The sequence below is a fragment of the Loktanella salsilacus genome, assembly GCF_900114485.1.
In the GTDB taxonomy this organism is placed as follows: Bacteria; Pseudomonadota; Alphaproteobacteria; order Rhodobacterales; family Rhodobacteraceae; genus Loktanella; species Loktanella salsilacus.
Map to the genome: position 1 here is coordinate 1 of NZ_FOTF01000021.1, position 53,119 is coordinate 53,119.

General features: G+C 63.0%; 53 protein-coding genes, 1 pseudogene and 1 riboswitch. Of the genes and pseudogenes, 29 read left to right on the forward strand and 25 right to left on the reverse strand.

Annotation, left to right across the window (positions count from 1 at the left end; genetic code table 11):
• Window positions 1-299, forward strand: a 299-nt coding sequence (locus BM131_RS15570) for a transposase (protein WP_139222589.1), incomplete at its 5' end; no start/stop codon positions are given.
• A gap of 37 nt (window positions 300-336) precedes the next feature.
• On the opposite strand, the gene BM131_RS15575 is transcribed toward BM131_RS15570, so the two are convergent.
• Window positions 337-522, reverse strand: a complete 186-nt coding sequence (locus tag BM131_RS15575) for a hypothetical protein (protein ID WP_090190969.1) — start codon at window positions 520-522, stop codon at window positions 337-339.
• 114 nt (window positions 523-636) lie between these two features.
• On the opposite strand from BM131_RS15575, the gene trpA reads away from it, so the two are divergent.
• Window positions 637-1,428: a tryptophan synthase subunit alpha gene (gene trpA / locus BM131_RS15580; RefSeq protein WP_090190970.1), complete on the forward strand. Its 792-nt coding sequence runs from the start codon at window positions 637-639 to the stop codon at window positions 1,426-1,428.
• Between the two features lie 91 nt (window positions 1,429-1,519).
• Here the strand turns inward: trpA and def (BM131_RS15585) are convergent, their stop codons facing one another.
• The 3 genes from def (BM131_RS15585) to def (BM131_RS15595) are packed head-to-tail and all read right to left on the reverse strand — an operon-like array spanning window position 1,520 to window position 2,987.
• Window positions 1,520-2,011 (reverse strand): peptide deformylase, encoded by a 492-nt coding sequence (gene def / locus BM131_RS15585; RefSeq protein WP_090190972.1) that lies wholly within the window; start codon window positions 2,009-2,011, stop codon window positions 1,520-1,522.
• On the reverse strand, window positions 2,011-2,469 hold the full coding sequence (gene def / locus BM131_RS15590; RefSeq protein WP_090190973.1) for a peptide deformylase: 459 nt from the start codon (window positions 2,467-2,469) through the stop codon (window positions 2,011-2,013). The genes def (BM131_RS15585) and def (BM131_RS15590) overlap by 1 nt, the downstream gene beginning before the upstream one ends.
• Window positions 2,466-2,987, reverse strand: a complete 522-nt coding sequence (gene def, locus BM131_RS15595; RefSeq protein WP_090190975.1) for a peptide deformylase — start codon at window positions 2,985-2,987, stop codon at window positions 2,466-2,468. Before def (BM131_RS15595) ends, def (BM131_RS15590) begins: the two co-directional genes overlap by 4 nt.
• 113 nt (window positions 2,988-3,100) lie before the next feature.
• On the opposite strand from def (BM131_RS15595), the gene BM131_RS15600 reads away from it, so the two are divergent.
• A complete protein-coding gene (locus BM131_RS15600; protein ID WP_090190977.1) occupies window positions 3,101-4,270 on the forward strand; it encodes a MalY/PatB family protein in 1,170 nt (389 codons plus the stop codon).
• Here BM131_RS15600 and BM131_RS15605 read toward each other — a convergent pair whose 3' ends face one another.
• The 9 genes from BM131_RS15605 to BM131_RS15645 all read right to left on the reverse strand — a co-directional run bounded on the left by BM131_RS15605 (window position 4,271) and on the right by BM131_RS15645 (window position 13,304).
• Window positions 4,271-4,621 carry a hypothetical protein gene (locus BM131_RS15605; protein WP_090190979.1) on the reverse strand — a complete coding sequence of 117 codons (351 nt, stop codon included), beginning with the start codon at window positions 4,619-4,621 and terminating at the stop codon, window positions 4,271-4,273.
• A gap of 96 nt (window positions 4,622-4,717) precedes the next feature.
• A complete protein-coding gene (gene cobM / locus BM131_RS15610) occupies window positions 4,718-5,488 on the reverse strand; it encodes a precorrin-4 C(11)-methyltransferase (protein WP_090190980.1) in 771 nt (256 codons plus the stop codon).
• Window positions 5,489-5,550: 62 nt separating this feature from the next.
• Window positions 5,551-7,371, reverse strand: coding sequence for a precorrin-3B C(17)-methyltransferase (gene cobJ, locus BM131_RS15615; protein ID WP_090190982.1), 1,821 nt, complete (start codon window positions 7,369-7,371; stop codon window positions 5,551-5,553).
• On the reverse strand, window positions 7,362-8,063 hold the full coding sequence (gene cobI / locus BM131_RS15620; RefSeq protein WP_090190984.1) for a precorrin-2 C(20)-methyltransferase: 702 nt from the start codon (window positions 8,061-8,063) through the stop codon (window positions 7,362-7,364). Before cobI ends, cobJ begins: the two co-directional genes overlap by 10 nt.
• Before the next feature lie 46 nt (window positions 8,064-8,109).
• Complete coding sequence (cbiE, locus tag BM131_RS15625) at window positions 8,110-9,312, reverse strand: precorrin-6y C5,15-methyltransferase (decarboxylating) subunit CbiE (protein WP_090190985.1); 1,203 nt, start codon at window positions 9,310-9,312, stop codon at window positions 8,110-8,112.
• Between the two features lie 64 nt (window positions 9,313-9,376).
• Window positions 9,377-10,015, reverse strand: coding sequence for a precorrin-8X methylmutase (locus BM131_RS15630; protein ID WP_175499382.1), 639 nt, complete (start codon window positions 10,013-10,015; stop codon window positions 9,377-9,379).
• Window positions 10,016-10,087: 72 nt separating this feature from the next.
• Complete coding sequence (locus BM131_RS15635) at window positions 10,088-11,341, reverse strand: sirohydrochlorin chelatase (protein ID WP_090190989.1); 1,254 nt, start codon at window positions 11,339-11,341, stop codon at window positions 10,088-10,090.
• Window positions 11,338-11,541 (reverse strand): DUF6732 family protein, encoded by a 204-nt coding sequence (locus BM131_RS15640; RefSeq protein ID WP_090190990.1) that lies wholly within the window; start codon window positions 11,539-11,541, stop codon window positions 11,338-11,340. Before BM131_RS15640 ends, BM131_RS15635 begins: the two co-directional genes overlap by 4 nt.
• Before the next feature lie 206 nt (window positions 11,542-11,747).
• A complete protein-coding gene (locus BM131_RS15645; RefSeq protein ID WP_245754272.1) occupies window positions 11,748-13,304 on the reverse strand; it encodes a sensor histidine kinase in 1,557 nt (518 codons plus the stop codon).
• A 313-nt stretch (window positions 13,305-13,617) separates the two neighbouring features.
• Here BM131_RS15645 and BM131_RS15650 point away from each other — a divergent pair, with 313 nt between their 5' ends.
• Window positions 13,618-14,604, forward strand: a complete 987-nt coding sequence (locus BM131_RS15650; protein WP_090190992.1) for a glutathione S-transferase family protein — start codon at window positions 13,618-13,620, stop codon at window positions 14,602-14,604.
• Here BM131_RS15650 and BM131_RS15655 read toward each other — a convergent pair.
• Complete coding sequence (locus tag BM131_RS15655; protein ID WP_090191041.1) at window positions 14,584-14,961, reverse strand: response regulator; 378 nt, start codon at window positions 14,959-14,961, stop codon at window positions 14,584-14,586. The genes BM131_RS15650 and BM131_RS15655 overlap by 21 nt on opposite strands.
• 187 nt (window positions 14,962-15,148) lie before the next feature.
• Here BM131_RS15655 and BM131_RS15660 point away from each other — a divergent pair, with 187 nt between their 5' ends.
• Genes BM131_RS15660 through BM131_RS15675 form a run of 4 tightly spaced genes read left to right on the forward strand, consistent with a single transcriptional unit; the run spans window position 15,149 to window position 18,573 of the window.
• Window positions 15,149-15,541, forward strand: coding sequence for a DUF1636 family protein (locus tag BM131_RS15660; RefSeq protein ID WP_090190993.1), 393 nt, complete (start codon window positions 15,149-15,151; stop codon window positions 15,539-15,541).
• Complete coding sequence (locus tag BM131_RS15665; RefSeq protein ID WP_090190995.1) at window positions 15,538-16,473, forward strand: threonine-phosphate decarboxylase; 936 nt, start codon at window positions 15,538-15,540, stop codon at window positions 16,471-16,473. Before BM131_RS15660 ends, BM131_RS15665 begins: the two co-directional genes overlap by 4 nt.
• Window positions 16,470-17,369, forward strand: a complete 900-nt coding sequence (gene cbiB / locus BM131_RS15670) for an adenosylcobinamide-phosphate synthase CbiB (RefSeq protein ID WP_090190997.1) — start codon at window positions 16,470-16,472, stop codon at window positions 17,367-17,369. The genes BM131_RS15665 and cbiB overlap by 4 nt, the downstream gene beginning before the upstream one ends.
• 49 nt (window positions 17,370-17,418) lie before the next feature.
• Window positions 17,419-18,573 (forward strand): lytic murein transglycosylase, encoded by a 1,155-nt coding sequence (locus BM131_RS15675; protein ID WP_090190998.1) that lies wholly within the window; start codon window positions 17,419-17,421, stop codon window positions 18,571-18,573.
• 90 nt (window positions 18,574-18,663) lie between these two features.
• On the opposite strand, the gene BM131_RS15680 is transcribed toward BM131_RS15675, so the two are convergent.
• Window positions 18,664-22,119, reverse strand: a complete 3,456-nt coding sequence (locus tag BM131_RS15680; RefSeq protein WP_090190999.1) for a chromosome segregation SMC family protein — start codon at window positions 22,117-22,119, stop codon at window positions 18,664-18,666.
• A 216-nt stretch (window positions 22,120-22,335) separates the two neighbouring features.
• Here BM131_RS15680 and BM131_RS15685 point away from each other — a divergent pair, with 216 nt between their 5' ends.
• The 4 genes from BM131_RS15685 to BM131_RS15700 all read left to right on the forward strand — a co-directional run bounded on the left by BM131_RS15685 (window position 22,336) and on the right by BM131_RS15700 (window position 25,638).
• The gene (locus tag BM131_RS15685; RefSeq protein ID WP_090191001.1) at window positions 22,336-23,037 is read left to right on the forward strand and encodes a class I SAM-dependent methyltransferase; all 702 of its coding nucleotides are present in this window, start codon (window positions 22,336-22,338) and stop codon (window positions 23,035-23,037) included.
• Between the two features lie 42 nt (window positions 23,038-23,079).
• Window positions 23,080-23,317, forward strand: a riboswitch (cobalamin riboswitch).
• Window positions 23,318-23,353: 36 nt separating this feature from the next.
• Window positions 23,354-24,022 (forward strand): energy-coupling factor ABC transporter permease, encoded by a 669-nt coding sequence (locus BM131_RS15690; RefSeq protein WP_090191002.1) that lies wholly within the window; start codon window positions 23,354-23,356, stop codon window positions 24,020-24,022.
• Window positions 24,023-24,103: 81 nt separating this feature from the next.
• Window positions 24,104-25,189: a cobalamin biosynthesis protein CobW gene (cobW, locus tag BM131_RS15695; RefSeq protein ID WP_090191004.1), complete on the forward strand. Its 1,086-nt coding sequence runs from the start codon at window positions 24,104-24,106 to the stop codon at window positions 25,187-25,189.
• Window positions 25,186-25,638: a GNAT family N-acetyltransferase gene (locus BM131_RS15700; protein ID WP_090191006.1), complete on the forward strand. Its 453-nt coding sequence runs from the start codon at window positions 25,186-25,188 to the stop codon at window positions 25,636-25,638. Before cobW ends, BM131_RS15700 begins: the two co-directional genes overlap by 4 nt.
• A gap of 4 nt (window positions 25,639-25,642) precedes the next feature.
• On the opposite strand, the gene BM131_RS20010 is transcribed toward BM131_RS15700, so the two are convergent.
• On the reverse strand, window positions 25,643-25,888 hold the full coding sequence (locus BM131_RS20010; RefSeq protein ID WP_139222656.1) for a hypothetical protein: 246 nt from the start codon (window positions 25,886-25,888) through the stop codon (window positions 25,643-25,645).
• A 65-nt stretch (window positions 25,889-25,953) separates the two neighbouring features.
• Here BM131_RS20010 and cobN point away from each other — a divergent pair, with 65 nt between their 5' ends.
• The 4 genes and pseudogenes from cobN (at window position 25,954) to bluB (ending at window position 31,626) form a co-directional block, all read left to right on the forward strand.
• Entirely contained in the window at window positions 25,954-29,670 is a 3,717-nt protein-coding gene (cobN, locus tag BM131_RS15710) for a cobaltochelatase subunit CobN (protein ID WP_090191007.1), read from the forward strand.
• A gap of 232 nt (window positions 29,671-29,902) precedes the next feature.
• A complete protein-coding gene (gene cobO, locus BM131_RS15715; RefSeq protein WP_090191009.1) occupies window positions 29,903-30,511 on the forward strand; it encodes a cob(I)yrinic acid a,c-diamide adenosyltransferase in 609 nt (202 codons plus the stop codon).
• Between the two features lies 1 nt (window position 30,512).
• Entirely contained in the window at window positions 30,513-30,974 is a 462-nt protein-coding gene (locus tag BM131_RS15720) for a cupin domain-containing protein (RefSeq protein WP_090191011.1), read from the forward strand.
• A 34-nt stretch (window positions 30,975-31,008) separates the two neighbouring features.
• Window positions 31,009-31,626, forward strand: a pseudogene (gene bluB, locus BM131_RS15725) (5,6-dimethylbenzimidazole synthase).
• A gap of 76 nt (window positions 31,627-31,702) precedes the next feature.
• Here the strand turns inward: bluB and BM131_RS15730 are convergent.
• Window positions 31,703-33,337: a thiamine pyrophosphate-binding protein gene (locus BM131_RS15730; RefSeq protein ID WP_090191013.1), complete on the reverse strand. Its 1,635-nt coding sequence runs from the start codon at window positions 33,335-33,337 to the stop codon at window positions 31,703-31,705.
• Between the two features lie 105 nt (window positions 33,338-33,442).
• On the opposite strand from BM131_RS15730, the gene BM131_RS15735 reads away from it, so the two are divergent.
• A complete protein-coding gene (locus BM131_RS15735; RefSeq protein ID WP_090191015.1) occupies window positions 33,443-34,237 on the forward strand; it encodes an HTD2 family dehydratase in 795 nt (264 codons plus the stop codon).
• Window positions 34,238-34,313: 76 nt separating this feature from the next.
• On the opposite strand, the gene BM131_RS15740 is transcribed toward BM131_RS15735, so the two are convergent.
• Entirely contained in the window at window positions 34,314-35,351 is a 1,038-nt protein-coding gene (locus tag BM131_RS15740; protein WP_090191017.1) for an NAD(P)/FAD-dependent oxidoreductase, read from the reverse strand.
• A 49-nt stretch (window positions 35,352-35,400) separates the two neighbouring features.
• On the opposite strand from BM131_RS15740, the gene mnmC2 reads away from it, so the two are divergent.
• The 3 genes from mnmC2 (at window position 35,401) to BM131_RS15755 (ending at window position 38,101) form a co-directional block, all read left to right on the forward strand.
• Window positions 35,401-36,075 (forward strand): tRNA (5-methylaminomethyl-2-thiouridine)(34)-methyltransferase MnmC2, encoded by a 675-nt coding sequence (gene mnmC2, locus BM131_RS15745; RefSeq protein ID WP_090191018.1) that lies wholly within the window; start codon window positions 35,401-35,403, stop codon window positions 36,073-36,075.
• Window positions 36,075-36,953 (forward strand): DMT family transporter, encoded by an 879-nt coding sequence (locus BM131_RS15750; RefSeq protein WP_090191020.1) that lies wholly within the window; start codon window positions 36,075-36,077, stop codon window positions 36,951-36,953. Before mnmC2 ends, BM131_RS15750 begins: the two co-directional genes overlap by 1 nt.
• Window positions 36,954-37,066: 113 nt before the next feature.
• Window positions 37,067-38,101 carry a sensor histidine kinase gene (locus tag BM131_RS15755; RefSeq protein WP_090191022.1) on the forward strand — a complete coding sequence of 345 codons (1,035 nt, stop codon included), beginning with the start codon at window positions 37,067-37,069 and terminating at the stop codon, window positions 38,099-38,101.
• Between the two features lie 36 nt (window positions 38,102-38,137).
• Here the strand turns inward: BM131_RS15755 and BM131_RS15760 are convergent, their stop codons facing one another.
• Entirely contained in the window at window positions 38,138-40,492 is a 2,355-nt protein-coding gene (locus BM131_RS15760; RefSeq protein WP_139222657.1) for a lytic transglycosylase domain-containing protein, read from the reverse strand.
• Between the two features lie 158 nt (window positions 40,493-40,650).
• Here BM131_RS15760 and dapA point away from each other — a divergent pair, with 158 nt between their 5' ends.
• Both dapA and BM131_RS15770 read left to right on the forward strand, forming a co-directional pair.
• Window positions 40,651-41,523, forward strand: coding sequence for a 4-hydroxy-tetrahydrodipicolinate synthase (gene dapA, locus BM131_RS15765; RefSeq protein ID WP_090191043.1), 873 nt, complete (start codon window positions 40,651-40,653; stop codon window positions 41,521-41,523).
• Window positions 41,523-41,993: a hypothetical protein gene (locus BM131_RS15770; RefSeq protein ID WP_090191023.1), complete on the forward strand. Its 471-nt coding sequence runs from the start codon at window positions 41,523-41,525 to the stop codon at window positions 41,991-41,993. Before dapA ends, BM131_RS15770 begins: the two co-directional genes overlap by 1 nt.
• A 46-nt stretch (window positions 41,994-42,039) precedes the next feature.
• Here BM131_RS15770 and BM131_RS15775 read toward each other — a convergent pair whose 3' ends face one another.
• Window positions 42,040-43,218 (reverse strand): winged helix-turn-helix domain-containing protein, encoded by a 1,179-nt coding sequence (locus BM131_RS15775; protein WP_090191025.1) that lies wholly within the window; start codon window positions 43,216-43,218, stop codon window positions 42,040-42,042.
• Window positions 43,215-43,649: an ion channel gene (locus tag BM131_RS15780; RefSeq protein ID WP_090191026.1), complete on the reverse strand. Its 435-nt coding sequence runs from the start codon at window positions 43,647-43,649 to the stop codon at window positions 43,215-43,217. The genes BM131_RS15775 and BM131_RS15780 overlap by 4 nt, the downstream gene beginning before the upstream one ends.
• Window positions 43,650-43,769: 120 nt before the next feature.
• On the opposite strand from BM131_RS15780, the gene smpB reads away from it, so the two are divergent.
• The 5 genes from smpB to BM131_RS15805 all read left to right on the forward strand — a co-directional run bounded on the left by smpB (window position 43,770) and on the right by BM131_RS15805 (window position 48,660).
• Window positions 43,770-44,243 carry an SsrA-binding protein SmpB gene (gene smpB, locus BM131_RS15785; RefSeq protein WP_090191045.1) on the forward strand — a complete coding sequence of 158 codons (474 nt, stop codon included), beginning with the start codon at window positions 43,770-43,772 and terminating at the stop codon, window positions 44,241-44,243.
• Between the two features lie 118 nt (window positions 44,244-44,361).
• Window positions 44,362-45,228 (forward strand): 3-mercaptopyruvate sulfurtransferase, encoded by an 867-nt coding sequence (gene sseA, locus BM131_RS15790; RefSeq protein ID WP_090191027.1) that lies wholly within the window; start codon window positions 44,362-44,364, stop codon window positions 45,226-45,228.
• Between the two features lie 44 nt (window positions 45,229-45,272).
• The gene (locus BM131_RS15795) at window positions 45,273-46,457 is read left to right on the forward strand and encodes an amino acid aminotransferase (RefSeq protein WP_090191028.1); all 1,185 of its coding nucleotides are present in this window, start codon (window positions 45,273-45,275) and stop codon (window positions 46,455-46,457) included.
• A gap of 200 nt (window positions 46,458-46,657) precedes the next feature.
• Window positions 46,658-47,614 carry an L-malyl-CoA/beta-methylmalyl-CoA lyase gene (locus tag BM131_RS15800; protein ID WP_090191029.1) on the forward strand — a complete coding sequence of 319 codons (957 nt, stop codon included), beginning with the start codon at window positions 46,658-46,660 and terminating at the stop codon, window positions 47,612-47,614.
• Between the two features lie 83 nt (window positions 47,615-47,697).
• Window positions 47,698-48,660 (forward strand): acetyl-CoA carboxylase carboxyltransferase subunit alpha, encoded by a 963-nt coding sequence (locus BM131_RS15805; protein ID WP_090191030.1) that lies wholly within the window; start codon window positions 47,698-47,700, stop codon window positions 48,658-48,660.
• A gap of 78 nt (window positions 48,661-48,738) precedes the next feature.
• Here the strand turns inward: BM131_RS15805 and BM131_RS15810 are convergent, their stop codons facing one another.
• From BM131_RS15810 to BM131_RS15825, 4 genes are read right to left on the reverse strand one after another with little or no spacing between them, the layout of a single operon-like run.
• On the reverse strand, window positions 48,739-49,341 hold the full coding sequence (locus tag BM131_RS15810) for a pyridoxamine 5'-phosphate oxidase family protein (RefSeq protein ID WP_090191032.1): 603 nt from the start codon (window positions 49,339-49,341) through the stop codon (window positions 48,739-48,741).
• Window positions 49,338-50,111 (reverse strand): lysophospholipid acyltransferase family protein, encoded by a 774-nt coding sequence (locus BM131_RS15815; protein ID WP_090191033.1) that lies wholly within the window; start codon window positions 50,109-50,111, stop codon window positions 49,338-49,340. Before BM131_RS15815 ends, BM131_RS15810 begins: the two co-directional genes overlap by 4 nt.
• A complete protein-coding gene (locus BM131_RS15820) occupies window positions 50,108-51,022 on the reverse strand; it encodes a cell division protein FtsX (protein WP_090191035.1) in 915 nt (304 codons plus the stop codon). Before BM131_RS15820 ends, BM131_RS15815 begins: the two co-directional genes overlap by 4 nt.
• Window positions 51,022-51,693, reverse strand: coding sequence for a cell division ATP-binding protein FtsE (locus BM131_RS15825; protein WP_090191037.1), 672 nt, complete (start codon window positions 51,691-51,693; stop codon window positions 51,022-51,024). The genes BM131_RS15820 and BM131_RS15825 overlap by 1 nt, the downstream gene beginning before the upstream one ends.
• Window positions 51,694-51,864: 171 nt before the next feature.
• On the opposite strand from BM131_RS15825, the gene BM131_RS15830 reads away from it, so the two are divergent.
• Window positions 51,865-52,755: a zinc-ribbon domain-containing protein gene (locus tag BM131_RS15830; RefSeq protein WP_175499384.1), complete on the forward strand. Its 891-nt coding sequence runs from the start codon at window positions 51,865-51,867 to the stop codon at window positions 52,753-52,755.
• 116 nt (window positions 52,756-52,871) lie between these two features.
• Window positions 52,872-53,119: transposase (locus tag BM131_RS15835; protein WP_139222658.1), on the forward strand; the 248-nt coding region annotated here is incomplete at its 3' end.

A 53,119-nucleotide genomic window follows, 5' to 3' on the forward strand; every position in this document is an offset into this window, starting at 1 on the left:
CGATCGCCTCGCGCTATCCATCATTGCGACATGTATTTGCGGATGGCGGGTATGCAGGGCCCAAACTGCGGGACGCGCTAAAGGCCCTCGGCCGATGGACCGTCCAGATCGTCAAACGCTCTGACACCGCGGAGGGCTTTGAAGTGCTGCCGCGACGGTGGGTCGTCGAGCGCACCTTCGCCTGGCTGAACCGATGTCGCCGCCTATCGAAAGATTGGGAAAAATCCATCGCAAGCGCAGAGGCTTGGATCCTCATCGCACACATCAGACGCGTCACACGGCATCTCGCAAGGGATTGAGAAGGTGCAGTTAGTTTTGAATCAGACTCTTAGGCCGTTATTCGGTCCGGTTGCGGCCTTCCCAAATCAGAATCCAAGCGAGGATAATGAACATCGGATGGGTCAGCCCCCCACTAAACAGCAGCGCCGGAATCCACACCAGAAACGTGATGATCGCGATGATGGGACGTCCTGCGAACAGGATCGACAACGGCGGAAGCAGCAGGGCGAGTAAATAATTCATAGCCCCAATATGGGGCGACCTGCGCAAATTTCAATTCTGGTGAAAACAATTGGGGGCCATTGCATTTGCGCGTCCCATCCCCCAAAAACACGGCGACCCAAGAAGGATGCCGTCATGTCCCGTATCGACGCTAAATTTGCTGATCTGAAAGCGCGCGGCCAGAAGGCGTTTGTCGCCTATGTCATGGCGGGCGATCCGACCTATGACACCAGCGTCGAGATCGTCAAAGGCCTGCCCGCTGCAGGCGTTGATATCATTGAACTCGGCCTGCCCTTTACCGACCCAATGGCCGACGGCACCACGATCCAGCTCGCCGGTCAACGCGCGCTGGCCGGGCATATGACCTTGGACAAGACGCTGAATATTGCCCGCGAGCTGCGTAAAACCGACGACACCACACCAATTGTGCTGATGGGCTACTACAACCCGATCTACTCGCGCGGCGTGCCCAAGTTTCTAGAGCAGGCGGCAGAGGCCGGGATAGACGGGCTCATCATCGTCGACCTGCCGCCAGAGGAAGACGAAGAGCTTTGCCTGCCCGCACAGGCTGCAGGCATCAACTTCATCCGCCTTGCAACCCCGACCACGGACGACAAACGTCTGCCTAAGGTGCTGACGAACACATCCGGCTTCCTCTACTATGTCTCGGTCACCGGAATCACCGGTACCGCCGCGGCACAAACCGCCGATGTCGCGCCCGAAGTCGCACGCATCAAGTCGCACACCGACCTGCCCGTGATCGTCGGCTTCGGCATCCGCACACCAGAGGCAGCAGAGGCCATCGCGAGCGTCGCAGACGGCGCTGTTGTCGGCTCTGCTATCGTCGAAAAGATCGGCGCGGGCGAATCCGTCGCGGACGTCCTCGCCTTTGTCAAATCCCTCGCCGACGGTTGCCATCGCGGCTAAGCGTCCGGACTTCTTCTGGTTAAAAATACCTCGGGGGAATCGGGCATAGCCCGATGGGGGCAGCGCCCCCCTCCCTCTCCTGATTTGTCGCCTAGCGCACCAACTTTGCCGCTTTTTTCAGCAGCATGTCCCGCTTCAGCTTGGTCAGCCGATCAAAATACATCTTGCCCGCAAGATGATCGATCTGGTGCTGCACGCTCGTCGCCCAAAGCCCGACAAAGTCGCGCTCTTCGGTCTCGCCCACTTCATTCAGAAAGCGGACCGTCACAGCCCGGGGACGTTTGACGACCGCTGAAACTCCCAGCAAACAAGGGCTGGCCTCGTCATGCTCGCGAAATTCAATACTGGCGTGCAACACTTCCGGATTCGCCATCCGCACCACCTGCCCGCGCGCCGTGCTGGCATCGACGACGGCCAGACGCAGCGGAACGCCCAGTTGCACAGCGGCAAGGCCGACGCCCGGCATCGCCTCCATCACATCGACCATATCCTCCCAGATCGTGCGGACCTCGTCCGTGATCTCGGGAACATCAGCTGCAGGGGTCCGCAGGGCGGCATGGGGCCAGGATACAACAGTCCGCATCACATAATCTCCGTGTAATCGGTGCACAGGATGCCATCCAGATGGTCGCGCTCGTGCTGAACGATGACAGCATCCGTGCCCTCGAACGCCTCTTCATGCGCGGTGCCATCCAGATCCTGCCACCGCAGCACCAGATCGCGCGGACGCGGAACGGCGACAGTCAGCATCGGGATCGACAGGCAGGATTCGTCATTCACGACCAGCGCCACATTGGCCGTCACGATGTGCGGGTTCACAAACACACGCGGGGTCCGCGCGCCCGTTTTCCATGTCACGTCCATGACAAAGATCCGCTGCAGTACGCCAATCTGCGGCGCCGCAAGTCCCCGCCCCGGCGCGGCATACATCGCCGCGAACATCTCTTCGCTCAAATCCGCAAGGGCCGCGTCAAACACCGTAACCTGTGCACAAACCGCGCGTAGCGCCGCGTCTGGCACGGTCAGAATGGGGCGTGTCACGCCCGCGCTCTTTCGCGCTTTAGCTTTTGCATCTTGCGCGTAATCATCTGGCGCTTCAGCGGTTTCAGATAATCGATGAACAACTTGCCATCCAAATGGTCAATCTCGTGCTGCACACAGGTCGCCCACAGCCCGTCGAATCGCTCTGTCTGCTCCGCGCCATCAAGGTCCATCCAGCGCACCTCGACCTCTGCCGGGCGTTCGACATCGGCGTATTGCTCTGGGATCGACAAACAGCCTTCTTCGTAGACGCTATGCGTGTCGCTTTCCCACGTAATCTCTGGGTTGATCAGCACCATGGGCCGCGCCGGATTGATGTCATCCTTAACGCAATCCATCACCATCACGCGCAGCATCACGCCGATCTGCGGCGCAGCAAGGCCGATGCCGGGGGCGTCGTACATCGTTTCCAACATATCGGCAGCCAGTACCCGCAGGTCATCGTCCACCTGCGTGACAGCTGCGGTGACCTTTTTCAGGCGCGGATCGGGGTGGATCAAAATGGGGCGTAATGTCATGCCCCCGATCTAATCGCTGGGCCGCCAATTGCCAAGATGGCCCGCGATTTATCCCTTGGCACGCGGTTTGCGCCTGCTAGGGTCGCCGCAAACCCCCAAATAGGTATCCCGCCATGAGCTTTGACACCCCCGTAAACCGTCGCAACACCCACTGCGTCAAATGGGACGCGATGGAATCCGTCTACGGCGTATCCCCCGATGACGGCATCGCGATGTGGGTGGCTGACATGGAATTTCGCGCACCAGACGTCGTTCAGGACGCGGTCGCCGCGATGCACGATCACGGCGTCTATGGTTACTACGGCAACCCAGAACCCTATACCGATGCGATCCGCTGGTGGATGCAAACCCGCCACGGCTGGCAGGTCGACGCGGACGCGATCATGACGACCCATGGCCTCGTCAACGGCACTGCGCTGTGCGTCGACGCCTATACCAAACCCGGCGATGCCGTCGTGCTGTTCACCCCTGTCTACCACGCCTTCGCCCGCGTCATCACCGCCGCCGGGCGCGAGGTCCGCAGCTGCGAGCTGGTCAATAACGCCGGCCGGTACGAGATGGACTTTGACGCTTACGATGCCCAGATGACCGGGTCAGAGCGGATGGTCATCCTCTGCTCGCCGCACAATCCCGGTGGCCGCGTCTGGACAAAGACCGAACTGCAAGCCGTCGCCGCCTTTGCAAAACGCCACGATCTGGTGCTGGTATCCGACGAGATTCACCACGACCTGCTGATGCCCGGCCAGACCCATATCCCCATGGCCCACATCGATGGGATCGAAGACCGCCTTGTCATGATGACCGCCGCGACCAAGACGTTTAACATCGCAGGCAGCCACACTGGCAATGTGATCATTCCAAATGCTGACCTACGCGCGCCCTTCGCCGCCCGGATGGCGGCCCTTGGCATATCTGCCAACAGCTTTGGCCTGCACATGACCACCGCCGCCTATTCCCCCAAAGGGGCCGCTTGGGTGGACGAACTTTGCCTCTACCTCGACGCGAACCGCCGCTTGTTCGACGACGGCATCAACGCCATCCCCGGCGTCCACTCCATGCCGCTCGAAGCAACCTACCTCGCGTGGGTCGATTTCACAGGCACCGGGATGAGCAGCGAAGAAGTCATCCGCCGCGTCCAACAAGACGCACTGATCGCGCCAAATCACGGCGTGACCTTTGGCAAAGGCGGCGAGAATTTTCTGCGCTTCAACCTAGGTGCTCCGCGCGCGCAGATCGCGGACGCGGTGGACCGTCTGCAAAAGGCCTTTGCCGACCTGCAATAACTACAGGCGGGGCAATAGCCCCGCTGGCGCATCATCCGCGCGTACGAAATCGACAGGCGGGTTATCCGTGACGGCGTGCAACCATTTGAAATCAAAGATGCACTCTTCACCCTCGACCCGGCTGCCGACGATCAGCGCCTGATACAGGTGCCGCATCCCGTCATAAATATCGACGCGGCCCCGCAGCAGGTCGCCAGCATCAGCGTCCAGCGCCATGCCATCGGCCCAAAAGCGGCGGATGCGCATGATATCGTCGCCATCATGCACACACAGGCGATTGCCGCGCGAAATCGACGCGCGGCGGGCGTCCTGCAATCCCTTGATCACGGCATCGGGCAAAAAGTCATTCATGGCAGCGCCTCCTTCGCGTTCACAGTAACGCGCAAGTGTGACGATTATTCAAACGCCTTATCCGCCGCACTGCAGCAGTGCAGACGCAGAAAGCGATCAGCCCGTTTTTACCTTAGGCCTTAAAACATGGGGTTTCGCCGCATCATACAGCGCCGAGTCGGGGAATCCATGTTGCGATCCCAGCACGGGGCCAACCATAATTAATGCCGTGCGCGTAATTTTCGCGTCCCGCACTTTGGCGTGAATGTCGCTGAGCGTGCCGCGCAGAATCAGTTGATCCGGCCAAGACGCACGGTAAATCACCGCCACTGGACAATCGGCGCCATAAAATGGCGTCAAACGCCGCTCGATATCGCGCAGCGCCCTGATCCCCAGATGGATCGCCAGCGTCGTGCCCGTGGCCGCAAAATTCTCGAGCGTCTCGCCCTCGGGCATACCGGTGGATTTCATGCTCATCCGCGTCAGCACGATCGACTGCCCGACCTCTGGCACGGTCAGCTCCGTCCCCATGGCCGCAGCCGCCGCTGCATAGGCAGGCACGCCGGGAATGATCTGATAGTCGATCCCATCCGCCTTCAGGCGCCGGATCTGTTCTGCAATTGCACCGTAAAGCGACGGATCGCCGGAATGCACCCGCGCCACATCCTGACCCGCCGCATGCGCCGCCAAGATTTCGCCGTGCGTGTCATCCAGCGTCATCGGGGCCGTATCCAGCACCCGCGCGCCTTGGGGCGCAATCGCGACCACCTCTTCTGGCACCAGTGATCCCGCGTACAAACACACCGGACAGGCTGCGATCAGCCGCGCCGCTTTCAGCGTCAACAGCTCCGGGTCACCCGGCCCCGCACCAATAAAATAAACCGTCATGCCCGTCCTCGCTTTTTTCTAAATACGCTCGCCGAAGGCCTGAATTTTCGACGAAAATTCGACTACCCCGCCAGATCGCCATCAATCTTGCGGGCATAGCCGCGCGGCGTAAACATACGCGGCCCCTCGCCCAGCTGTGCAAGGCGCGAGTTGCTCGACCCCACCAGCACGACCGTCAGCATGTCGACCTCGTCAACTTCCAGCGCGTCCAAGCGCCGATAGCGCACATGCTCCTCTGGCCGCCCAAGCGAGCTTGCCAGCATAACGGGCGTATCGCCGGGGCGATGTTGCAGCAAAATATCCCGCGCCTCTGCCAAAAGCGTGCGCCGCGTTTTACTGACCGGGTTATAAAAGGCGACGACAAAATCGCCCTCTGCCGCAGCCTTCAGCCGCCGCAAAATATCATCCCGCGGCGTCAGCAAATCGGACAAGGAAATCGCGCAGAAATCATGCCCCAGCGGTGCCCCCGCCCGCGCTGCCGCGCCCTGCAAAGCACTGACGCCGGGCGAGCAAACGACCTCCACCCGCCGGGCGGCATCAGACACACCCAGCGCCTCTGGTCCGCGATCAAGCAATTCGAACACCAAGGCGCCCATGGCGTAAATGCCGGCATCGCCCGAACACACCAGCGCGACGTTCTTGCCCTGCCCTGCCTGTTCCAGAGCATAGCGGCAGCGCGCCTCCTCCCCGCCCAGCGGGAAATCCGACCGCGCCTTGCCCACGGCCAGTGGCCCAAGCAAATCGATATACAGCCCGTAGCCTACCAATTCCTCGGCATCGGCGACCAACCGCGACACTTCTGGCGTGCGCCAGGATGCCTGCCCCGGCCCGATCCCCACGACCGACAGCTTGCCGCGCGCGCGGCCTTGCAGCGCTGTCAGCGGCGCATCCAGCGCAGCCACGGCGCAAGTTGCCATCGCCGCCTTGCGCTTCTCGACAACTAAACGCCCCTGCGCGCCGACCTGTGCCAAAGCTGCTGCTTCGGACACGCCGTGCGTGCCGACCTCGGCAAATACCACGTCTGACGGATGCGCCAGACGGGGCGTCTCTGCCTCAAGCGTATCCGCATCGAACAACCGAAGCGGCACGCCAAAGGCCTGCGCCAGCGCGATAATCGCGGGCTCGTCCGCCTTCAATGAAATCGTATTGACGCAAGCAATCGCATCCGGCGCGATCCCGGCTTCCACCAAAGCCTCGCCCACCAAGGTCGCCAAATCCACCTCTGGGCAATTGCGCGCACACCCTACGCCCAGTGCAAAGCGCTGCGGTGCAAACTGCAAGTGATGCGGACCAAGCTCCGCGACAGGCGCCGTGCCGCAAGTGATCGTCACGCCGTCCCCTGCCGGCAGATCCGCCAACCACGCCGCAGCGACCGCGTCTGGCCCGGTCACCCGCGCGCCAGCGCCGGACAGCAGCAAGGCCATCGCGTCCTTCGCATCCCACGGATTGACCAATCGCCACCCCAAAGGCGGTGCATCCAAAGCAACCCCAAGCGCCACATCGCCCGCCGTCGTGACAGCCGCAACCGCCCCCAGTGCATCCGCAATCCGCGCCGCTAGCCGGTTCGCGCCCCGGTGCCCGCCCAGCAACGGCACGACAACGCCGCCATCATCACTGACCGACACAACAGGCGGCTCGGTCGTCTTATCCGCCAGCAATGGTGCCACCGCCCGGATCAGTATCCCGCTGGCACAGACGCCAACAACAGGCACGCCCGCTGCAAACAAGTCGCGGGCATGATCCAGCGCGTTGTCAAAAAACGCATCCGCCACATCGACACGCCCTTTGCGCCCATGCACCAAAGCGCCAAGCGTTGCCGCCACACGGTGCGCCGTCGCCTCACCAGACCGCGACAGGGCCAATACGACAGGTTCTACAGCCATGGATCGGCCCCTTTTGTCAGTAAAATCATGGAAAAATAAGGTGCCGAAGCTGGTGCCTGCGCAAGCGGGCAAACGACCTGCTCTGGCAGACTGGCCCGCTCGACATAGACCGCGTGGTCCGTCAGCCCAAGATCATCGAACACGGCGCGGATCTTCGCCAGATGCCGGCCAACCTTCATGATAACAACGCTTTCGGCCCCCGCAATCCGCTCTCGCAACTCTGCCTCTGGCAGCGGGCCGGGCAGCACCGTCAAACGCTCGTTCCGCGCAACAAGCGGACGCGCAGCCACCGCGGCACAGGCCGCAATAGACGTCACGCCAGGCACAACTTCGACCCGGTAATCAGCCGACAACCGGGCAAACAAATACATAAACGATCCGTAAAAGAACGGATCCCCCTCGCATAGGCAAACCACGTCCCGCCCCGCATCCAGATGCGCCGCAATCGCCGCCGCGCCGGTATCATAGGCCGCCTGCGCAGGTGCGCGCTCCACGCTCATCGGCACGTCCATGACGATCTCAATCGCATCCGCCGGGATCAAATCCGCAGCGATCGATCGGGCAAAACTCGCACCGCCTGCCAGCGCAGGATAGGCCACGACCGCAGCGCCTTCAATCAGCCGCGCCGCCCGCAGTGTCATCAGATCCGCCGCCCCCGGCCCCAAACCCACACCATAAAGCACGCCGCTCATCCGCATTCACCTTGCCAAATAAACTCCCGCCGGAGGCTCCGCCCCCTCATCGCTTCACAAGGCTCCATTGGGTCACTGGCATCGCTGGCCGCCATCCTGTCAAGCGCCCGACCGGTTCAGCCCGGCAGACCGACAGCCGCACCAGATCGCCGCCATGGCGGGCATGCAGCGCCATCAGCACCGCCTCTGACTCCAGCGTCACCGCATTGGCCACTAACCGGCCCAGCGGACGCAGCGCAGACCATGCCGCGTCAAATACCGCTTCGCTGAGGCCCCCGCCGATAAAGATCGCATCCGGCGCGGCCAGACCATCCAGACAGTCCGGCGCAGTCCCTTCCAGCAGCTCTAGTTTTGGCGCGCCAAGCGCCAGCGCATTGGCCGCTGCCATCGCGCGGCGATCATCGCGCGGTTCGATCCCGATAGCGCGGGCATAGCGCGCCGCGCGCATCCATTCGATCGCAACAGAGCCGGAACCGCAGCCAATATCCCACAGCAGCGCCCCGCGCATCGGCATCAGCTTGGCCAGCGTGGCCGCACGAATTTCCTGCTTGGTCATCGTGCCGTCAGACTGGAACAGATCATCCGCAAGCCCCGGCACCCGCGGCAAAAGTGCGGCGTCCGGTGCTGCTATGCACTCGACCGCCAGCGTATTGAACGGCGGCACGACATGGTCCCAGCTCTCGGCCACGCCATCAAAGCGCGCCTCGTCCTTGCCGCCCATCGCAGCCAACACCGTCATCCGTGACTGACCAAAGCCGCGCGCCGCCAGATAGGCCGCAATCTGATTGGGTGTCTCGGCCCCGGTCGTCAGGATCAGCAGGCGTGCATCGGGCTGGATAAACGCCACCATCTGCGCCACGGGGCGCCCGTGCACGGTCAGCGTTTCAACATCCGCAAGGCTCCACCCCATGCGGGCCGCTGCCAGTTGGAAGGCACTCAGTTGCGGGTGATAGACGATCTCTGACGGATCAATCGCCCGCCCGATCCGCGCGCCAACGGAAAACCACAGCGGATCGCCGGTCACCAGAACAACCGCCCGCCGTCCGCGCAATCCGTGAATAGTCTCGATCATGGCGTCAAAAGGCGATGGCCAAGCCAGACGTTCGGCAGTCACGCTGCCTGACAGGGCATGATGCCGCCCGCCGCCCAAAATGACCTCTGCCGCCTCGACCACCGCGCGGGTGGCGGGGCTCAGCCCATCCATGCCGTCTTCGCCAATGCCGACAATGTGCAGCCACGGTTGCGTCATGATCCACTCCGATTTTTCGGCGAAAAATCGGCACTGCCGCCCGCCTTGCGATAATTTTGTGCCATTAAATCCGGTCTTCCGGCAGGCCAGCAGCCAAAGCGTTGACCGCCGCCGCCGCCAGAGCAGAGCCGCCGCGACGCCCCCGCAACGCGATGAAGTCGCAGCCGCGCGGATGCGCCGCGAGTTCAGCCTTGGATTCAGCCGCGCCGACGAAACCCACAGGAAAGCCCAAGATCACCGCAGGCTTCGGCGCGCCTGCGTCGAGCAGTTCCAGAAGGTGAAACAGCGCTGTTGGCGCATTGCCGATCGCGACGACCGCACCTTCAAGATGCTGGGCCCACAGCTCTACCGCGGCAGCAGAGCGGGTGTTGCCAATCGCTTGTGCACGGTCCGGCACGGTCGCGTCGTTCAAGGTGACGATGACCTGGTTCTGCGCTGGCAGATAACGGCGGATGATCCCCGCCCCCACCATTTCGCAATCGCACAGGATTGGTGCCCCGGCCGCCAGCGCGGCATGGCCTGCTTTGGCGGCCCCTGCCGAAAACGCCAGCCTGTCAGCGATTTCAACCATGCCGCAGGCGTGGATAAGACGTGTCATCACCGGATGCATGTCTGCAGCAAAACGGTCCAGACGGGCCTCGGCCCGCACGGTCGCAAAGCTTTGCGCGTAGATCGCTGCAGGGTTTTTTTCGTAGGGTCTCAAGATGAGCAGGCCTTTGTGCGGGGTGAGGGGTCTGACCCTCCGGGGGGAGTTTATTTGGCAAGGTGATGAGGATCAGACCTTGCGGGTTTTACGCGCGCTTTCGGGGCCGTGGGGGTGCTGTGCATGGGGATAGACCGGGTGGGCGTGGTCGTGATCGTCGTGGTGGTGATGATTGTGCCCGTGGTCGTGGTCGTGGCTGTGATCATGGCCGTGGTCATGACTGTGCGGCAGGCCGTGCGCGTGGGCGTGGGCATGTTGCGCTTCTAGGCGGCACATGCCGGTGCAGAAGGTGTCGCACAGCGTGCAGTCGGCCACGTTAGAGCCGGGGGCGTTGGCACCCTGCCCTTCAACGTGGTGGTGGTGGCTTTCTTGCACTGCGCCGACTTCGCCTTCGAACCCAAGCACTTTGGTCCTGTATTTGCACATGACGCACAGCGCAGGCGGCGTTGCGGCAAAGGCCGGGTGTTGGCGGTCAGCGGCACTGATTTCGCGCTGCTCTCCCCCTGCCAGTGCCAGCACTTGATCGCGGTAGGCACAGATGCCGCAGTTGGGCGGCGGCACAGCCCCCGCCTGTTCGGTGATCCGTTCGGCGAAGGTTTCCAGCACTTTGGGATGATCGCCCAGATAGCCGGCTTTGACGAATTGGATGCCGGGATGCTCTGCCGCGACTTGGTCGGTGAAGCCGTAGATGCGGTCGATCAAAATGCCCGAAAACAGGAAATACGGGAACACGATGACGCGCTTGTAGGGCAGCATCGCGACGTGTTGCAGGCAAGGTTCCACCAGCGGGAAGGTCACGCCGGAATAGCCGACCTCGTGCCAGCCAAAGCCCATGCCTTCGGCCAGCATCCGGGCGATCTTGGCCACGTTGCCATTGGCGTCCGGGTCAGAGGCACCGCGGCCGATCACGACAAGGCAGGTCTGCGTCAGCGGCAGCGCGCCGTGTTCGGCGTTGGCGCTGTCCACAGCGTCCTGAATACGGCTGGCGGCGGCGGCGATCATCTTGGGATCAACACCAAGTTCGCGGCCATAGCTGATGGCCGTACCGTGCTGGGCGGCATAGGTGTTGAGCACCGTGGGAATGTCGTTTTTCGCGTGCATGGCAGCAAACAGCATGCCCGGCACCGCAAAGATTCGGTCGCACCCTGCATCCCGCAGCCGGTCAAGACCGTCGCGGATCACCGGGTTCGCAAATTCCAGATAGCCGTAGTCGACCAGCCAGTCGGACGGCAGGAACGCGGGCAGCTTTTCGGCCAGCGTCGCAAATTCGTCGACGGCGGACTGGCTACGCGAGCCGTGGCCGCAAATCATCACACCGGTTTTCATGCGGGCTGTTCCTCGCGCTCTGGTTCGGATTTTTGTTTTGCTTTGCGGCCCTTCAGCGCGCCCAGCGCGATGGCGATTCCCGCCGCGCCAAGGGCAATACCCGCGACCCAGTGGTTATGCCCTGCCGCATCGACCAAATGGCCGGGGTGGGCAGAGGCTGTCGTGGCCGTCAAGATCAAGATCGTCGTCAGCAGGCGCATGGCGTATCTCCGGGCGTGGGTAGGCCGGGGCCGAGAGCTGGCTATTGACGATGTGGCATTCCGGTCCCCGTCAGGGTCGACCCGTCTGCCACCAACCGCTCTGGCCCCGTATCGGGCTTCGTCAGGGATGGGGTATAGGCGGGAGCCGCGCAGTGCGCAATGCATAGGACCCGTTGAAATCGCAGCGCCGTCTGTTGGCGCAGCGTTTAGCTAACAAGGCGCAAGCCGGACCGCGGGCGCGCCGCCACAGCCTCTTCTGCGGCTTGCAGGGCGCTGGTGGGCATAGCGACAGTAAAAGTCGTGCCTGCGCCAGCTGCACTTTGCACCGTCACCCCGCCGCCGTGCGCGATGGCCAGCGTCTTGCAGATGGCAAGGCCAAGGCCTGCGCCGCCTTCGGACCGGTTATGGGTCGCTTCAAGTTGCTGGAAAGCATTGAAAATCACGTTGTGGGATTCTTCTGGGATGCCGCAGCCGTTGTCTTCGACTTCGATGTTAAAGCCGGTCGCCGTCAGCCTTGCGCGCAGGGTGATATCGCTGGACTGGGCAAACTTGAACGCATTGCCAACAAGGTTCGACAGGATCTGCAAACAGCGTGTGCGGTCGGCAAAGGCCATGACCTCTTCGCATTCGACGCTGATCGTGACGCCCTTTTCAACGGCCATCGGGGCGAACTGCGCTTTGACGTCTTCAAGCAGTCCGCGCACCGGAAAGGCCGTGCGGTCCAGCGTTGCCTCGCCCAACTCCATGCTGGTGTAGTCCAAAATCTCGTTGATCATGCCCAGCAAGTGGTTCGCCGCAACGGTGATCTTATGACCATAAAGCTCTGCCTGATCGCCGATCCGGCTGTCGGATTCTATAGCCGCCTGCCCTGTCTTGGCGGCGTTCATGTCCTTCAACCGCCCTAGAATGCTGGCGTAGCCCAGCACGATGGTTAGCGGCGTGCGCAGCTCGTGGCTGAGGATGCCAAGGAATTCCGACTTTGCCCGGCTGGCGCTTTCGGCAGCATTGCGCGCTTCGGTCAGTTCTTGGATGTTTTCCATCCACGTGCGGTTTTCGATCGTATAGCTGAACAGCGCGCCCATCACGATGACGATGGCCGTGCCGGTGATGGCAAGAGCCAGCACCTTGAACGCTTCGGGGTTGATAAAATCGCCAGAGATATCCAGCGGCGACACGCTAAAGGCCGCCATGCCTGTAAAGTGCAGGCTGATGATGCCGATCGCCAGTGCGATGGACATCTGGTATTCGCCTGCGGCTTTACTTCGGTTGCCAAACACCAAGGCCGCTGCGCCAAAGACCACGGCTAAAACGATAGATGCGATCAGATAGGTTTGATCCCAAAAGATCACGCCTTGGACCCGGTAGGCAATCATACCCGCATAATGCATCCCGGCGATCGCAAGGCCCAGAATTGCACCGCCCAGCAGCGGGGCAAAGCGGATCGTGCTGATCGTCGACACCAGAACGCCAATGGCGCTGCCCAGAACCGCAATCGCGAAAGACACCAAGGTCAGACCCAGATCAAAGCTGACCGGAACATTGGGGCGAAAACCCAGCATGGCGACAAAATGGGTGCACCAGATCGACACACCAGCGGTCAGCGCCGTCAGCAAATACCACGAAATCGCATGCCGATGTGACCGATTGCGCGCGTGGCGATACAGGCGCGACGTCACCCAACTGCCAAAGCCGCATAGGATCGCCGCCAAAGCGACCAGGCTCATGTCGTGGAATGCCGTAATACAGGTGACGATGGTCATCATGGTGCTGCTCTGGCTAACTCTTTACCAAGTTTAACGATTAACGATGTTTTAACCTCTCTATTCTGGCCAACTGTGGCGAAGTTTGGGCGCAGTTAAGTATATCGCAGGTTGTTATTTTCTGACGTTAGGTCACGCTTACGATGATCCCGAAATGTGCCTTTAAGATCGGCCATTTTCGTCCAATCCAGCCGACTAGCCGCCGAATCCCGGCATCATCCGCGCTGCGCACAGCACCTGCGCGGCAATCCGTGTATCCAGTTCGTCCCGCCTGCCCTAGCTTTCCCTTAACACGGTAAAAAAGGGAGCGATGGCTATGGGCCTGCTGGTTGACGGACAATGGCAAGATAAATGGTACGACACCAAGAAAAGCGGTGGCAGCTTTGAACGTGACGTCGCCAGCTTTCGTAACTGGATCACCGCAGATGGCAGCACTGGGCCGTCGGGTGATGCGGGTTTTAAGGCGGAAACCGGGCGTTATCATCTGTATGTCAGCTATGCCTGCCCTTGGGCGCACCGGGCACTGGTGTTCCGCATGCTCAAGGGTCTGACGGACCATATCAGCGTCTCGGTCGTGCATCCGAACATGCTGTCCGAAGGCTGGGAGCTGTCGGATGATTGGGACGGGGCCACCGGGGACACGCTGTTTGGCCTGGATTACCTGCGACAGGTCTATCTGAAGGATACCCCGGATATGACCGGACATGTCACCGTGCCCTTGCTGTGGGACAAGGTGCAGGGGCGCATCGTGTCGAATGAATCGTCCGAAATCATCCGCATGTTCAACAGCGCCTTTAATGATCTGACCGGCAATACAGACGACTATTGGCCAGAAGACCTGCGCGCCGCGATCGCGCCGATCAACGACCGCATCTACAACACGGTCAACAACGGCGTTTACCGGTCAGGCTTTGCCACCACGCAAGAGGCATATGACGCCGCCGTGCACCCGTTGTTCGACAGTCTTGACTGGCTCGAAGACATCCTATCGCGCAATCGCTACCTGATGGGGGACCGCATGACAGAGGCTGACTGGCGGCTTTGGACGACCCTCGTGCGTTTCGACAACGTCTATCACACCCACTTTAAGTGCAACCGCGCCTTTATCCGCGACTATCCGAACCTGTGGGGTTTTACGCGCGAGCTATATCAGTGGCAGACGCAGGACGGCGCGATCGCGGATACGGTGAATATGGATCACATCGTGCAGCATTATCACTACAGCCATGAAACGGTGAACCCCTACCGGATCATCCCGATCAATCCGAACCCGGATTTTGACTTAGCGCACGGCCGCGGCTGACTGCTCGCCGTAATGGGACGCGATATCCGCCAGCTCGTCTGGCGGAACATCGCGGTTCAACGTCAAACGCGCCGTTGCGCAATGGTTAAAGATCGACCCATCCGAGAAAAAGCTGCTGTCCGTGACGCAAAGCACATTCGCCCACGGCTGCCGGAATGCGGCAACATCAGCGACGGTCAGCCCGTTGCCCCGTTCAAGCACCAGATCCAGAACAATGGCGTCAAAGGTGAAATCTTCTAATGCCTGCACCGCAGAATCGGAATCGCCGCACAGCGTCACCTTGGCCCCGTGCCGCTGCATATGGCGCTGCCAAACCGCGCCAAGCGCCGCATTGCTTTGCACGATAAGGATACGCACAGGCGCAAGAGCGCTATGATGATCCGAAGATTTTACCATGAGTAAAAAATTACCGCAGAAAACGGCATCTGCATACACTCAATTGATACCTTACCCCCGAAAGGCTGATTCTTGCCGCGGTCAGCTTGTATCGTAGGCGAAAATCCGGTTGAAACAGGCATAACTTGTTGCAAAGGGCCGCGCGAAGATGACGACATGGATCACGATCTGCGACACGTGCAAACGTGACGGCTGGGATTTGACTGGCGCGGCACAAACCGACGGCGAAGCACTGGCCGCCCTGATCGAGGATGCAGCCCGCGATGTGCCTGACGTGCGTACCCGCCGCGTGGCCTGCTTGATGGGCTGCAAAGCTGGCTGCAACGTCGCCGTGCAGGCCCATGGCAAACTGTCCTATACCATCGGTAACTTTGAACCCATGGCAGAGGCCGCAGCCGGCATCGTGACCTATGCGGCCCTGCACGCCGGGTCCAAAAACGGGCAAGTGCCGTACCGCGACTGGCCGCAGGCGATCAAAGGCCACTTTGTCACCCGCCACCCGCCCCTGCCGGTCGCCGCATCAGACTCGGACGCTGCATGAAGGCGCCGCGCGATCACGGCGGCGGTCTGGACGCGGCTATTGCGGAATACGGCGGCACCCGCGCCGATTGGCTTGACCTGTCGACGGGCATTAACCCCGTCCCCTATCCGCTGCCCGACCTTGCCCCCCATGCCTGGAACGCCCTGCCCGATCAGGCCGCGCAGGCCAAGCTGATCCAGCGCGCCCGCGCCTTCTGGAATGTCCCGGACGCAGCGGCCGTGTTGCCGATCCCCGGTGCCTCTGCCGCGATTGCCCAACTGCCGCGCCTTGGCAAAGCGGGCCAGGTCTCGATCCCCGGCCCGACCTACAACGAACACGGCGCAGCCTTTCGCGCTGCGGGCTGGACACTGGTGGATGATGCCAGCGATGCCATCGTCGCGGTGCACCCGAACAACCCGGACGGCATGGTGTGGCAAGCGGATCAGATCACCGCTGACCTGAGCATCATCGACGAAAGCTTTTGCGATGTCATGCCAGAGGCGTCGCTGATCCGCCTGTCCGCGCGGCCCGGCACCATTGTGCTGAAAAGCTTTGGCAAATTCTGGGGCCTTGCAGGTCTGCGCCTTGGCTTTGCCATTGGCGATCCGGCGATTATCGCCGATCTGGCAGAGGCGCTTGGCCCTTGGCCCGTGTCCGGTCCGGCCCTTTCCATCGGGGCAGAGGCGCTGGCCGACCCGATGTGGGCGGACGAGACATGCGCCCGGCTGACCAAAGATGCCCAGCGCCTTGATGACCTGCTCATCGCACAAGGTGCGATCGTCAAAGGCGGCACATCCCTGTTCCGCCTGTATCAGGTTGAAGACGCCGCCGCCGCGCAGGCGCATCTGGCCCAGAGCCATATCTGGAGCCGGATTTTCCCCTACGCGACCGACTGGTTGCGCCTTGGCCTGCCCCCGCCGGACCGCTGGGATCAAATTGAAGGTGCCTTTTGACGCTGATCTTCGGCCTTTTGCTGGACGCGATGTTTGGCGAACCACGCTGGCTATGGTCCCGTATTCCCCATCCTGCCGTCATGATGGGGGCCTGCGTCGCCTGGATCGACCGCCGCGCCAACAACGGTGCCAATCGCCGCGCCAAGGGGGTCATCGCCTTTGGCCTACTGGCGCTGGCCTTTGTCCTGCTAGGCTTTGTGCTGGCCGCGATTCCCGGGCACGCCGTGGACATCATCGTGCTGGCCATCCTGCTGGCGCAGCGAAGCCTTGTTGATCACGTCCGCCTTGTTGCAACGGCCCTGCGCCAGTCGCTAAGCGCTGGCCGCACCGCCGTCGCGCAGATCGTCGGCCGCCAGACCGCGACCCTGAACGAAGCCGCCGTCAGCCGCGCCGCGATTGAAAGCGCCGCCGAGAACTTCTCTGACGGTGTGATCGCGCCTGCCTTCTGGTTCGCCGTCGGCGGGTTGCCGGGTTTGCTGCTGTATAAAATCACCAATACCGCTGATTCCATGATCGGCTATCGCACCGAAAAATACGCTGAATTCGGCTGGGCCGCGGCGCGGTTCGACGATCTGCTGAACCTGATACCCGCGCGCCTATCCGCCCTGCTGATCTGGCTGACCGCCCCTAATCGCTATGCCCTGCCCGCGATCATGGCAGAGGCGCCGCGCCACCGCTCTCCCAATGCAGGCTGGCCAGAGGCGGCGATGGCCCAAGTGCTGGGCGTCGCCCTCTCCGGCCCGCGCACCTATGACGGTGTGCGGCGCGATTATCCCTTCGTGAACGATGATGGCCGCCATTTGATAGGCCCCGCCGACATCGAAAACGCCTGCACCGTGCTGTGGCGCACTTGGGCACTGGGGCTTTTCGCCGCCCTGATTGTGACCCTGTTCTAATCCGCAGATGCCTCTGGCAGGATAGGGTCACATCAAAAGGACCGATCCCATGCGCTTGACTGCCCTGCTCCTCACCCTCGCCACGCCGCTGGCCGCACAGGACTGCGGCGCATCGCTGCCGGACTTCAAGGCGGGGGTTCTGGCCGAGGTAACCGCAATGGGCATCGCACCCGATGTGGCAGAGGCATTCTTGTCCAGCGCGCAAATCGACCCCGCCGTGTTGAAGGCGGACCGGGCGCAGGGGGTGTTCCAGCTTGATTTCGTCACCTTCTCTCGCCGCTTGATCAGCACCGCGCGGCTGGACGCAGGCAAAGCGATGGGACAGCAGTATTCCGACACCTTTGCGCAGATCGAGGCGCAATACGGCATCCCGCGCGGTGTCCTGCTGGCGTTTTGGGCATTCGAGACCGACTACGGCGCAATCCAAGGTGATTTCAATACGCGCAACGCGCTCTTCACCCTCGCCCATGATTGCCGCCGGCCAGAGCTGTTCCGCCCCGAACTGCTGGCCGCGATGCAGCTATACGCACGCGGTGATTTCGATCTGGGCACGACGGGTGCTTGGGCCGGAGAGATCGGACAAGTCCAAATGCTGCCCCGCGACATCATCGCCCACGCCGTGGACGGCGATGGTGACAGGCATATCGATCTGAAAGGCTCTGCCGCCGATGCGCTGATGTCAGGCGCGGCGCTTCTGTCCGCGCTGGGTTGGCGCGCGAATGAGCCTGCGCTGCAAGAGATTACCGTGCCAGAGAGCTTGGACTGGTCCCGCACGGGACTTAATCACGAACTACCCGCTGCCGATTGGGCCGCCCTTGGCGTGACGGGACGCGGCGAAGCGCTTTCGGATCTGCCCGGCGCAGTGCTGCTGCCCATGGGGCGGAACGGTCCGGCCTTCATGGCCTACCCCAATTTCAGCGTCTATTTCGAATGGAACCAGTCGCTGACCTACGTGACAACCGCCGCCTATTTCGCGACCCGGTTGGCGGGGGCACAAATCTATGATGCGGGCAATGCGGACCCGGGTTTGGACGGGGCGCAGATGATAGCGCTGCAGGAAAAGCTGGCGGCACACGGCTATGACGTGGGCGGGATCGACGGGATCTTGGGCGAGAAAACGCGCGAGGCTGTGCAGTTGGAGCAGGCGCGGCTGGGCTTGCCTGCGGATGCCTGGCCAACGGCTGCGCTACTGGGGCAGCTTTGATCGGGGGGCCAGCCCCCCGTCCCTGCGGGACTCCCCCCGAGGTATTTTTGACCAGAAGAAAAGTGGACCTAGGGCCGCGGTGCGGCGCGATTAGGCCACCATGCTTTCGGCTTTTTTCAAATCGACCGAGACAAGTTGGCTGACGCCTTGTTCACCCATGGTGACGCCGAAAAGGCGGTCCATGCGCGCCATCGTCACGGCGTGGTGCGTGATGATCAAAAAGCGCGTGTCGGTGCGGCGGGCCATTTCGTCCAGTAGATCGCAGAAACGCGTCACGTTGGCATCGTCCAGCGGCGCGTCGACCTCGTCCAGCACACAGATCGGGGCGGGGTTCGCAAGGAAGACCGCGAAGATCAGCGCCATCGCCGTAAGGGTCTGTTCCCCGCCAGAAAGCAGCGAGAGGGTCGAGAGTTTTTTGCCCGGCGGCTGGCACATAATCTCTAGCCCCGCGTCAAGCGGGTCTTCGCTTTCGACAAGGACGAGGCGCGCCTCTCCGCCGCCGAACAAGCTGCGAAACAGGGTCGAGAAGTTGGCGTTGACCTGCTCGAAAGCGGTCAGCAGCCGTTCGCGGCCTTCTTTGTTCAGCCCGGCGATACCAGAGCGCAGGGCGTCGATTGCGCCTTCAAGGTCGGCCTTTTCCGCGACCAGCGTGTCGTGTTCGGTCATGACCTCGGCCGCGTCTTCTTCGGCCCGCAGGTTCACCGCACCAAGTGCGTCGCGCTGGCGGCGATGGTTCGCGATATCGACATCGATTTTATCGGCACCCGGCAGGCCCGCGGCATCGATGCCTAGGCTGTCCCACAAAGCTTGCGGGGTGATGTCGCGGTCCTCGCTGATCCGCTCGACCGCCGCAGCGACGGCATCGCTGGCGGCATCGCCGCGGGCCTGGGCGCGGGCGCGAGCCTCGCGGGCGTCCGAGGCGGCGCGTTCGGTTTCGCGCTCTGCCAATGTAACATCGCGCAGGCTGGCTTCGCCCAGTGCCAGCGCCTCGGCGGCGGCGGCGCGGCGGGCATCCGCGTCTGCGATGCTGGCGGTCAGCTGTTCGCGCGTTTCCGCGATCTGGGCGGGGACGCTGGCCGCGTCTTCCAACTCATCCTCTGACGCATCTTTGCGGGCGGCAAGTTCGTTGCTGCGCTGGGTTGCGTTATCAAGGCGCAGCCGCCATCCCGACAATTCCTTGGTGATTTCCTGACTGCGCTTGAGGCGCGCGTCACCTGTCCGGCGCAGATCATCCGCGCCAGCGCGGCGGGCAATCATCGTCATCCGCGCGGCTTCGACCGTCATACGGATGTCGTCAACGCCAGCGCGGGCGTCGTCCAGATCGGCAAGGTCCGCTTGCGCGGCCTCTGCCTCGATCACCTGTGCGCGGGCGGTGGCGGCCTCTTCTGCGTGGCGCGCCATGGCGAGCGAGAGGGATTCCAGTTTGCCAGCGGCCAGATTGCGGTCGGCTTCGGCGCGGCTGGCGGCGCGCTGCGCTTCGGCGACGCGCATGTCGGCGTCGCGGCGGGCATGGCGGGCGGTTTGGTCGGCCTGCGTCAGGGCGGATAGGCGGGCGGTCAGGGTTTCATGCGTCTCTACCGCTTCGGCAGCAGCGGCCTGTGCGATTTCCAGCTCGCTCCGCAGGTCGGCCAGCCGGTTCAGCTGCTGCAAACGCAGCGCGGCGGCAGAGGGTGCGTCAGCCGCGCCAGCGCGGTAGCCGTCCCAGCGCCACAGATCACCTGCTTGCGACACAAGGCGTTGGCCCGGCATCAAATCGGCCTGCAAACGGGGACCATCGGCGGGATCGACAACGCCGATCTGGCCGATCCGGCGGGCCAAAACGTCCGGCACATCGACAACTTCGGACAGGGGCCGCGCCCCAGCAGGCAAAGGTTGCGCACGCGCATATCCGGGCAGTTCGACCCAGCCAGAAGGGTCAGTCGCGAGCACGGCAGGTGCCTTGAGATCGTCGGCTAGTGCCGCGCCCAAAGCCGCCTCGAATCCGCGAGCAACGGTCAGCAGGTCAAGCACTTGGCCCCCTGCCCCCGCATCGCGTTCGACCAGCCGCGCCAATGCGCCAACTTCGGCTTGCAGCGCTTTCGCCTCGCCTTCTGCCGAGGAACGCTGCGCGCGGGCGTCGCTTTCCAGGCCTTGCGTCGCCGCGCGGGCCGCTTCGGTTTCAGCCAGCGTTTCTTCGGCATTGGCCGCCGTCGCTGTCGCGATCTCCTCGGCCAGCGTGGCTGCATCAAACGCCGCTTCAGCGCTGCTCCGTGCGGCCTCTGCCTCTGCCATGGCGCTGCGGGCACGGGCGGCTTCGGCTTCTGCGCGATCAGCCGTCTTGCGGTAATCGTCCAGCAGGCGCTGCGCCGATTGGTGGCGTGCGGACAGGCGGGCGACATCTTCGGTCAGCTGGCCAAGGTCCTGTTCCCGCTGGGCTAGCACCTCTGCCGCCTCTGATGCGGCGTCTTGCGCGGCGGACAGGGCATCGTCGTGGCCCGCGCTGGCCTTGGCGATTTCCGCCGCTTCCCACGTCAGGCGCGCGATGGTGTCTTCGGCGTCGGCGTTCAGGCTGTCCTCTCGCGCGATGTCATGCGCCAGCTGTTCAATGCGCCGCGTCAGCGTGGCAATCGCAGCGGTGGCCTGCGCGTCCTGATCGGCCAGTTGGTCGCGCTGGACGGTCAGGCGCTGTAGAATCGCGCTGGCGGTTGCGTCCTCTTCACGCAGAGGCGGCAAAGCCTCTTCAGCGCCTGCACGCCTTGCAGTCGCCTCTTCTGCAGCGCGTTCCGCCTGCGCTGCGGCGAGGGCCGAGGTGCGGACCTCGGCCAAAGCGGCCTCCAGCGCGGCATTGGCGTCATGCCAGCGGCGATACAGCAACAAGTCTTCGGCATGGCGCAGGGCGGTGCCGATTTCGCGGTAGCGGGCGGCCTGCCGCGCTTGCCGCGCCAGTGTGCCAAGTTGCGCGGCCAATTGGCCGACCACGTCATCCACGCGCAGCAGGTTCGCCTCTGCGCCTTTTAGCTTCAGCTCTGCCTCGTGACGGCGCTGATACAGGCCCGAAATGCCTGCCGCTTCTTCCAGAATCCGGCGGCGGCTGGTGGGTTTGGCGTTGATCAGCTCTGAAATCTGGCCTTGCCGCACCAAGGCGGGGGAATGCGCACCCGTCGAGGCATCGGCAAAGAGCATCTGCACGTCCCGCGCACGCACGTCCTTCGTGCCGACTTTATACGCCGAGCCTGCGTCGCGCGTGATGCGGCGGGTGATGTCCAGACTATCGCTGTCATTGAACGCGGCCGGGGCCAGCCGTTCGCCGTTGTCGATGATCAGCGCGACTTCGGCAAAGTTGCGGGCCGGGCGCGTTGCGGTGCCGGCAAAGATCACGTCCTCCATCCCGCCGCCGCGCATCGCTGTGGGACGGTTTTCGCCCATCACCCAGCGCAAAGCTTCCAGCAGGTTGGACTTGCCGCAGCCATTGGGGCCGACAACGCCGGTCAGGCCATCGGCGATCACCAAGTCAGTGGGATCGACGAAGCTTTTGAAGCCGTTCAGGCGCAGGCGGGTAAAACGCATGGGCCATGGCCCCTTGTTTGATTCTTTGAGGGTCGAGGTTGATCGTCGAAACTGCGCCAAGTCAACCAAGCCGCCGCTGAACCAGCCGGGGACACCGAAGTTATCCACAAGATCTTAAATGCGCGACACCACAATTATCAGCAGGCACCGCCATATTGTCGCCATCCCAGACCTGTCTAAAGCGGCGCAATACACAGGTAAAAGGGTCCCCGCGTTTTGGCGTATTTCGATTTTCTGCACGAGCTAGAGGATTACTCTCCCGACATGGTGACGCGGATGAACCGCCGTCATGCGCGGATCGTCGCCCCCTTCAAAGAGGATCTGATTGGTGCGCAGGTGCTGGATCTGGCCGCCCATGACGGCCGGTGGAGCTATGCCTTGGCCGAACATGCAGAGCGTGTCGTCGGCGTCGAGGCGCGCCCAGATTTGATCGACCGCTTCGCCCAATATCCCGCAGGGCCGCAGCATGGCCGGGTGAAATTGGTTTGCGACGACATCTATCGCGATTTGGACAAGCGGCTGATCCGCGACGAAACCTTCGATGCGGTCATGCTGTTCGGCATCTATTATCACGTCATGGATCATTACGGCCTGCTGGCCCGCGTCACACAGCTAGAGCCAGAGCTGATCGTGATCGATTCGGAGTTTATGGTAGACCGCAATCCGATCATCCAGATGGTCAAGGAACGCACCGATAACCCGCTGAACGCCATTGCGCAGGTGCCGGGCCAAGAGGTCACGATGAAGGGTGTGCCGTCCACTGGTGCGATGGAACGCATGGCCGATGTGCTGGGCTATGGCTGCACCTGGGTTGATTGGGACGCCGTGCCCGAAGATCAGCGCGGCACCGTGCGCGATTATTTCCGCGACGGCGAAATGCGACGTAAAACCTGCGTTCTGCGCCCCCTGCCCACCTAAGATCACGCCCGAATCCGGGTTGACGCGCCCGCTGCGCCGGGCGCACAAAGAACCCTGCAAGGTTCCCCACGACAGACGCAAAGCGTTGGGGATGAAACTGGGAATGTGGAAGGGGCCGATCCTGCGATCGGGAGGCCCCGTGCCACAGCCGCCCCCGCGACTGTAAGCGGTGAGCGTGACGTCATTAAGCCACTGGGCTGCCAAGCAATTGGCCCCCGGGAAGGCGACGCCGCGTGCACGAGCCGCAAGCCAGGAGACCGGCCTCGCATGATGAAACCCCATCCCGTCGGGTGTGACGGGCTATAGGAGAGACAAAATGCATATCGAACCCGGCGTCGTGACAGGCGCAAAACTGGCTCTTGGCAGCGTGACCGCTGCAGGTGCAGCCACTGTGTCCGCCAAAATGGTTTGGGAAAATCTGGTGCAGCGCGGGGCCGCGTCCCTGATCGCACGCAGCGCCATGGCCACCGCCGCGACCTTCGTCTTCTTTGAACTGCTGCCGCATCTGGCCGTCGGCCCGTCCGAAGTGCACCTGATCCTTGGATCGACCCTGCTGCTGATGCTGGGCACCGCGCCCGCCGCTGTCGGTCTGGCCCTTGGCCTGCTGCTGCAAGGTCTGCTGATGTCGCCAACGGATCTGCCCCAGTACGGCATGAACGTCACCACCCTGCTGGTCCCCCTGCTGGCGCTGCACATGGTCACGAAATCCGTCGTCGCGCGCGGCACGGCTTATGTCGATCTGACCTACACGCAGGCGCTGAAGCTTTCGACCACCTACCAGGCTGGCGTTGTGGCTTGGGTCGCGTTCTGGGTTGTCTGGGGCGAAGGTGCCAGCGTGTCCACGCTGGCGTCGCTGTCGACCTTTGGCGCAGCTTACATGACCGTCGTGCTGATCGAACCGCTGGTTGATCTGGCCGTGCTGGCTGTCGCCAAGCGCATGAAAGCACAGGGTTCCGGCCTTCTGGACGCCCGCGTTTACGGCTAAGCCCGCATTCGCTGATCTGACACGCCGGGCCGAAGTCGCAGGACTTCGGCCCGCATCCCTTTGACATATCGAGTTACCCTCATGGCCGCGAAAATCCCCGCAACCGTCGTCACAGGCTTTCTGGGCGCTGGCAAAACAACCCTGATCCGCAATTTGCTGCAAAATGCCAAAGGCAAGCGCATCGCGCTGATCATCAATGAATTTGGCGATCTTGGCGTCGATGGCGACATCCTGAAAGGCTGCGACAGCGATGTCTGCGCCAAGGACGACATCGTAGAGCTGTCGAACGGCTGCATTTGCTGCACCGTCGCCGACGACTTCATCCCCACAATGGAAGCGCTGCTGGCCCGTGACCCGCAGCCCGATCACATCGTCATCGAAACATCGGGCCTTGCCCTGCCGCAGCCGCTGGTGCGGGCCTTCAACTGGCCCGGCTTGTCGACCCGCGTGACCGTCGACGCTGTCGTCACCGTGGTTGACGGCGTCGCCGTGACCGAAGGGCGCTTTGCCCATAACGTTGCCGCCGTGGACGCCCAGCGCGCCGCCGACGACGGCCTTGACCATGAAACGCCGCTGTCGGAACTGTTCGAAGACCAGATCGCCTGCGCCGACATGATCGTCATCAACAAGACCGACCTGATGGACCCTAAGGCCGCGTCCGAACTGGCCGACCGCCTCAAATCAGAGGCCCGCCCCGGCGTGCAAGTCATCCGCACCTCGATGGGAGAGTTGCCCGTCGACGTGCTGCTGGGCCAAGGTATTGGTGCCGAATCCGACCTAGAATCGCGTCACGAAGTGCATCACCACCATCACCACGACGATGACGAAGATGATGACCACCACGATGACGATCATCATGACCATGATCACCACGACCATGGGCACGATGAATTCGAATCCTTCATCGTGGAACGCGGCGAAATCACTGATCCTGCCGCATTCGCCGCGCAGGTCTCTGACGTGATCCGCGCCCATGACATCCTGCGTCTTAAGGGCTTCGGCTCTGTCACCGGCAAGCCCATGCGCCTTACCGTGCAGGCCGTCGGCCCCCGCGTGGATCACTACTTTGACCAACCGCTCGGCGACGCGCCCCGCGGCACACGTCTGGTCGTGATTGGCGAAGCTGGCCTTGATCAGGACGCGATCCGCGCTGCGTTGCAGGCATGACGATCACGGTCGATCTGGCTGACCCCCGGTCGGCCGAGGGGCTGGCGCTGCTGAACGCCAGCCACGCCTTCCTGATGTCGCGTTACGCGCCAGAGCACAGCTTTGCCCTAAACCCCAACCAGCTGGCAGAGCCGCATGTCAGCTTCTTCATCGCAGACTGCAATGGAGAGGCGCTAGGCTGCGCGGCCTTGTCCAACAAGGGCACCTACGGCGAGATTAAATCGATGTTCGTCCACCCCGACGCCCGCGGCAGCGGCACTGGGGCCGCCCTGATGCAAACGCTAGAGGACGAGGCCCGCACGCAGGGTCTGACCCTGATGCAGCTGGAAACCGGCAACGATCTGTATGATGCCCACCGCCTGTACCAGCGGCACGGTTTCGCAGTTTGTGGCCCCTTTGGCGATTACGCCGAGGGGCCCCATTCCGTTTTTATGGAAAAGCGGCTGTGAGCCTTCAGTCCGGCAGGTTCTCTGTGCCGCGGATGGCCTTACCCTTTGCCTCGTCCGTGGCAAAATCGTCGGCAGGATCGCTGGGCTTATCCAGATCGGTCTTGCCCGCGCTTTTCTTCATGCGCGCCAGCAGCTCTTCTTTCGAAGGCCGAGAGCCAAATGGCGTCTTGTCAGAACCATATTGGTTATGTTCCTGATGCTTCGGCCCTTTTTTCGCCGTTTTCGGTGTTCCCGATTTTCCGTAGTCCATGGGACTGGCCCCCTTGCGTGGTTTGATAACCCCATGTGGCCTTTTGCAACGAAAGGTCAAGCGTGATGCACCTGCTTGCCGCCAGCGCCAACGCGATCCCCGACGGCACAGAGCCTGTCGATCCCGGCCAGACCCCCGCCGAAGTGGTCTTTATCAGTGCCGCCGATACCGAACTCGCCGCCTTGTCAGAAGCGCGGGCCGCAATGGACACAGCCCCGTCCCTGCGCCTGCTGAACCTGATGAACCTGACCCATCCGGTGTCCGTGGACATGCACCTCGATGCCTGCGCGACGCGGTCCCGCTTGGTGATCGCCCGCGTGCTGGGCGGCATGGGCTACTGGAACTACGGCGTCACCCAATACGCCGCACGCCTGCGCGAATCCGGCGTCAAACTGGCCCTGCTGCCCGGCGACGACAAAGACGACCCTGACTTGCGCGGCCTGTCCACCGTCACCGACGCAGACTACGACGCGCTCTGGTCCTACCTTGTCGAAGGCGGCCCGCAGAACACAGTCCGCTTCCTTGCATGCGCCAAGGCCATCGTGGATGGCACTGACCGCCCCGCCGGACCCAGCCCCTTGCTGCGCGCCGGCGTCTACTGGCCCGGCGCAGGCATCGCTGATTTGTCCACCGCGCAGGCCGCGTGGCAGCCGGACGCCCCCATCGTGCCCATCGTCTTCTACCGCGCCCTCGTGCAGGGCGGCGGCCTCGCGCCGATCAACCGCCTTGTGCGGTCCCTAACCCGCGCGGGCCTGAACCCGCTGCCAATCTTCGTGGCCTCGCTTAAGGACTCCCTGTCCGCCGACACGTTGGACCAGTTGTTCAGCCAAGCCCCGCCCGCCGCGATCCTGAACGCCACCGCATTTGCCGTCGGCAGCCCGCATGACGGCGATGATAGCCCGGCCAACCCGCTGATTGCCAATGACGCCCCCGTCTTCCAGATCGTCCTGTCCGGCGGGTCCGAAGACGCATGGCGCGCCTCCCCCCAAGGCCTGACCGCCCGCGACATCGCCATGAACGTCGCCCTGCCAGAGGTCGACGGCCGCATCCTGACCCGCGCCGTCAGCTTCAAAGGTGCCGCCTATTTCGACGAGGCGACGGAATGCGCGATCACGACCTATCAGGCGATGGGCGACCGCATCGACTTTGTCACGCAGCTGATCGCAAACTGGACCCGCCTGCGCAGCACCGCCCCGGCGGAGCGCAAAGTCGCCCTGATCCTCGCTAACTATCCTAACAAAGACGGCCGCCTGGCCAATGGTGTCGGCCTCGACACGCCAGCGGCGACGGTCCACACCTTGGACCTGCTGGCTAAGGCAGGCTACACCACCACGCCGCCGGCTGACGCCCAAACCCTTATGAATACCATGATGGCCGGCCCCACCAACTGGCTGACCGACCGCGCGGATACGGACGGCGGCGAACTCCTCCCCCTCGACGTCTACAAACAACACTTCGAAACCCTCCCCTGGGACGTCAAAAACCAAATCACTACCCGCTGGGGCGCGCCAGAGGACGACCCATTCCTCTCTGTTTGTGAAATATCCCCGCCGGAGGCATCCAAGCCTTCAAAGGCCACAGGCTTCAAGCTATCGATCCACCGCTTCGGTAATGCCGTCGTCGCCCTGCAACCCGCGCGTGGCTATAACATCGACCCGACTGAGACCTACCACTCCCCCGACCTCGTGCCGCCCCACAACTACCTCGCCTTCTACTTCTGGCTGCGCCACCACTGGGGTGCCCACGCCATCGTTCACATGGGCAAACACGGCAACCTTGAATGGCTGCCGGGCAAGGCGCTGGCCCTATCACAAGACTGCTGGCCAGAGGTCGCACTTGGTCCCACGCCGCACATCTATCCCTTCATCGTCAACGACCCCGGCGAAGGGACGCAGGCGAAACGCCGCACCAGCGCTGTCATCGTCGATCACCTGACCCCGCCCCTGACCCGCGCCGAAAGCTACGGCCCGATGCGCGACCTAGAGGCGCTGGTGGACGAGTATTACGAGGCCGCAGGCCTCGACCCGCGCCGCCTGACCTACTTGCGCGAACAAATCCTGTCGTTGTCAGACGCCACAGGCCTTGCCCAAGACGCAGGCCTATCCGGCGATGCCGACAGCGATCTGGCCAAACTCGACGCCTACCTGTGCGAGCTGAAAGAGGCGCAGATCCGCGACGGTTTGCACATCTTTGGCCAAAGCCCGACGGGCCAGCAGGAAATCGACCTGACCATCGCCCTCGCCCGCGTCCCGCGCGGCGACGGCAAGGGCGCGAATGCCTCGCTCTTGCGTGCGCTGGCCCTCGACTTCGGGCTCAGCATCGATCCGCTCGACTGCGACCTGTCGGCCCCTGCCCCCGAAAAGCCCGCCGCTTTGGGTGACCTCAAAGGCTGGCGCAGCAACGGCGACACGATTGAACGGCTCGAACTGCTGAGCCAGCAGATCATCGGGGACGGCGGTCGGGGTGCCTTAGGCGTCAGCCCCATCGCGTCATCTGCTGTCCTTGAGGAAATCGAAACCCGCATCCGCCCCGCCGTCGCCGCCTGCGGCCCCAGCGAAGGCGCAGGCTTGCTCCGCGCGCTCGATGGCCGCGCCATCCCCCCCGGCCCATCCGGCGCGCCGACCCGCGGCCGCCTTGACACGCTGCCCACAGGACGCAACTTTTACTCCGTCGACAGCCGCGCCGTGCCGACCCCGACCGCTTGGGCGCTGGGCTGGAAATCGGCGAACCTGCTGCTGGACACCCACCTGCAATCCGAAGGCGACTGGCCCAAATCCTTGCTGATCACCGCATGGGGCACCGCCAACATGCGCACGGGCGGCGATGACATCGCACAGGCGCTGGCGCTGATGGGCGTCAAACCGACATGGGACGCCGCCAATCGCCGCGTCACCGGCTTTACCGTCATCCCCGCCACCACCCTTGGCCGTCCGCGCGTCGACGTCACCCTGCGCATCTCTGGCTTCTTCCGCGACGCCTTCCCCCAGCTGATCGCCCTCGTCGACGGTGCCGCCCGCGCGATCCAAGCACTGGACGAGCCCGAGGACATCAACCCCGCCGCCGCCCGGACAAAACGCGGCGAAGATGCCTCCCGCGTCTTCGGCTCCAAACCCGGCGCTTACGGTGCGGGCTTGCAAGCCATGATCGACGAACGGCTTTGGTCAGACCGGGCCGACCTTGCGCAGGCCTATCTGACATGGGGCAGCTACGCCTACGGCGCAGACGGGGCGGGCACCGCTGCCCGTGCAGCCTTCGAGGCGCGGCTGTCGCAAACCGACGCCATCGTGCAAAACCAAGACAACCGTGAACACGATATTCTGGACAGCGACGACTACTACCAATTCGAAGGCGGTGCCGCTGCCGCTGTGGCCACCCTGCAAGGCACGGATCGCCCGATCTATCACAATGACCATTCACGCCCGGAACGCCCGGTCATCCGGCGGCTAGAGGATGAAATCGGCCGCGTGGTCCGGTCCCGCGCCACGAACCCAAAATGGATCGCAGGCGTAAAACGCCACGGCTACAAAGGCGCGTTCGAAATTGCGGCGACGGTCGACTACCTCTTTGCCTTCGCGGCAACGACTGGTGCCGTGCGGAACCACCACTTTGATCTGGTCGAAGACGCCTTCCTTGCCGACGACGATACCCGCGACTTTATCGCAGAGGTCAACCAGCCCGCCCTGCGCGAAATCGCCCAGCGCCTGCAAGAAGCCATAGACCGCAATCTGTGGACGCCAAAGTCAAACTCGGCCCGCGCCCGTATCGCGGGACTGCTGGATTAGCCTGCGACAGACAGCGCGCCAATCAACAAATAGGACAACAATAAAAATCCGGCAAAATAGTGCATAACATACCCCAATGTGTTCTGCCGCTGTTCCTAGTCTGACTTCATTCGTGCGGCACGGGGAATAACACGCAATCCGGCCCCCTGTTCCCACGACTGGCGCATTCGGCCTTGCTTGCGCCCACACACCACGCCGCCTACACATACACCTGCAAAAAGGGAGTGCCGCCATGACCGACGATCCAGACCGCCACGCGATGAAAATGGCCAAGAAAAAGGCCGCCCGCGACAAGATCATGGCGACCAAGACCGACCAGAAGGGTCTGGTCATCGTCCACACCGGCAAGGGCAAAGGCAAATCCAGCGCCGCCTTCGGGATGATTTTCCGCTGCATCGCCCACGACATGCAATGCGCCGTCGTGCAGTTCATCAAAGGCGGCATGAGCACGGGCGAGCGCGACCTGATCTTGGCAAAGTTCACCGACATCTGCGCGTTCCACACCATGGGCGAAGGCTTTACCTGGGAAACGCAGGATAAATCCCGCGACACCGAAATGGCGCAGGCCGCCTGGGCCAAGGCCAAAGAGCTGATCCGCGATCCCGCCAACACAATGGTTTTGCTGGATGAAATCAACATTGCGATCCGCTACGACTATGTCGACATCAACGACGTCGTCACATTCCTACGCGATGAAAAGCCGCCCATGACCCATGTCGTCCTGACGGGCCGCAACGCCCATGACGACCTGATTGAACTGGCCGATCTGGTGACCGAAATGGAACTGGTCAAGCACCCGTTCCGTGCAGGCATCAAAGCGCAGATTGGCGTGGAATACTAATATGCCGCTGATCCCGCAGGGCACGAGCCGCATTGACCACGGCGACGGTGTCTGCGGGCCGTATACGGCTGCGCTTTTGTCTGACACAGGGGGGCTGACGCAATTCGGCGCGTTCATCGAAACCCTGCCGCCAGGCTCGGCCTCCTCCACGCTGCACTGGCACGCGCAAGAGGATGAGATGGTCCACATCCTGACCGGCACCGTGACCCTGATCGAAGGGGACATGCAGACAGCAATGCACCCCGGCGATACCGCCTGTTTTCAGGCCGGCATTCCCGTCGGACACTGCCTTCGCAACGACAGCGACGCCCCGGCCAGTTACATGGTGATCGGCACGCGGTCAGGCCGTGATGACGTGACCTACCCGCTCACCGGCGATACGCTGACAATCCGGGACGGCATCAAGACCTATCGCGACGCGGATGGCACCATCACCCACACCGCGCCATATCACGGCGCATGACAATGCCCTGCCCGCCCAAGGCTACCCGATGCAGATGACCCCAGACCACGCGCAAGCCTTGCAGGATATCCTGACATGGCGCCGCGATGTGCGGCATTTCCGCCCTGACCCGGTCGCGCAGGACCGCTTGGACCGCCTGCGCGCCGCCATGGACCTTGCGCCATCTGTCGGGAATGCGCGGCCGTGGCGCGTGATGCAAGTCACCACGCCTGCACTGCGATCCGCCGTCATCGCCAATTTCGAGGCCGCCAATACGCAAGCTGCCGCGCGCTACGACGGTGCACAAAAGGACGCTTAGAACGCCCTGAAACTGGCGGGCCTGCGCGACGCCCCCGTCCATCTGGCGATCTTCACCGAACGTGACCCGGACGAAGGCCATGGCCTTGGCCGCCAAAGCATGCCGGAGATGCTGACATTCTCGACCATTTGCGCCATTCACAGTCTGTGGCTCGCCGCCCGCGCCGACAACATCGGGGTCGGTTGGGTGTCGATCCTCGATCCAGGCGCGCTCCACGCCACCCTGAATGCCCCGGCAAACTGGACCTTCACGGCCTACCTCTGCATTGGTATTGCCGCCAGTGACGACGACACACCGCTGCTGCACCGCACTGACTGGCAGGCCAACACCCGCACCGCGTGGCGCAGGGTCTAACCTTCTTCTGGTCCCAAATACCTCGGGGTCCGGGGCAGCGCCCCGGCTTTTTTCCGATTTTTCGCCGAAAAATCGGCTAGCTCAGCGACGCCCCCGGCGACAGCACACGCGGGTCAAGCACACATTCGATCACCGCAACCGTCCCCGCCGCCCGGGCCTGCGCAAAGGCATCCGCAAACTGCGCCTGGTCCGTCACGGTTGCGCCAAACCCACCGTAAGCCCGCGCTAAGGCGGCGAAATCAGGGTTCGCCAGTACCGTGCCCGATACGCGGCCCGGATACGTCCGCTCTTGATGCATGCGGATCGTGCCATAGCGGCCGTTATTCATGACGATGACGATCGGGGCCGCGCCATGCTGAACCGCCGTCGACAGCTCGTTGCAGGTCATCTGAAAGCAGCCATCGCCCGCCAGACAGACCACCGTTTTGGCTGGATGCTCTAACGCCGCGGCGATGGCTGCGGGAAAGCCATAGCCCATGGAGCCAGAGGTCGGCGCCAATTGTGTGCCGTATTGTTTGTAGGTGAAATAGCGGTGCAGCCAAGCTGCATAATTCCCGGCCCCATTCGTCAGGATGGCGTCCTGCGGCAGCGTTTCAGACAACCAACGGATCACCTGCTCTTGCTTCACATCGCCGGGGCTTTCCACCGGGTCTTGCCATTTATCAAAGGCCGCCCGCGCCGATTGTACTTCGCCGGGCCAACCCGCCCAATCAGCTTGCCGCTGCACCGCACCCGACAGGCCAGCCATCGCAACATCGCCGCGGCACACGACGCCAATGTCCACGCCGTAAACGCGCCCGATCTCGTCCGCGTCCGCGTGGATATGCGCGATCATCTTGCCGGGGGCCGCAGGATCCACCAGCGTATAGCCCTGCGTTTCGATATCGCTGAACCGCGTGCCCACCAGCAGCAGCGCATCCGCATCGCGCACCCGCACCGCAAGCGCCGGGTTCACGCCGACATTCAGATCGCCAGCAAAGCAAGGGTGGCGGTTGTCCATGTAATCCTGCCGCCGGAACGACGTCGCAACCGGAATTTGCGCCGCGGTTGCAAAGGCGGCCAGCGCCGCGGCGGCCTCTTGCGACCAATGCGGCCCGCCCACGACCATAAGGGGCCGTTTGGCACGGCGCAGCCGCGTCAGCAGGTCATCCCAAACGCCCGCGTCTGGCGTCACATCTGTGTGCCAACTGCCGGTGAAATCAGGTACGTCAGAAGACGCGCTCAGCATATTTTCAGGCAGCGCCAGCACCACTGGCCCCGGACGCCCGGACATCGCTAGGCGAAACGCGCGCGCGATGTATTCCGGCAGGCGGGCCGTGTCATTGCATTGAAACACGCCCTTGGCCAGCGTGCCAAACATCGCTTTGTAATCAACCTCTTGAAAGGTTTCCCTGTCCGTCTGGCCATTGTCGATCTGGCCGACGAACAGCACCATCGGCGTGCTGTCCTGCCGCGCCACATGCACGCCCGCGCTGGCGTTGCAGGCCCCCGGCCCGCGCGTGACAAAGCAGACGCCAGGCTGGCCGGTCAGCTTGCCCTGCGCCTCTGCCATCATCGCGGCCCCGCCTTCGTGGCGGCAAACGACGTTTTGGATGTCGCTGTCATAGAGCCCGTCAAGCGCGGCCAAAAAGCTTTCGCCCGGCACAGAGAACACGCGCTGCACGCCAAGTTTCACCAGTTGATCGCTTAGGATTTTCCCGCCGTGCCGCATGTCATCCGCCCTTTTTTAAACTTGTCCCAGCATGTCGCGGCGACAGCAGCCCCGCAAGGCAGATCGGCATTTGCGCCCCTTTGATTTTGCAGTCACATTAGCGGGATGAACACAGCCGACGACCGCACACAAACCCGCACTGACCTGATGGACCCCGCCCGCGCGCAGGCCTTGCAGGCCGCCATGGGCGCAGAGCCAACGATAGCGGCGGGCGATCCGCTGCCGCCCTTTGCGCATCACATCTATTTCTGGGAGGCCGCACCGCCATCCCGCCTAGGCCGCGATGGTCATCCGGCCACAGGCAGCGGCTTTATCCCCGACCTTGGGCTGCCGCGCCGCATGTGGGCGGCGGGCCGTTTGGTGTTTCACCAGCCGCTGCTGGCAGGTGTGCGGGCGGAACGGATCAGCCGGATTGAAGGTATCACCCGCAAGGACGGCCGTAGCGGCCCGCTGGCTTTTGTGCGCGTGCGGCACGACATCCGGCAACGGCAGGCGCTGGCGCTGACAGAGTGGCAGGATTTGGTCTATCGCCCGGACGGCACGGACCAATCGCCAGCGCCTGCGGCCCGCACGGACGAGGCGATCGCTGAACCCTTTGCGCCAGATACCACGCTACTGTTTCGCTATTCAGCGCTGACCTTTAACGGTCACCGCATTCACTACGACGAGACCTACGCCCGCGACGTTGAAGGCTATGACGGTTTGGTCGTCCATGCCCCGCTGCTGGCGCATCTGCTGATGGGATTGGCGCAGCGGCAGTTGGGCGAATTGCGTGAATTTGCCTATCGCGCCACAGCGCCCTTGATGCACCATGAGGCGGCCAGCCTGTGTTGGCGCGATGGTGTCGCATGGGTGCGGGCCGCAGACGGGCGTCAGTGCATGGTGGCCGAAGCGCGGTGATATCTTCAGCGGCAAAAGGGGGGCCAGCCCCCCGGCGCTTTGCGCCGCCCCCCGAGGTATTTTTGACCAGAAGAAGCTAAAGGGATGCGGCCGGATCGAAGTCGGCGGGGATCGTGTCCCGGTCGTCGATCAGCAGATCCGCCATGACCTGCGCCATTTTTGGGGCCATGCCGAAGCCGATCTTGAACCCGCCGTTCGCGACGAATGCGCCGGGGATGAAGGGGTGCCGGCCCAGCATCGGGGCGCGGCTGCGGCTGCGCGGGCGCACGCCGGCCCAGCGGGCGATGACCGGCGCGTTTTGGAGAGCCGGCAGGGCAGCGCGGGCCTTGGCGACCAGTGCGTCAAGTTGGTCATCGGTGGCGGTGCCGTCATCGAAATCCCGTTCTGTCGTCGATCCGATGGCGACGGTGCCGTCCATATGCGGCACGATATGCAGCGTATCTACGAAAAGTTGCGGCAACCCGCGCGCGTCAAGGCGCAGCAGCGCTGCTTGCCCCTTCACCCCTGCCCCGACAAGGCGGGTATGGGTCTCGGTCATCTGCTCTAATCCGGCGGCACCGGTGGCCCAGACGACCTTGCCCTGTGCATCGCCGCCCCGCAGGATGTCCCCGCCGCCCGCTGTGATCGCAGCGGCAAGGGCGAGGGTCGCTTGGCGCGGGTGGATCAGGGCGGTCAGCGTGTCTTGGACCAGAAGGCCGCTCGGGCTTGGCGGTTCCCAATCCGCATGGGTGGCGGGCACGATGCGCCAGTCCGCCTGCCCCAGCCACAGGCCTGCCGCGCCAAACGCGCGGGCCTGCGCGAGCGCTATGGCAGCCTCGTCCGCCAAGGGCTGCAGGCGGCCTGTGCGCGCGTAGCCGGTGGCGCGCCCAGATGCCTCTGTCACGTCCGCCCAAAACGCTTGCGACATCAGCAAGCTGCCCAGCTGAAAGTCCTTCTTGGCGTTCCAATTTTCCGGCACATGCGGGGCCAGCGCCCCGACGATCCCGCCAGAGGCACCTGCCGCCACGCCATTGGGGTCGATGACCTGCACCTTTGCCCCGCGCTGCACGCAGGCCCACGCAATCGACAGGCCAATCACGCCCGCGCCCATTACCGTCACATCTGCCGTTGCCATTACCCGCCCCGCGCTTCACAAGTCAGCTTACCCCATACGGCAAAGCATCATGACCGGCCAGAGCACCGACCCCCATCCCCTTGACTGGCGCGAAACTGCGCATGGCACCGTGCCGGTGTCATTGCAGTTCGACGATCCATTCTATTCGCTGCAAGGCGGGCTGGCGGAGACGCGCCACGTCTTTTTAGGCGGCAACGACCTGCCTGCGCGATTTATTGACGGGTTCCACATTGCAGAGCTTGGCTTTGGCACGGGGCTGAACTTTTTGACGACCCTGCAGGCCTTTCGCGACAGCGGCACCCCCGGCCGTTTGCAGTTCACCAGCTTCGAGGCTTATCCCCTTGACCCTGCAGCCTTGCAGCGTGCCCTTGCGCCTTTTGCAGCAGACTTGCCGGTTCAGGTGTTGAGCCGGGTCGGCGATATCACCGGGCCGGATTTCGATCTGCGCGTGGTGATTGGCGATGCGACCACAACCCTGCCCGCGTGGGATGGCCGCGCTGATGCGTGGTATCTGGACGGCTTTTCGCCTGCCAAAAATCCCGGTCTGTGGACGCCCCAGATTATCGCCGCCGTTGCGGCACACACCAAAGCCGGCGGCACCGCCGCGACTTATTCGGCGGCGGGCCATGTGCGAGCATCACTGACAGCGGCGGGCTTTGACGTGACCCGCGTGGCGGGTTTCGCCACCAAACGCCACATGACAATCGCGCGAAAGGCGAGTTGATGCAAAGCTCGAATACCAAGCTGGGCATCGGCCTGATGATCGCCACGACCTTTGTCTTTGCGGTGCAGGACGGGATCTCTCGCCACTTGGCAGGCGAATACAATGTGCTGATGATTGTGATGGTCCGGTATTGGTTCTTTGCCGCTTTCGTGATCGCGATTGCGCGGCTTAAGGCCGGATCGGTCCGCCGCGCCGCGGCCACCCGCCAGCCCGCCGTGCAAATCTTTCGCGGCCTGCTGCTGGCCGGAGAGATCTGCATCATGGTCGCGGGTTTCGTGGCCCTTGGCCTTGTCGAAAGCCACGCGATCTTTGCCTGCTATCCGTTGCTGATTGCCGCGCTGTCCGGCCCGGTATTGGGCGAAGGTGTCGGCTGGCGCCGCTGGGCGGCCATCGGGATCGGCTTTGTCGGGGTGCTGATCATCCTAGAGCCGGGGATCACCGTTTTTGCCCCTGCCGCCATCCTGCCGCTGGCTGCGGCCGTGATGTTCGCGCTTTACGGCCTGCTGACCCGCTATGTCGCGCGCCAAGACACCACGGCGACCAGCTTTTTCTGGACAGGGGTTAGCGGCGCTGCCGCGATGACCTGCGTCGGCATCTGGGGGTGGGAGCCGATGAGCGCGCCGGACTGGGGCTGGATGGCAGCGCTGTGTGTCACCGGCGTGACCGGCCACTGGCTGCTGATCCGCTGCTACGAGGTCGCCGAGGCCAGCGCTGTGCAGCCCTTTGCCTATCTGCAACTGGTCTTCGCCAGCGCCATCGGCCTACTTGTGTTTCAGGAAACGCTGCAAACGCACGTGGCCGTCGGTGCGCTGATCGTTGTCTGTGCAGGCGTTTTCACGCTGATCCGCAGCCGAAAGGTTGCAACAGGCGGCGCATGATGGGAGGAACGGGCCGTTTGGTTCACATTGCTGCCATAGCTTAAGGCGGCTTCGTTGATCAAAGATTCAATGTTTGTTAAGGTTTTCCTCCACCGATAAGAAGCAAGGCGACGATGTCACAGACCGAACCCCTCGCGGCATCCGCTGCCCCCCCTTCGGACGCATTGCCGCCACTTGGCATGCGAGTGACCGATCTTGGCCTCGGGCTAGGAACAATCGATTATATCGCCGATACGATTACGTTGGATGACCGGGCTGCTGCGCTGTTCGAACTGCCTGCGAATGCGCCTGTGCCGCGCAAGACGCTTCATGCGCAAATCCATCCCGATGACATCGGCGAAGTCGAATGTCTGGTGGAACAGATGCTAAGCCCGCAGTTGCCCAACTTCATCGACGTGATCCACCGGGTCCAAACCGCCGACGGCAGTGAACGCTGGGTCAGTGCACGCAAGCGGGTCAGCTTTGGCCCTGCGGACGCGAACGGGATTATGCCACCGGTTTCTGGTATCGTGGCGATCATGGACATGACTCCGCATAAAAAGGCCGAACGTCAGGTGCAGGACCTGATGCGGGAAACCAACCACCGCCTGAAAAACCTGCTGACTGTCGTGCAAAGCATCGCCCGCATGACGGCGCGCAGCTGCGACGTGTCCGAATTCCTGCCGCGCTTTAATGCGCGCCTGCGGGCGTTGTCGCATAATCAGGATTTGCTGGTGTCGCGCGGCCACGAAGGCGTCGTTCTGGGCGATCTGGTCAGAGAACAGCTGCGCCCCTTCTCCGGTGATGCCAATGCCGCGATCAGCATCAGTGGCCCGGACTTGCCTCTGCGCTTTGCCGCAATCCAGCCCATCGGACTGGCCCTGCACGAGCTTGCCACCAATGCCGCCAAATACGGCGCGCTGTCGGTGCCGGATGGCACGTTGGACATCCGCTGGGATATTCAGGACGGGCAGTTCACCCTGTCATGGACCGAAAGCGGCGGACCTGTTGTCGTGCCGCCGCAGCGTACCGGATTTGGCAGCACGGTGCTGCGGGGCATGACGCGCAGTGCGCTAGAGGCAGAGGTCACCCTGCGCTACGACCCAACGGGTGTGCATTGGGGCGTTACCTGTGATCCGTCCATCGTGCGGGACCCCGCCGCGCTGTAACTTGCGCCGCGCGATATTTAGCCAAATAGATTACTTTCAGGGCCGCGCGACGGGACGCAGTGTTGCGCGCGGACCGTTCGCTGTGGGCGGGTTTGCCGCGACCACATCAGACGGGGCAACATCCGACGGGGCGGCCGCAGCTGGCTGAACCGCCGCGGCAGGCGTCGTCACAGCAACCGAAGCTATCGTCGCCGAGGCATCATCCGCAATATCCTCTGGTCGCGCGATAGGGCGCTGCGGTGGCACGCTGGCCGTCGTCAAAGAGGTCTGCACAAGCTCAGCCGCAGTCGGCGTCGCTGCACCATCCGTCACCGCATCAACCGGACGCGCCACAGGGCGGGGCAAAGCGGGGGACGGGTCTTGTTCGCTGTTGTCCCCGGTCACAGGGGCCGGAAGTTCCAAAGTGCCATCGGCCCGCGCGACCGGGCGCACGATGTTTTCTTCGCCGCGCAGCAGCTGCGTAAAGGCGATAGGTCCGGCCACACCCGTCAGGCGCGCCTCATAGACCGGGATCGATTCTGTGACGCGCTGCACGTAGTTGCGGGTTTCGCGAAAGGGGATCATTTCGATCCAGTCGATGACATCAACCTCGCCGCTGCGCGGATCGCCGCGTTCTTGCATCCAGTCGCGCGGACGGCCCGGCCCAGCGTTATAGCCTGCGGCGATCTGCACCGGGCTGTCGCCAAAGCGGTCGGTCAAATCGGCCAGATAGCGACTGCCAAGCGTAGCGTTATAACGCCAGTCTGTCGTCAGGCGGTTTTTATCGTAGGGCAAATCCAGACTGCGGGCGACATCGCTGGCGGTGCCCGGCATCAACTGCATCAGGCCCAGCGCGCCAACAGGGCTGCCAGCAGCCTCGTTAAACTCACTCTCGCGGCGGGCGATGGACAGGGCCAGCGCGGTGGACACGGGCAGCTCAGCCTCTGCCAAGTCGTGTAGCGGGAAATACAGCGACGGGATCACCATGCCGCGGGTGGCGGCGGTTTTGCCCAGCAGCACCTCGAAATAGGTTTGATCCTGCGCTTCAAGCGCTGCGCCAAGGCGGGACAGATCGTCCGCGTCCAGCGTTTTGCCAAGCTCTGCAAAGAAGAGCACAGCCTTGCCACGCTCCCCTGCCTCTAGCAGGGCCATGCCGGCCTGAACGAAATCGTTCTGCATCACATCGGCGTTCTGCCAGTCCCGCGCATCGCCACGCCCCGTCAGGAAAGGATCAAGCGGCACGCCCAGCTTTTCCGCTGCCAGCAGCCCGTAAAAGCTGGTTTGATGCTGCGCCGCGCGGGCATAGGCCATGCGCGCATCATCCGTGCGGCCCAGCACATCCAGCGCCCGCCCCTGCCAATACCCGGCGCGGCCAAGGGAAATCGGGCTATCAACCTCTGCCGCGGTGCGGTCAAAGTGCGTCAGGGCTAGGGCTGGATCGTTCAGGAACCGCAGCTGCAGATAACCCGCAAGCCATTCGAGGTCGGCGTAATTGGCGGCGCTATCGGATGGCGCAACAAAATGGTTCGCCGCCAGATCATAGGCCGCTTGATAATTCCCGTCACGCATCTGCCAGCGCGCCAGAATGCGCCGCCAGCTGGCCCAACGCCACGGCTGCCCCAGTGCTTCGGCAGAGGTGGATTGCGCCGACAAAATAGCAATCGCGTCGGACTGCCGCCCCTTGCCGGCCAACCAGTTGAAGCGATCATACATCAGCCCGGGCGTATTACGCAGCGCAGTTGGCACAGCCTCGATCGCGGCGTCAGGGTTGCTGGCTTTGCGGATCAGCGCGATGCGCGCGCGCACCAATGCGGCCTGGCCGTCGTCCAGCAGGGGCAGCATCAGCTCTGCCTCTGCGGTCTGCCACCGCCACAGCAGGGCATCGGCCCGTGCGGGGTGCAGGTCGGCCAGATCAGGGCCGAAAGCGTCCAGCAAAGTAGCCTGTCCATCGGCCGTCAGCGACAGGTCCAGCCACGCGGCCCGCACCGCGCTGCGCGCAGCGGCCTGATCGCCAGTGGCCACATAAGCCTGCGCCAGCCGCACTGCCCCTTCGCCCGTTGTCGGCGCGGCACTGCTGAACCAGCCGATAACGCTTTCGGGCTTAAAATTTGCCGGGATCAGCAATTCGCCCGCGCCGCGCAGCACGTCCTGCCCCGGCCAGTCGCCATGGGCCTGCTGAAAATCGACGTAGTCCTGAAACACCGCATCGCCAAACCGCAGCCGCTGCCACGTCACCAACGTGCGGATCGCGTCATCCTGCGGTCCCGCTTTGGAATAGGCGTTCAGGAAATCCCGCTTCATCGCGAATTCCACAGCGGCCACGTCATTCCCAGACACTTGCCCGGCAACGGGCAGTGGCAAGGCAAACAAGCAGGCTGCGACGGCAAGGCGGCGCGCGGCGGGGAACGGCATCAATAGGTCCCGGGGATCAGGGTAAAAGTTTCACTATGGTATCGTGCATGCACTGCGATGCAACGCACAATCTTGGCATTGCGCGCAAACCGGTCTAGGGTCCGCGACGTTCTACCGGCCCGGTTCTGGGCCGCCCATTCGCACAAGGTCACAGGTCTATGTTCAAAGGCTCTTACGTCGCACTCGTCACACCGTTCACACACGGAGAGGTCGACCTTGCCGCCCTGAAACGCCTTGTCGACTGGCATGTCGACCAAGGCACACACGGGCTGGTTCCGGTCGGCACAACAGGCGAAAGCCCGACACTTACCCACGCAGAACACGATCTGGTCGTAAAAACCGTCGTCGATCACGCCGCTGGCCGCATTCCGGTCATTGCAGGTGCCGGGTCCAACAACACGACTGAAACCGTGCGTCTGGTGCAGGCCGCCAAGGATGCGGGCGCCGCCGCCGCGCTGGTCGTCACGCCCTATTACAACCGCCCGACGCAGGCTGGCCTGATCGCGCATTTCGCCGCCGCTGCCGACTGCGGTTTGCCCATCGTGATCTACAACATCCCCGGCCGCTCTGCCGTGGACATGAGCGTCGCGACGATGGCCGAACTGGCCAAGCTGCCGATGATCGTCGGGGTTAAGGATGCCACCGGCGATCTGTCCCGCGTGCCCAAGCAGCGCCTGTATTGCGGCACCGATTTCGTCCAGCTGTCTGGCGAGGACGCCACGGCGCTTGGCTATAACGCCCACGGCGGCGTCGGCTGCATTTCCGTCACCGCCAACATCGCCCCCGCGCTTTGCGCGCAGATGCAAGAGGCGACACTGGCTGGCGACTTCGCCACAGCGCTGGATATCACCGACCGCCTGATGCCCCTGCACGAGGCGATCTTCCTCGAGCCCGGCCTTGTCGGCGCAAAATACGGCATGTCCCTGCTGGGCATGGGCAACGAAGACGTGCGCCTGCCGCTGGTCGGCCTGACGGACGGCGTAAAAGACCGCATCCGCGCTGGCATGGTCCACGCTGGCCTGCTGAACTGATGCCGCAGCCCGCTGCTGTCTATGCAACAACCCGCTCTGCGGACGCGGCAAAGCGTTTGCGGCGCAATGCACTGATGGCAGCGGTCGGCTTAGGCGTGATCGGCTGGGCTTGGGTGACGACCGATCTGTCCTATTGGGCGATTTCGTTCTTTATCCTGCTGACGCTGTTTCAGGCGCTGATCCTAGCCCTGACGGTGGCGGGGCTGATCGTGTCGCGCCAGCCGCTGATTGTCACGGATCAGGACGTTGTCATCCGCACTGCGCTGACCGCCCGCGTACCCCGTGCGCAAATCACCGCCATCGCCCCCCACGCGGATGGCAAAGGCATGGCGCTGACCTATGACGATCCGGCCAAGGGCCATCAGGGGCAGATCAAGCTGCCTTGGAATTTCATTGCAGAGCCGCAGGATCAGGTCGTGGCCGATCTATCCCGCATTCTAAATATCCCGCGCCAAAGCGCTGCGGTTTAGCGGGCCGGTGGGCGGGGCGCCTTTGCGGGCCTGCCCGCAAACAGCGTCAGCCGCCGGATCGCAACCAATCCTCCGCGTAAACGACCTCACCGCAGCCACCAAACCGCGCCGCCCGTGACAGCTCTGACCTGAGCCGCGCTAGCCGCCCTGCCCCCATGGCAACGCCGGATTCAGGCCAGAAGGCGCGTACCTGCAGCACATCGCCCTGCCGCGCCATGTCGATGCGGCCGATGGCCCGCGCGCCCTCCCACACCGGGAAAACGTAATAGCCATAGGTGCGCTGCGCCGCTGGCACGAAAATCTCGATCCGGTAGCGAAAGCCGAACAACCATTCCGCCCGTTTGCGGTCGCGCAAGGCAGGGTCAAAGGGCGACAGGATGCGCACCTTTCCGGGCAGGTCAGCGGCTTGATCCAGCACATCGGGCCGCGCCAGACAGCGGCGCAGCTTACCGTCCGCCCCTGCCACATCCAGCGCAATCGCGTGCCCATCCGCCAGCGCCGCCTGCGCCCAATCGCGGGCCTCTTCTTTTGTGACGACATCCCAGAACGCCGCGACCTCGGTTGGTGTCGCAAACCCCAACCGGTCCAACGCCGCGTGGCACAGCGCGTCCACCGTCGCGGCCGCATCAGCGGGCAGATCGCGCACGGCATCCGGAATCACCCGCTCTGTCAGGTCATAGACCTTGCGAAACCCCTCGCGCCGGGCAACCGACACTTGCCCACTGCGCCACAAATACTCCAGCGCGGTCTTGCTGGGATGCCAGTCCCACCACCCGCCTTTGCCGCGCACCTCGTCCTTACCCACGTCACCAGACGTACAGGCCCCGTGATCCGCAATCTGTCGCAGCACCGTATCAACCTGCCCGCCAAAGCCTGTCGGCCGGTCCTTTTCCCAGCGCCGCTGCAGCCGCGCCGCGTCGCGGGCAAAGCGCAGCCGCCAATGCGGCCACAGGTCCATCGGGATAACCGCTGCGTCATGGGTCCAATGTTCAAACACAGCCCGGTCCTGCGCCAGCAACCCGTTCATCGCATCCGGGCGATAACTGCCATGGCGCGACCACAAGATCAGATCATGGGCGCGGGCAAAGGTATTCACGCTATCCAGCTGCACAAAGCCCAGATCAGCGATCACATCCATGGCCGAGGCCGGCGCCTTCGCCCCCAAACCATGCCGCGCCAAAAACACAGCCCGCGCGCGGGCATTGTCCAGCACGGGCACGCTCATACGTCTGGCCCCATCTGGCCCGCACGGATGCTGCGCAGGCTGTCCAGCATCAGCGCTGTCGTCAGACCGATATTTAAAAGCCCATTCGTCGCCGCCATCCCCGCAAGTAGTCGCCATTCCACCGGCAGCAACACATCGCCAAACCCCAGCGTGGTAAAGGCGACCAGCGCGAAATAAACCGCCTCGTCGAGGTGTACGAAAATCCCAAGCCCCCGCAGCGCCAGCGCCCAGATCCACACGCCCACCGTCATTTGCGCCAGCACCCAGACAGCCGTCATGCACAGAACCAACACCAGCTTGGGCTTATGTGGCCGCTTGGCCAGCCACGGATGCAGACGGCTTAGCACCACTTCCATCAGCCAATAACTGATGCCCGCGACTAGGATCGACGCCAGCACAAGCGCACTGCCAAGGGTAATCTGGATCAGCATGACGCCTCCTGTTGTCGCAGCCTAACCATAGCAGCCCTGCCCCGCACCACCAGACGCCCCGTGTAACCTGTCGGCGCAGAGCGCCTTGTGCAGACTGGCTTGCACGACTACATCGGGGCCATGGCCAAGAAACCTGACAGTAAAAACTACAAAGTCGTCGCCGAAAACCGGCGCGCCCGCTATGATTTCGAGATCCAAGAGGACCTTGAGGTCGGCATCATCCTGCACGGCTCCGAGGTGAAATCCCTTCGCGTCGGTCAGTCGAATATTGCCGACAGCTATGCCTCCGTCGATAACGGCGAGCTGTGGCTGACGAACGCCTATATCGCGCCTTACGAACAGGCGATGTTCAGCCACGAACCGCGCGCCAAGCGCAAGCTGCTAGTGAAATCGCGCGAACTGGCCCGGATGTGGAACGCGACCAAGCGGGAGGGCATGACCCTTGTCCCGCTCGTGATGTATTTCAACGACCGCGGCTTGGTGAAGCTTAAGATCGCCATCGCCAAGGGTAAAAAGAACCACGACAAGCGCGCCAGCGATGCAAAGCGCGACTGGTCCCGGCAAAAGCAGCGTATCCTTAAAAACCACGACTAACGCCCGCAGCACAGGTGCCGCGCACCGCACCCGGTGCACGCATCTGCGTGTCAGCGCGAACTTGCACGGGGGCGGCCCCTGCGCTAGGCAGTGACCGATCAGCTGCAAAAGGTGCAATATGGCCGAACTGTCCGACGATCCGCAAACGCTGGTCAGCACTGACTGGCTCGCTGCCCACCTCAATGACCCCGATCTGCGCCTGCTGGATGCCTCTTGGCACATGCCGGACACCGGGCGCAGCGGCGCGGCTGAATACGCGCAGCAGCACATCCCCGGCGCACGTTTTTTCGATATCGACGATATCAGTGACGCGCGGTCCGAACTGCCCCACATGGCCCCTGCCACGGAAAAATTCATGTCCCGCCTGCGCGCCATGGGCGTGGGCGACGGCCATCAGGTCGTAATCTACGACAGCACAGGCCTGTTTTCCGCCGCCCGCGTCTGGTGGCTGTTCCGCCTGATGGGCAAACGCGACGTCGCCGTCCTTGATGGCGGATTGCCGAAATGGCTGGCCGAGGGTCGCCCGGTCGAGGACATGGCCCCCGTCATCCGCGACCGCCACATGACAACCAGCCGCCAGAACCAGATGCTGCGCGATGTCACCCAAGTCGCCCGCGCGGCCAAGCTGGAAGACCACACCATTCTGGATGCCCGCGGCCCCGGCCGGTTCGAAGGCACAGAACCCGAACCCCGGGCAGGCCTGCGCAGCGGCCATATCCCCGGCGCGCGCAATGTGCATTACGCCACATTGCTGACCCCCAATGGCACGATGAAATCCGTCCCCGCGCTTCAAAAGGTCTTTGCCGAAGCTGGTGCCGATCTGACCAAGCCCGTCATCACGACCTGCGGCTCTGGCGTGACCGCTGCGATCATCAATCTGGCGCTGGAACGCATCGGCAAGACGGATCACGCGCTTTACGACGGATCGTGGTCCGAATGGGGCATGTTCCCCGACCTGCCGATCGAAACTGGCCCCGCCCGCTAAACCTTACCTTCGCAACTGGCCTGCAGGCCCAAAGGAAATCCGCGATGTTCCAAACGCTTAAGGCGCAAGCCCCTGACAAGATCCTGTCCCTGATGCAGGCCTACAAGGCCGACGACCGCGACACCAAGATCGACCTTGGCGTCGGTGTCTACAAGGACGCATCCGGCAACACGCCCGTCATGCGCGCCGTAAAAGAGGCAGAGCGCCGCTTGGTCGCGGAACAAACCACCAAGGCCTATACCGGCCTTGCCGGCGATCCTGCGTTTGCCGACGCGATGATCGACTTGCTGCTTGCGGACACTGTGCAGCGGGGCCGCATCGCCGCCATCGCGACCCCGGGCGGCACGGGTGCCATCCGCCAAGCGCTGGAAATGGTAAAGCTCGCAGCACCCGGCGCCACGATCTGGATCAGCAACCCCAGCTGGCCGAACCATGCGTCCATCATCAAATTCCTCGGCCTGCCCCTGCGCGAATACCGCTACTTTGACGAGGCCTCCCGCGGCGTCGATTTCGACGGCATGATCGCAGACCTGTCCACCGTGGCAGAAGGCGACGTCGTCCTGCTGCACGGCTGCTGCCACAACCCGACCGGCGCGAACCCGACGCTGGACCAGTGGGACCAGATCATCGCCACCTTGCAAAAAGTGCAGGCCGTGCCTTTCGTTGACGTCGCCTACCAAGGCTTCGGCGACGGCCTTGACCAAGACGCGCAGGCCACCCGCAAAATCGCGGCAGCCTTCCCCAACGTGATGATCGCCGCCAGCTGTTCCAAGAACTTCGGCATCTACCGCGAACGCACCGGCATCCTGATGGGCATCGCCCGCGACGCGGACGAAGCCAAACTGACCCAAGCCAACCTGAACTTCCTGAACCGTCAGAATTACTCTTTCCCACCCGACCACGGGGCCCGCGTCGTCACCACGATCCTGACTGACCCCGCCCTGCGCGCCGATTGGGAAGCAGAGCTGGAAGAGACTCGCAACGGCATGCTTGGCCTACGTAAACAGCTAGCGGATGAGCTACGCCAGCGTGCGAACGACGACCGCTTTGACTTTATTGCCGACCACCGCGGCATGTTCAGCCGCCTTGGCACGACAGAGGCAAAGGTCGAAATCCTGCGCGCCGATCACGGCATCTATATGGTCAGCGACAGCCGTATGAACATCGCTGGCCTGAACGCCGAAACCGTCCCGATCCTCGCGCAAGCGATCGTCGACGCTGGCATCTAAACCTCTGTGGGCCCGCCAATAACGCGGGCCCACCCTTCTTCTTGTCCGAAATATCCAAGGGGGGAGGCGCAGCCGCAGGGGGCAGCGCCCCCCCTTTTATGTTTGCGCAAACATGCTGCACCTGCAAACAGAACCCTTGCGACCCGTCACGCAACAATATACCGATTGCGTAACTTAAAATGAAATAAAGAACCTCACTCATGTCATTCCGCATCCAACCGACACCCCCTGCCCGCCCCAATCGCTGCCAGTTGTTTGGCCCCGGCTCGAACACCAAGCTTTTCGCGAAAATGGCCGCGTCGGATGCGGATGTCATTAACCTCGACCTCGAAGATTCCGTGTCCCCAAACGACAAAGACGCCGCCCGCGCCAACATCATTCAGGCGATCGGTGACATCGACTGGAACACCAAGCACCTCAGCGTGCGGATCAACAGCCTTGATACGTCCTTCTGGTATCGCGATGTGGTCGACCTGCTGGAACAGGCGGGTGACCGGCTTGATCAGATCATGATCCCCAAGGTCGGCTGCGCCGCCGATGTCTACGCCGTCGACGCCCTTGTCACCGCGATCGAGGCCGCAAAGGGGCGCCGCAAGCGCATCGCCTTCGAAGTCATCATCGAATCCGCTGCAGGCCTGGCGAACGTGGGCGAAATCGCCGCTTCCAGCCCGCGCCTGCAAGCCATGAGCCTTGGCGCTGCCGACTACGCCGCCTCTATGGGCATGCAAACAACGGGCATCGGGGGCACGCAGGACAACTACTACATGCTGCACGGCGAGACCCGCCACTATTCCGACCCGTGGCACTGGGCGCAAACCGCCATCGTCGCCGCTTGCCGCACACATGGCATTCTGCCCGTCGATGGCCCCTTCGGCGATTTCAGCGATGACGAAGGCTACCGCGCCCAAGCCCACCGCAGCGCAACGCTCGGCATGGTCGGCAAATGGGCGATCCACCCCAAGCAAATCGCCCTCGCCAACGAGGTATTCACCCCCTCGGCAGAAGCCGTCGCCGAGGCGCGCGAGATCCTTGCCGCAATGGAACAGGCCAAGGCCCAAGGCCAAGGCGCAACCGTCTACAAAGGCCGCCTTGTCGACATCGCCAGCATCAAACAGGCCGAGGTGATCGTAAAGCAATCCGAGATGATTTCAGGTTAGCGCAGCCTCGCGCAAATTGGGGTGCCCATTGCAATTCGAACCTTACGTCGCCTATATCGACGTAAGGCAAAAAGGGCGTTCCCATGACTCAGTATCTCGACTTTGAAAAACCACTCGCCGAAATCGAAGGCAAGGCAGAAGAACTGCGTGCCATGGCCCGCGACAACGCCGAGATGGACATCGAGAAAGAGGCCGCCGCGCTGGATAAGAAAAGCGCCGACCTGCTCAAATCGCTCTATGGCAACCTCACGCCTTGGCGCAAATGCCAGGTCGCGCGCCACCCCGAGCGCCCGCATTGCAAGGACTACATTGCCGCCCTGTTCACCGATTACACGCCGCTGGCAGGGGATCGGAACTTTGCCGACGACCACGCCATCATGGGCGGCCTTGCCCGTCTAGATGGCCGCGCTGTCATGGTGATCGGCCATGAAAAAGGCAACGACACCAAATCGCGGATCGAACATAACTTCGGCATGGCCCGGCCCGAGGGCTATCGCAAAGCCATCCGCCTGATGAACATGGCGAACCGGTTCGGCCTGCCCGTGGTCACGCTGGTCGACACCCCCGGTGCCTACCCCGGCAAAGGCGCAGAAGAACGCGGCCAATCCGAAGCCATCGCCCGCGCGACAGAAGCCTGCCTAGAACTCAACGTGCCCCTCGTCAGCGTCGTGATCGGCGAAGGCGGCTCTGGCGGCGCTGTCGCCTTCGCCACCGCAAACCGCGTCCTGATGCTCGAACACTCCATCTATTCCGTGATCAGCCCCGAAGGCTGCGCATCGATCCTGTGGAAAGATGCCGCAAAAACGCAAGAGGCGGCCGCCGCCCTGCGTCTGACCGCACAAAACCTTAAGGAACTTGGCGTCTGCGACACGATCATCGCCGAACCCCTTGGCGGTGCCCACCGCGGCGCACAGACCGCCATTGCGGCGGTTGGCAAGGCCCTGACGGCGACGCTCAAAGACCTCGACAAAGTCGCCGCTGACAAAATCCGCCTTGATCGCCGCAAGAAATATCTCGACCTCGGCAAAAAAGGCCTCGCCGCCTAAGGCTCGCCCTTCTTCTGGTTAAAAATACCTCGGGGGAGGCGCAGCCGGGGGCAGCGCCCCCTCCGTCCCCTGTGCAGATCACCACATCCGATCTTGCGCGCGTGCCACATAGTTGTCGTCGTAATCGACCGCATCGAACGTACCGTCTTGCTCGCGCAGCATCTCTCCCGCTGTTGGCACAGCGGTACGCATCGCCCCTGTATCCCATGTCTGCGACCGCATCAGTGCTTTGGCGCATTGAAAATACGCCTCTTGCACTGTCACAACGATCACGCTGCGGGGGTGCTTGCGGTTTTGGGTAAAGCTTTCCAGCACCTGCGCATCCGCCGTTACAATCGCCTGCCCGTTCACGCGCACGACGTTGTTTTCACCCGGCACCATGAACAGCAGACTGACCCGTCCGTCGCGGACGATATTGCGCAGGCTGTCGATGCGGTTGTTACCCTGCCAATCGGGCAACAGCAGCGTGCGCGCATCCGCGATCCGCACCACCGGCCCCACATCGCCGCGCGGGCTGCAATCGGTACCTTCCGGTCCGACCGTGGACACCATGACCAGCCGCGACGCCGCGATCCAGCGCCCATATGCGGGCGTAATCTGCTGCACGACCTTCCTCAGCGATGCTGGCACCGGGGGACCATACAGCGCCTCTAGCGCGGCTAAATCCGCGATGGGGGTCATACAGGCGGCCCTTCGACCTCTGGCGGGGTCGCAGTACGCACGGGCACAGTAAACCCAGCCTCGCGCGCTAGCGCGTCAGAGGCACCTTCGACTGCGACCTCAAGCTGGTGCAAAAAGGGGCGTAGGCCGATGCCGGCCGGGATCGGGTCTAGGAACTGGAACACCGCCGTGCCCGGCTTGCGGTAAACGCCGCGCTTGGGCCAGAAGACGCCCACATTCGTCGCCACGGGCACAACCGGCTGCTTCAAATCGGCATAAAGCGCTGCGGTGCCTTTCTTATAGGGCATGACAGCGCCCGGCCCGACGCGGGTGCCTTGGGGATAGATGCACAGCTGGCCCGGCGCGCCATCACCGGATTTTACCCGCGCCAGCATATCCCGGATCGCTGCACCCTTTTTGCCGCGGTCCACGGGGATACAGCCAGCACGATAGGCGAAAAATCCCAAGATGGGTGCATAAAGCAAAAGCCGCTTCATGATGAAACGTGGGCGCGGCAGCAGTTGATAGATATACATTACATCCATGAACGACTGATGCTTGGCCGCAATCATGCAGCCATAGGTCGGCGGCGTGCCGCGCACCTCGAACTTCAGGCCGATCATCCAGCCGGCCAGCCAGATCACAGCGCGAGAGTACCACAGGCAGGTATTCGCCGCACCGCGCGGATGGATTAGCGCATAGGGCAGAAACACGATGCCCATGACGGCCATCAGAATATACATCACGATGCTGAACAGCAGCGATCGCAGCCATTGAATTGCATAGCTCATGATTGCGTCCTCAAGGTACGCAGGGCAGCAGCCCTGGTGGCGAAAAAGGCGGTCACGCCCGCCAATGGCGGAATCATCAGCGGCGCAAGCCAGCCCAAACCTGTAAAGCCCAATCCGGTTAAGAAACCACCCGCATCGCCGCCGTCAGGCAAAATGGCCACCGCCATCACGCCCAGCAATGTCCCCAGCGCCGCCCCTGCCGCGGCCCGCAGGGTAAAGCGCCGCACAAAAGCGCGGGCAATATAGGTGTCGCGCGCGCCGACCAGCCGCAACACACGGATCACCTGCGCGTTGGCCGCCAGCGCCGATTGCGCGGCGAGTGTGATCATCGCAGCCGTCGCCCCGCCGATCAGCGCCAGCGCAACCCAGCCCAGCATCCGCAGCCGGTTCGCCGCCGTCACGAGCGGCTGCCGCCAGCGCGTGTGATCGTCCAGCACGGCGCCGGGCACTTCGGCTTGCAGGCGGGCACGCAAGCCCGTCGCGTCATAGCCGTCCGCCGTTTCGACGATTTCGATCAGTTGCGGGATCGGCAAGGCGTCAAGCGGCAAATCAGGCCCGAACCACGGCTCTAGCAAGGCGCGTTCTTCATCATCGCTCAGCGCGCGGGCGCTGGCGACACCGGGCGTTTGTTCCAGTACCGTCAGCGCGGCCCGGACCTGTGCATCGGCTTGATCGGCGGGCGCAGAAATGCGCAGCGTCGCGGTGCGTGCCAGTTCAGCTGACCAACGATCGGCCAGACGGCCTGTCGCCAGCGACAATGCAATCGCAAAGACGGCCAGAAACGCCATGGCAGCTGCTGTGAATAGCGTCAGCCGCGCGGTAAAGCCGGTGGGCGGCACAGCGCGGTCTGCTTGCGGATCACCGCCCAAAAGCGCCAAGGCACGGGCTGTCAGTTCTGATATACGGTCCATCACAGCGCCACCCCCGCCTGCAATCGCCCGCCCTTTAGCCGCAGCACATTGGCACTGACCTGCGCCTTAGCGGCGCGGATCAGGTTCAAATCATGGCTGGCGATCAACACGGTTTTGCCCATGCGGTTCAGCTCGACCAGCAGCGTCAGCAGGCGCTGCGACATTTCCCAATCGACATTGCCCGTCGGCTCGTCCGCGATGATCACATCCGGCGACGTAATCACAGCCCGCGCCAACGCGGCGCGTTGCCGTTCGCCGCCTGACAGCTCTGGCGGCAATTGCCCCGCCTGGGCGGACAGGCCGACCCACGCCAGCAGCTCGTCCAAATTGCCCTCAGCCTCGTTCGCGCGGCCAGCGACTTGCAAAGGCAGCGCGATATTTTCGGCGACCGGCAAATGGTCAAGGAACTGACAATCCTGATGCACGACGCCAATGCGGCGCCGCGCCAGCGCGATTTCGTCCCGGTTCATCTGCGCAGCATTTTGCCCAAACAGGCTGACCACCCCGCTTGTCGCCCGCAGATCGCCGTAGCATAATTTCAGCAACGTCGTCTTGCCCGCGCCTGACGGGCCGGTCAGGAATTGAAACGATCCCGGCGCAAGCGCAAGCGAAAGGCCCGAGAACAGCTCTGCCCCGCCATAGTTGTAGGCCACGTCCGATAGCTCGATCAAAGTGGTATCCTCACCTGTGTCAGCAATGTTTTGCCCAAATCTGCAACAGGTTACAATGCAATCACGCCGGATCGTGCTGCAAAACCTTGGCCTTAGTCGCGGGCATTGCTAGGAATGACGAAACAATGGGTGCCGATTGGTGCCTTGTGCTGTGCAAAAGGACCTGTGGCGATGCGGCTGATCTGCCCGAACTGCGGCGCTCAATACGAAGTCGGCCTGGATGTCATCCCCGATGACGGACGTGATGTGCAGTGTTCAAACTGCGGCCAGACATGGTTTGAAGACCCCAAAGACCCCTCTGCTGCGGCAGAAGACGATATGCGTGCGCCTGCAAAACCGGCATCTGTGTCGGTCGCCGCCACATCGCTGGCTGCTGTTGTTGCACAGCCCCAAACCACGCAAAGCGCGCCAGAGCAAAAGCCCGCGCCGAAGGTTGATGTTAAGCCAGAGCCGAAACAGGCTGCCCCTGTGGCCAGCACACCGCCGCAACCTGTGCGCAGCCAGCTGGACCCATCGATTGCCGATATCCTGCGCGAAGAGGCCGCACGCGAAGAAGCTGCGCGCAAATCCGAATCCGCTGGTGGTCTGGAACAGCAGGCTGATTTGGGACTGACCGAACCGGTCCGCCCCCGCCCCGTCCAGCCGGTCCCGCCGATGCCTTATGACCAAAGTCATGTGCACAAAGACAACGCGCAAAGCGCGCCCCCAGCCATGCCGCCAAAGCTGCCATCTGACACGCCGGGCAGCCGCAAAGAATTATTCCCCGATATCGAGGAAATCAATTCGACCCTGCGGTCCAGCGCGGACCGGGGCGGCTTGCCCCTGCTGCCGTCAGAAGAGGACGAAATCGCACGCCGCAGCAGCTGGCGCGGCTTTTTCGTGATGATCACACTGATCGTCATTCTGGCACTGATCTATGCCTATGCTGACACGATTTCAGCGCAGATCCCGGCCCTGTCGGCGGTCCTGTCAAGCTATGTTGATGCCGTGAATGGCGCGCGCCTTTGGCTGGATAACCAGATCGCAGCGATGCTGGGCGACGCGGTACCGCCCACCACCTAAGCCGTGCCGCCGCGCAGGCGGTACGGGCCTCATCTCTTAGAGCCCGATTTAAAACTATTTGAGTGAGTTCAGTGGTTTGTGATTCTGTTCGGTTGTGAAGCTGAATGGAGATCACAATGGCTTGGACTGAACTCACCCGCCGTCAACATGATCGAAAAGGCGATAAATACGCAAGCGATATGAAGGATGCGGAATGGGCGTTGATAGCGCCTTCGATGTCGCCGCCGAAGACAACTGGTCGGCCCCGTACGACATGTTTGCGCGACGTGGTCGACGCACTCCTCTACATTGCAACGACCGGATGCCAATGGCGTATGTTGCCCAACGACTTCCCGCCGGTTTCAACGGTTCGGGGCTATTTCTA

Excerpts from the sequence above, each read along its gene's own strand:
- BM131_RS15575 (WP_090190969.1), bottom strand. The coding sequence starts at position 522 with ATGAATTATTTACTCGCCCTGCTGCTTCCGCCGTTGTCGATCCTGTTC.
- trpA (WP_090190970.1), top strand. The coding sequence starts at position 637 with ATGTCCCGTATCGACGCTAAATTTGCTGATCTGAAAGCGCGCGGCCAG.
- def (WP_090190972.1), bottom strand. The coding sequence starts at position 2,011 with ATGCGGACTGTTGTATCCTGGCCCCATGCCGCCCTGCGGACCCCTGCA.
- def (WP_090190975.1), bottom strand. The coding sequence starts at position 2,987 with ATGACATTACGCCCCATTTTGATCCACCCCGATCCGCGCCTGAAAAAG.
- BM131_RS15600 (WP_090190977.1), top strand. The coding sequence starts at position 3,101 with ATGAGCTTTGACACCCCCGTAAACCGTCGCAACACCCACTGCGTCAAA.
- BM131_RS15605 (WP_090190979.1), bottom strand. The coding sequence starts at position 4,621 with ATGAATGACTTTTTGCCCGATGCCGTGATCAAGGGATTGCAGGACGCC.
- cobM (WP_090190980.1), bottom strand. The coding sequence starts at position 5,488 with ATGACGGTTTATTTTATTGGTGCGGGGCCGGGTGACCCGGAGCTGTTG.
- cobJ (WP_090190982.1), bottom strand. The coding sequence starts at position 7,371 with ATGGCTGTAGAACCTGTCGTATTGGCCCTGTCGCGGTCTGGTGAGGCG.
- cobI (WP_090190984.1), bottom strand. The coding sequence starts at position 8,063 with ATGAGCGGCGTGCTTTATGGTGTGGGTTTGGGGCCGGGGGCGGCGGAT.
- cbiE (WP_090190985.1), bottom strand. The coding sequence starts at position 9,312 with ATGACGCAACCGTGGCTGCACATTGTCGGCATTGGCGAAGACGGCATG.
- BM131_RS15635 (WP_090190989.1), bottom strand. The coding sequence starts at position 11,341 with ATGAAAACCGGTGTGATGATTTGCGGCCACGGCTCGCGTAGCCAGTCC.
- BM131_RS15640 (WP_090190990.1), bottom strand. The coding sequence starts at position 11,541 with ATGCGCCTGCTGACGACGATCTTGATCTTGACGGCCACGACAGCCTCT.
- BM131_RS15645 (WP_245754272.1), bottom strand. The coding sequence starts at position 13,304 with ATGATGACCATCGTCACCTGTATTACGGCATTCCACGACATGAGCCTG.
- BM131_RS15650 (WP_090190992.1), top strand. The coding sequence starts at position 13,618 with ATGGGCCTGCTGGTTGACGGACAATGGCAAGATAAATGGTACGACACC.
- BM131_RS15660 (WP_090190993.1), top strand. The coding sequence starts at position 15,149 with ATGACGACATGGATCACGATCTGCGACACGTGCAAACGTGACGGCTGG.
- BM131_RS15665 (WP_090190995.1), top strand. The coding sequence starts at position 15,538 with ATGAAGGCGCCGCGCGATCACGGCGGCGGTCTGGACGCGGCTATTGCG.
- BM131_RS15675 (WP_090190998.1), top strand. The coding sequence starts at position 17,419 with ATGCGCTTGACTGCCCTGCTCCTCACCCTCGCCACGCCGCTGGCCGCA.
- BM131_RS15680 (WP_090190999.1), bottom strand. The coding sequence starts at position 22,119 with ATGCGTTTTACCCGCCTGCGCCTGAACGGCTTCAAAAGCTTCGTCGAT.
- BM131_RS15690 (WP_090191002.1), top strand. The coding sequence starts at position 23,354 with ATGCATATCGAACCCGGCGTCGTGACAGGCGCAAAACTGGCTCTTGGC.
- cobW (WP_090191004.1), top strand. The coding sequence starts at position 24,104 with ATGGCCGCGAAAATCCCCGCAACCGTCGTCACAGGCTTTCTGGGCGCT.
- BM131_RS15700 (WP_090191006.1), top strand. The coding sequence starts at position 25,186 with ATGACGATCACGGTCGATCTGGCTGACCCCCGGTCGGCCGAGGGGCTG.
- BM131_RS20010 (WP_139222656.1), bottom strand. The coding sequence starts at position 25,888 with ATGGACTACGGAAAATCGGGAACACCGAAAACGGCGAAAAAAGGGCCG.
- cobN (WP_090191007.1), top strand. The coding sequence starts at position 25,954 with ATGCACCTGCTTGCCGCCAGCGCCAACGCGATCCCCGACGGCACAGAG.
- cobO (WP_090191009.1), top strand. The coding sequence starts at position 29,903 with ATGACCGACGATCCAGACCGCCACGCGATGAAAATGGCCAAGAAAAAG.
- BM131_RS15720 (WP_090191011.1), top strand. The coding sequence starts at position 30,513 with ATGCCGCTGATCCCGCAGGGCACGAGCCGCATTGACCACGGCGACGGT.
- BM131_RS15730 (WP_090191013.1), bottom strand. The coding sequence starts at position 33,337 with ATGCGGCACGGCGGGAAAATCCTAAGCGATCAACTGGTGAAACTTGGC.
- BM131_RS15735 (WP_090191015.1), top strand. The coding sequence starts at position 33,443 with ATGAACACAGCCGACGACCGCACACAAACCCGCACTGACCTGATGGAC.
- BM131_RS15740 (WP_090191017.1), bottom strand. The coding sequence starts at position 35,351 with ATGGCAACGGCAGATGTGACGGTAATGGGCGCGGGCGTGATTGGCCTG.
- mnmC2 (WP_090191018.1), top strand. The coding sequence starts at position 35,401 with ATGACCGGCCAGAGCACCGACCCCCATCCCCTTGACTGGCGCGAAACT.
- BM131_RS15750 (WP_090191020.1), top strand. The coding sequence starts at position 36,075 with ATGCAAAGCTCGAATACCAAGCTGGGCATCGGCCTGATGATCGCCACG.
- BM131_RS15755 (WP_090191022.1), top strand. The coding sequence starts at position 37,067 with ATGTCACAGACCGAACCCCTCGCGGCATCCGCTGCCCCCCCTTCGGAC.
- BM131_RS15760 (WP_139222657.1), bottom strand. The coding sequence starts at position 40,492 with ATGCCGTTCCCCGCCGCGCGCCGCCTTGCCGTCGCAGCCTGCTTGTTT.
- dapA (WP_090191043.1), top strand. The coding sequence starts at position 40,651 with ATGTTCAAAGGCTCTTACGTCGCACTCGTCACACCGTTCACACACGGA.
- BM131_RS15770 (WP_090191023.1), top strand. The coding sequence starts at position 41,523 with ATGCCGCAGCCCGCTGCTGTCTATGCAACAACCCGCTCTGCGGACGCG.
- BM131_RS15775 (WP_090191025.1), bottom strand. The coding sequence starts at position 43,218 with ATGAGCGTGCCCGTGCTGGACAATGCCCGCGCGCGGGCTGTGTTTTTG.
- BM131_RS15780 (WP_090191026.1), bottom strand. The coding sequence starts at position 43,649 with ATGCTGATCCAGATTACCCTTGGCAGTGCGCTTGTGCTGGCGTCGATC.
- smpB (WP_090191045.1), top strand. The coding sequence starts at position 43,770 with ATGGCCAAGAAACCTGACAGTAAAAACTACAAAGTCGTCGCCGAAAAC.
- sseA (WP_090191027.1), top strand. The coding sequence starts at position 44,362 with ATGGCCGAACTGTCCGACGATCCGCAAACGCTGGTCAGCACTGACTGG.
- BM131_RS15795 (WP_090191028.1), top strand. The coding sequence starts at position 45,273 with ATGTTCCAAACGCTTAAGGCGCAAGCCCCTGACAAGATCCTGTCCCTG.
- BM131_RS15800 (WP_090191029.1), top strand. The coding sequence starts at position 46,658 with ATGTCATTCCGCATCCAACCGACACCCCCTGCCCGCCCCAATCGCTGC.
- BM131_RS15805 (WP_090191030.1), top strand. The coding sequence starts at position 47,698 with ATGACTCAGTATCTCGACTTTGAAAAACCACTCGCCGAAATCGAAGGC.
- BM131_RS15810 (WP_090191032.1), bottom strand. The coding sequence starts at position 49,341 with ATGACCCCCATCGCGGATTTAGCCGCGCTAGAGGCGCTGTATGGTCCC.
- BM131_RS15815 (WP_090191033.1), bottom strand. The coding sequence starts at position 50,111 with ATGAGCTATGCAATTCAATGGCTGCGATCGCTGCTGTTCAGCATCGTG.
- BM131_RS15820 (WP_090191035.1), bottom strand. The coding sequence starts at position 51,022 with ATGGACCGTATATCAGAACTGACAGCCCGTGCCTTGGCGCTTTTGGGC.
- BM131_RS15830 (WP_175499384.1), top strand. The coding sequence starts at position 51,865 with ATGCGGCTGATCTGCCCGAACTGCGGCGCTCAATACGAAGTCGGCCTG.